This window comes from Gordonia heveisoli, assembly GCF_030315745.1.
Lineage (GTDB): Bacteria > Actinomycetota > Actinomycetes > Mycobacteriales > Mycobacteriaceae > Gordonia.
Genome location: NZ_JASXSH010000003.1, coordinates 57,672 through 115,342 on the forward strand (window position 1 = coordinate 57,672; position 57,671 = coordinate 115,342).

Below are 57,671 nucleotides of genomic sequence, written 5' to 3' on the forward strand. Positions count from 1 at the left end.
TGCCGAACTGCTCGCCGCGCTGCCGCCGTTCATCACCGGCGGGTCGATGATCGAGACCGTCACCATGGAGGGTTCGACCTACGCACCTCCGCCGCAGCGTTTCGAAGCAGGCGTGCCGATGACCTCGCAGGCGGTCGGGCTCGGCGCCGCGGTGCGGTATCTGTCGGCGCTCGGCATGGATGCGGTTGCCGCACACGAACATTCGTTGGTCGATTATGCGTTGGAGCGGCTGACTGCGATCGATGGTCTGCGGATCGTCGGGCCGACCACCACCGAGAACCGTGGTGGTGCGGTGTCTTTCCTCGTGGACGGCATTCACGCCCACGATCTGGGGCAGATCCTCGACGACGCGGGTGTCGCGATCCGGGTCGGGCACCATTGTGCGTGGCCGCTGCATCGCCGGTTCGGCGTCGCGGCCACCGCGCGGGCCTCTTTCGCGGCCTACAACACCCTGGCCGAGGTCGATGCGCTGGCGGAGGGAATCGTTGCCGCGCAACGCTTCTTCGGGACGGTCTGACCCATGCGTATGGAGCAGATGTACCAGGACGTGATCCTGGACCACTACAAACATCCGCACGGTCGAGGTCTTCGTGAGCCCTTCGGCGCGGAGGTTCACCACGTCAATCCGACATGTGGCGACGAGGTGACGCTGCGCGTCGCGCTATCCGACGACGGGCACACCGTCGCCGACATCTCCTATGACGGGCAGGGTTGCTCGATCTCGCAGGCGTCCACATCGGTGCTCTTCGATCAGCTTGTTGGTGCAGATGTTGATGATGCGATGGCGATGCTCGACTCGTTCTCGGCGATGATGACCTCGCGCGGCAAGGACACCGGAGACGAGGATCTGATCGGTGACGGCATCGCGTTCAGCGGTGTCAGTAAGTATCCGGCCCGGGTCAAATGTGCGCTGCTCGGCTGGATGGCATTCAAGGACGCCTTGGCCCAGACGGTGGGTGATACCGCTGCCGGTGTCACCCACGGTGTCCGAACACAAGACGCTCGAACAGAAGCGGAGTCAGCATGAGTGAGACAACCCAGACCCCCGACGAGGCGATCGTCGACGCCCAGGCCGGTCCGTCGACCTCGCTGCCCGCCCTCGACGATGTCGAAGAGGCCATGCGGGACGTCGTCGACCCGGAACTCGGCATCAACGTCGTCGACCTCGGCCTGGTCTACGGCATCGAGATCACTGACGACGCCGTCGCCAAGATCGACATGACGCTCACGTCGGCGGCCTGTCCGTTGACCGACGTCATCGAGGATCAGACGCGTAGCGCGCTGGTCACCACCGGACTGTGCACCGACATGGAGATCAACTGGGTGTGGCTGCCGCCGTGGGGTCCGGACAAGATCACCGACGACGGCCGTGAACAGCTGCGCGCGTTGGGATTCACGGTCTGACGGACCCGTCTGAAGGCAGCGTGGTGTCGGTTCAGCGTGGTCGGGTGAGTACGGTCTGACCGGTCGCCGGGTTGTGCCAGCTCACGGTGCGGTCACGGTGCATCGTCGGTATCCACAATCCGAGATGTTTGCGGTGATGGTCCGGAGTGCACAGCGGGATCAGGTTGCCGGCGACCGTCCAACCACCGAGTTCGGGGTTGTCGTGGTCGAAGGGGACAAGGTGATCGAGTTGGCAGTCGTCGGCGGCGCGTCCACACATGGGGTAGCGGCAGATCCGGTCGGTGGCGATGATCTGTGCGCGCATACGCGGTGACGGTCGATAGGACAGTGCGCCTGGTGGTGCGGTCCGATATCCGCCGTGGCCGGTCGGGTCGAGCACCGGGGCCAACTGGGAATCCGGGATGAATAATCCCGACACTTCGGAAATTGTGCTCTGCGACATCGCGATCGGGCTGACGATCCCGAGATCGGCGATCTCGTCGGCGTGTGCCGGATCGAGCGCACCGTAGCCGAGCAGGTGCGGTACCTCGATGCCGGTGGGATCGGTGACGACGGTCAACGGCGACGTGACCGCGTCAGAGTCGATTGCAGACTCGGTCTGCGCCGGAGCATCGCTGGCGGTGTCGGTATCACTGTTGGCGTCGGTATCACTGTTGGTGTGGTCCGTATCGTGCGGTGCGGCAATATGTTTCGGGCAGTCTGCTCGTCCGCATTCGCAGCTCAGCCGTGCGCCGGGTAGCCCGTGAAGTTCGGCCAGTGCGACGACACGGCGGCGTCCGAGTGGGCGTGGATCGGCCGGACACACTCGGTCGGCGACCAGTGCGGCAATCTTCTTGCACAGCCAAAGGCCGTGTTCGGCGGGGACGGTGGCGTCGATGTCGGTGTGGCCGTGGGCTTCATCGCGGATGATGACGTTCTGGTGACGTTCGGCGAAGTCCTCGCGCGCGTCGGTGGCCTTGTCGGGGTCGAGGGTGATGACGAGTTCGCTGAGCTGGTCGCGCAACACCCGGTCGGCGGTGTAACGCTCGGCCAGATCCAGAGCGACGGTCTGCGCACCCTCGCGCACATCGGCGTCGAGCAGCATGAGGGCATTGGCGATCAACACGATTCGGGACAGCGCATGGTCGCCGGCCAGGAACGACAGGCGAATCTCGGGGAGGTCGGTCAGCCGATCGGCCAGATCGATCCATTTCGAGGCCTGGGTGCGGGAGATCTTCAGTTGCAGCGAGACTTCGGCGACGGCGACTTTGAGTGCGGAGTCGGCGATGTGCCGGTCGACCACCGTGCTTCGCCGGTCGCCGGTGAGGAACTGCTCATGGATGTCGCGGCCGATCTGATAGGCGCACAGGACCATTCGAGCTTCAGCCTGACGCGCGACGCGTTGGGCGGCGCGGGCGGTGTCGGCGACCTCCGATGATCGCATGGTCGAGAGAAGACGGTCATCGGTGACCGGATGGATATAAGTCAAGGTCTGGATCACGTCCCGCTTCACCCCCTCGCGCTGTGACTGTGACCACACTCTATCGCGGGGTACCGACAAGAATCAGTCGTCCGTGGCGGGGTTGATGCGCCGCGCGGGTGCCGTCCGATATCACTCGTCGAGCTGACATATCCACCATATGATCGCAACGACTGCTCCGATCAACACCATTGCGCTGGCCAAGTACGCCACACCGCTGAATGCGAGGCCTGACGCAACAGCGTGGATTCCGAGATAACTCAGGAAGGCGCCGGCCGCGAGCATTGCCAGAAGCACGACCAATACCTGCTTGCTATACGGGCTCTTGGCGAAGAAGAGCATCTTCTCATTCCTCTTCCATTTGCTCTGCCGTTGGTACCAGGCTCCAACCAGTCGTTGCGTATCGGGCCGACCGACCTGCTTGTTCTGCCATTTGACCTGGGCGACAGCGCCGGTTGCCACGACATCGACCCCGCCATCGGCGGCGTCATTGGTCTTCTCCGCATTTGCAAATGGATGTCACATCTTCCACACACCGACGAGTTCGAGCGAAAGTCGGCTAGTCAGATGAATCTGATTGTGGGCCGTGAAGTCCGATCCCGCAACCGATCTCGATTCGCACGAGGCCTGCTGTCACAGTGGATTCGTGGCACGCTGGAGTCATGACCGATCCCGATCGCCGGTTCCGACGGGTCCGCCGATGGCGGCCGCCGGTCGGGGAGTCGCGGGTGGAGAAGATGATCCGCGAGGCCACCGAGCGCGGGGACTTCGACAATCTGCCGGGGATGGGTCGGCCGCTGGATTTGTCGGGACTCGACGATCCCGACTGGTGGGCGAAGCAGAAGATTCGTGACGAGAATCTGGATTCGTCGGCCCTGCTGCCGCCCACCCTGCAACTGCGCAAGGAGCGGGAGTCGTTCCCGGAATCGTTGCGGGAGTTCCACGATGAGGATGCCGTCCGCGCCATCCTGGCTGACTTCAATACCCGTGTGAAGCAGGACCGGCTGCGTCCGACGCTCGGTCCCGCGTCGCATCTGATCGCGCGGACCGTCGACGTCGAGGAGATGATCGCCCGGTGGCGAGAGCTTCGTTAGCCGCCGGGTATTGCGGCGCGGGCCAGCGTCCATCTCGTTGCCATGTCGGTGTGCATCATGGTGCGCGCCATCGCGGCGCCGACACCGGCAACATCGGTGCGGCTGGACAGGTAGGTGCGCTGAACGTCGACGGGCAATCCGAAGAAGGTGCCGAAGAAGCCCGCGGTGGCGTCCGGCCCCATCCGTAGCAGCGCTCGGGAACCGATGTGGCGCAGACGATGTACCGTGCGGGCCGCGGCCGGCCAGAGCACGCCGCGCGGGTCGGCACCGGCGGACAGGGCCGTGGCGACCTCGTCGGCCACCGACAGGGACGCCGCCACGCTGTAGCCGGTGGCCGGGTGCATCAGACCGGCACGCGCACCGAACAGTAGTGGACTCGCGCGCCATGGATGCGGCGTCGTACCGGTCACCCGGAAGGACACCCGCTCGATGGCATCGGTGTCGGCGGGGAGTATCCCGAATCCGTCGAGGCGGCGGAACAGTCGCTCGCGCAGCATATTCGGGGACGGTGCCGGATCGCCGATGAGGCATGTCTCCTCCAGCAGCACCCGGCCATCGCCGAGTGGCACCGCGTACAGGAAGGTGTCGGGGCGATCGGCGGTGGATGCGGGGCGCCAGTCCATCAGTATCGCGGGGGCGCCGTCGAGTACGGGGGCCGCCGACGACTCGGCAACCATCACTCCGAAGGCGGTCTGTCGGGGCCCGGCCCCGGACGTCCCGCGCGCATCGATGACGACCCCGGTCAGCACCCGACCATCGTCGAGGGTCACCCGACGGTCATCCACCCGCACGGCTCGCGCGGTGACGTGCCGGATCCGCGGGGAATGCAGGCTGGTGGCCAGCGCGGCCGAGTCGAAGATGGAGTAGCCGCGAGGGACATCGGTTCCCTGCGTGCTGGTGTACACGCGAACCCCGGCGGTCTGGGCGGCGATCGTGCCCGCGTCCAGCCACTCGGGCAGTTCGTCGGTCCAGCAGCCGTAGGTCGCCGACCATGGGCGAGCGGCATGCGGATCGACGAGGGTGACGTCGACGTCGCGGACCGCCAGCCGCGCCGCGAGGGCACGACCGGCGGGTCCGGCGCCGACGACGATCACGTCGGACATCACCGTGGAAGTGGGCTACATGCTGCCGGTGGACAGCAGGCCGCCGTCGACAGCCAGACATTCACCGGTGATCCAGGCGGATTCGTCGCCGGCCAAGAATGCTGCCGCGCGAGCGATGTCCTCGGTCTCGCCCAGACGGCCGAGCGGATAGCCCGCGATCGCCCGTTGCTCGTTGTCACCGGCGATGAGGTCCTTGGCGAACTTGGTGCGCACGATGGCCGGGGCGATGGCATTGACCCGGATCTTGTTTGGGCCCAGCTCCCAGGCGAGTTCTGCGGTCAGCCGGATCATGGCCGCCTTAGACGCGCCATAGGCGGCGATGACACCGGTCGAGCGGATACCCGCCACCGAGGCGATGTTCACCACCGAGCCGCCGTTGTCCTTCATGCCGGCGCGGAAGGCCTCCTGGATGAAACCGAGTGCGGCCACCACGTTGGTATCGAAGATCTTGCGCACGGCACCCAGATCGGCGTCCATCAACGGTCCGAAGACCGGGTTGATGCCGGTGTTGTTGATCAGGATGTCGATGCCACCACCGTTGGTGACGGTCGCCGCGACGGCCTCGGCACGGTGGGCCTCGTCGCCGGTGTTGCCGGGGCACGCGGTGACCGTGGCGCCGGGCACCGCCGTGCGGATCTCCTCGGCGGCGGCGGTCAGCGGCTCGGGCTTGCGTCCGGTGATCACCACCGCCGCACCGCGGCGCGCCAGTTCGGTGGCGATACCCAGCCCGATGCCGCGACTCGCGCCGGTCACCAGGGCGGACTTGCCGGTCAGATCGGATGTACTCGGAAAACCTGTGGATTGCGTCACGCTGCCACGATATCGGCCGAGGCCCGGGCGTCGCGGCGGGTCCGGTGCGAAATCGGCCCCGAATCCGCAGGTAGACTCAAACGCCGTGATCACCGCGACAGACCTTGAGGTTCGGGCGGGTGCGCGGACTCTGCTGTCGGCCCCCGGCGATGCCCTGCGTATTCAGCCCGGCGACCGGATCGGCCTCGTCGGCCGCAACGGCGCGGGGAAGACGACCACCCTGCGCATCCTGGCCGGCGAGACCGAACCCTATGCGGGCACGGTCCGTCGCTCCGGTGACCTCGGATACCTGCCGCAGGATCCCAAGGAGGGCGACCTCGACGTCCTGGCCAAGGACCGGGTCCTCTCCGCGCGTGGACTCGACGAGATCCTGCGCGACATGGAGAAGCAGCAAGGGGTGATGGCCGAGGCTGCCGATGACCGCACCCGCGACAAGGCGATCGCGAAGTACGGCCGCCTCGAGGAACGCTTCGCCGCGCTCGGCGGCTACGTCGCCGAATCCGAGGCCGCCCGCATCTGCCACAGCCTGGGCCTGCCCGACCGTGTCCTCGCGCAGCCCCTGCGCACCCTGTCCGGCGGTCAGCGTCGACGTATCGAGCTGGCACGAATCCTGTTCGCGGCCTCCGACGACGCGGGAAAGTCGTCGACGACGCTGCTCCTCGACGAGCCGACCAACCACCTCGACGCCGACTCCATCACCTGGCTGCGCGGCTTCCTGCAGAACCACGAGGGCGGCCTGGTGGTGATCAGCCACGACGTCGACCTGCTCGCCGACGTGGTCAACCGGGTGTGGTTCCTCGACGCCGTGCGTGGCGAGGCCGACATCTACAACATGGGCTGGAAGCGCTATCTGGATGCGCGTGCCACCGACGAACAGCGTCGTCGCCGCGAGCGGGCCAACGCCGAGAAGAAGGCGTCGGCGTTACGCAGCCAGGCCGCCAAGCTGGGCGCAAAGGCGACCAAGGCGACGGCCGCGCAGAACATGCTCAAACGCGCCGACCGCATGCTCTCCGAACTCGACGACGAGCGGGTGGCCGACCGCACCGCGAAGATCCGCTTCCCCGAACCCGCCGCCTGCGGCAAGACACCGATGATGGCGAGCGGGCTGGGCAAGAGCTACGGCTCGCTGGAGATCTTCACCGGCGTCGACCTGGCCATCGACAAGGGCAGCCGGGTCGTGGTCCTCGGCCTCAACGGCGCCGGCAAGACGACGCTACTGAAAGTACTTGCGGGCGTGGAGAAGCCGGAGACCGGAACCCTCGAACCCGGTTACGGACTCAAGATCGGCTATTTCGCGCAGGAACACGACACCCTCGACGACGACGCGTCGGTGTGGGAGAACATCCGACACGCCGCGCCGGACGCGGGGGAGCAGGATCTGCGCGGACTCCTCGGCGCCTTCATGTTCACCGGTCCGCAGCTCGACCAGCCTGCGGGCACCCTGTCCGGTGGTGAGAAGACCCGTCTGACCCTGGCCGGGCTGGTGTCGTCGGCGGCCAACGTGTTGCTGCTGGACGAACCGACCAACAACCTCGATCCGGTGTCGCGCGAGCAGGTGCTCGACGCACTGCGCTCCTACACCGGCGCCGTGGTGCTGGTGACCCACGACCCCGGTGCCGCCGCCGCACTCGACCCGCAACGGGTCATCCTGCTGCCCGACGGCACCGAGGACCATTGGTCAGACGAGTACCAGGAACTCATCGAACTCGCCTGAGTCCGGTTGGCGCGGGCAACTGGCCGGTTCAGGAGACCGTCTGCGGCCAGTACTTCTTTCGCAGTTCACCCTTGACGAGTTTGCCGGTGGGCGTGCGGGGCAGGTCGTCGACGAAGTCGACCGACCGCGGGGTCTTGTACGCGGCGATCTGCTCGCGCGTGTACGCCAATAGTTCGTCGGCGAGTTCATCCGACGGCAGCGCACCGTCGGCGAGTTGGACGCACGCCTTGGCGACCTCGCCGAGATCGGCATCGGGGACGCCGATCACGGCGACGTCGAAGACGGCCGGGTGGTTGATCAGGACGTTCTCGGCTTCCTGCGGATAGATGTTCACTCCGCCGGAGATGATCATGAATGCCTTGCGGTCGGTGAGATACAGGTACCCGTCGGCGTCGACATACCCGACATCGCCTGACGTGGACCAGTTCTCGTGGGCCGGATGCTGCGCCTTGCGGGTCTTCTCCGGGTCGTTGTGATATTCGAAAGCCACGAACTCGCGCTCGAAGTAGACCAGCCCGACCTCGCCGGTCGGTAGTTCGGCGCCGTCCTCGTCGCAGATATGCACGACACCCAGCAACGGTTTACCGACCGACCCGGGATGATCGAGTGCTTCCTGTGGGCCGATGAAGGTGGCGCCGGCCGCCTCGGTGGAGGCGTAATACTCGTGAATGACCGGACCCCACCATTCGATCATGGCGCGTTTCACCTCGACCGGACACGGTGCGGCCGCGTGCACCGCGAGCCGCAGGCTGCTCAGGTCGTAGCGGTTGCGGACCTCCTCGGGCAGCTTGAGCAGGCGGATGAACATCGTCGGCACCCACTGGCTGTGGGTGGCGCCGTACTTCTCGATCGCCGCGAGTGCGGTCTCCGGTTCGAAGCGGTCGAGGAAGACGACGGTGCCGCCCGTCGAGTTGGTGACGCCGCAATAGCGCAGCGGCGCAGCGTGATATAGCGGCGCGGGGGAGAGGTAGACGGTATCGGTGTCGAAGCCGTACATAGGTCCGAAGATGGCGGTGTAGGTGTCGGGGATCTCGTCGACCTGCCCGTCCGGGCGTGGTGTCTTGATGCCCTTCGGTCGTCCGGTGGTTCCCGACGAGTAGAGCATGTCGGTTCCGCGCGGCTGATCGGCGCGTTTGGCGTCCGATGCCTCGGCGAGGACGACGTCGTAGTCGGCGAAACCGTCGATCTTCCCGTTCCAGGCGATGCGATGTCCTTCGGTGGCCAGCGCGTCGATCTGACCGGCCTGGGCGACGGTGTCGGCGATCGTCGCGTCGGCGAACAGCACCTGTGCCGCGCAGTCGGTGAGGATGTAGTTGGTCTCTGCGGCGGTGAGATGGTGGTTGATCGCCGTGACGTACAGGCCACTGCGCAGGGCCGCCCAGTACACCTCGAACATGTGCAGGCTGTTGGTCGAGATCATCGCGATGCAGTCGCCGGGGCGCAGGCCGAGCGCCTCCAGGTGGTTGGCCAGTCGCGTCGAATTCTCGTCGAGCTGGCGGTAGGTCAGCTGTTCGCCGGTCGCCGCGGCGATGACCGCGGGCTTGTCGGGAGTGGTGGCGGCAAAGACTCCTGGGAACAACTGAACTCCTTGATAGTGACGGGGAACACTCAGCGCCGAGCCTATACCGATCGAACGCTCGTGAGAGGGAGATCGCGTTTCCCCCTCACGAGCGGCGACGAGCGGGTCAGTGCGAAGCCAGAAAGCGATCCATGGTTCGCTCGGCGAGGGCCGAGATGGTCAGTGACGGATTGACCAGGCCCACCGCACCAGGCGCGAACGCGCCGTCGACAACGTACAGATTGTCGTAGCCCGCGACAGCTCCGTCCACGTCGGCGGTGCGGTTGATGACGACCCCGCCGAGACCGTGATACGTACTGGCAGAGCCGAATCCGACGGCCCGAGAATAGATGGGAATGCCACCTGGGCGACCGTGGCGGAGTTCGGCACGCTGCCGGAAACGCTCGGCGAAGGCGGCTCCACGACGGTCGAGGTCGTTGCCCTCGGGGAACGGGTAGTTCAGCACGGCGGACCGGGTGGTCCGATCGAAGTCGACGCTGCCGCGCTCCTCGGTGTGGACCTGGATCAGGTTGGTGGTGGCAGCCCGGCCGAGCGGTGCCGGTAGCGGCGTGGAGTGGTAGACCATCGACACGGGTCCGCCTGGCATGTCGTCCTCGTAGACGCGTCCGAATCCGGGTCCACCCTGCTGCGTCCCGAGTCATCGGAGAGGGCGGTGCGTGCGGTGAGGAAGTCGCCGTTCGCGCCGAAACCCGCACCGATCTTCGTGGACAGCCGGGGTAGCGTGCCGGTCGCGCGTGCCTCGACGAGCATTCGGGTCGTATGGAACGACCCGGCGGCCATGAAGAGGAAGTCGGCTTCGGAGCGCACGATTCGGACGGTGCGGTGCTGGTCGTCGATAACCCGGGCAGTGACGACGAATCCTGGTCGCCGCGACCGTGGTCGGATCTCGAAGACCTCGTGCATCGGTTTGATGGTGACGTGGCCGGTGCGCTCGGCGGCGGGCAGGTAGTTGCGGTCCACCGAGTTCTTCGCGCCGCTGTTGACGCCGAAGCCGAGTTCGCCGGTGATGATGGATGCGGTGGCCCGACCGTCGAGTTCGGCACGGACGATGTCCCAGTCGATCGCGTAGTCGAAAGCGATCGGCTCCTTGCCGTAGCGACGTACCGCAGCCCGCCACGACCGGGTGCCGACGTATCGGGGATGGGCCATGATGTCGGCCGGCAGTGGCGAGGCACCAAGCATCCGTTTCGCCCTCGGATAGTAGGTCCGGACCAGTTCGTCGTAATCGACCGCGGCGGGGAACACGTGCTCGAAGTCGGCGCGTCGGGGAACCGCGGTGAAGGCGCCGAAAGCCAGCGATCCGCCGCCGACACCCGCACCGTAGACGGCATCGAGACCACGGCCTTTGACGCGATCGAGGATCCCGGGGCAGCGCTGCACCGGGATGCCGACAGCACTGGTCACACCGACGGTGTCACTGAACCAGGCGGCCCGGCCGTCGGGTGCCGAGAAGGTGGCGAAGGTGTTGCCGTCGGAACGGATCGGCCGGCGCCGATCAAACCGAGTGCGCCGACTCCGGCGGTACCGGCGAGGACGCGGCGGCGTGCGATCGGCGCCGACGGCGCGACAATGGGGGATTTGTCGGATTTCATGACCCACACACCACGACTCACTTAAGGCAAGGCAAACCTTAGGTGGTCGATTCGGGATTCCAGTTGTGTGTGGATCGACTGCGCGGATACCCGGTGAGACGCTCTGCGGCCGTTCGGCACATCACCGTGACACGCGCACCGATTCCTCGACGAGGTCGAGCACCGCGTGCAGATCGTCGGTGGGCTGGCCGGTGGCCAAACGTGTGATCAGACCGTCCAGCACGAGATCGAGATATTTCACCAGGACCTCGGTGGGGACATCCTCACGCAGACGACCCGACGCCCGGCCCCGCTCCAGACGGGACAGCGTCGCCTTCTCCACGTCGGCCGAATGAGCCGACCAGGATTCCCGGAACGCTGGATCCGTCCGCAACTTGCGCGCGATCTCCAGCCGGGTACCGAGCCAGTCGAAGTCCTGCGGTCGTGCCAGCATGTCCCGCATCACCTGCACCAGACCCTGCTCGGCGGCGACGTCGGCCATCCGTTCGGCATCCTCCTGGGCGAGCGCCAGGAACAGTGCGTCCTTGTCGCGGAAATGATGGAAGATCGCGCCGCGCGACATCCCGGTCGTCTCCTCGATGCGTTTGACCGTCGCACCGTCGTAGCCGAACTCCGCGAAACAATGCCGCGCGCCGTCGAGAATCTCGCGACGGCGCGCGGCAAGGCGGTCATCGCTGACCTTGGGCATGAAAGAACCCTCGGATCAGCTGTTGATCATGTTGCGCAGCACATACTGCAGGATGCCGCCGTTGCGGTAGTAGTCAGCCTCTCCGGGGGTGTCGATGCGGACGACCGCGTCGAACTCGACCTTGGAGCCGTCTTCCTTGGTGGCGGTCACCTTGACGGTCTTCGGGGTCTTGCCCTCGTTGAGCTCCTCGATGCCGACGATGTCGAACACCTCGGTGCCGTCGAGACCCAGCGACTTGGCCGACTCGCCGGCCGGGAACTGCAGCGGCACAACGCCCATACCGATCAGGTTCGAGCGGTGGATGCGCTCGAAGGATTCGGTGATGACGGCCTTGACGCCCAACAGGACGGTGCCCTTGGCGGCCCAGTCACGCGAGCTGCCCGAGCCGTACTCCTTGCCGCCCAGGACGACCAGCGGGATGCCGGCTTCCTTGTAGTTGACCGAGGCGTCGTAGATGAACGACTGGGGGCCGCCATCCTGGGTGAAGTCGCGGGTGTAGCCGCCGGACACGCCGTCGAGCAGCTGATTCTGCAGGCGGATGTTGGCGAAGGTGCCGCGGATCATCACCTCGTGGTTACCGCGACGCGATCCCAGTGAGTTGTAGTCCTTGCGCTCGACGCCGTGCGAATCCAGGTACTGCGCCGCCGGGGTGCCGGGCTTGATCGGGCCGGCCGGGCTGATGTGGTCGGTGGTGACCGAGTCGCCCAGCAGCGCGAGGACGCGTGCGCCCTTGATGTCGGAGACCGGGCTGGTCTCCAGCGACATGCCGTCGAAGTACGGAGCCTTGCGGACGTAGGTCGAGTTGACGTCCCACGCGAAGGTGTCACCCGCGGGGGTCTCGAGGTTCTGCCAGCGCTCGTCACCCTTGAACACGTCGGCGTAGGACTTGCGGAACATGTCCTGGCTGATCGCGGTCTTGATGGTGTCGTCGATCTCCTGCGCGGACGGCCAGATGTCCTTCAGGAAGACGTCGTTGCCGTCGGTGTCCTGGCCGAGGGCCTGCGACTCGAAGTCGAAGTCCATGGTGCCTGCCAGGGCGTAGGCGATGACCAGCGGCGGGCTGGCCAGGTAGTTCATCTTGACGTCGGGGGAGATACGGCCCTCGAAGTTGCGGTTACCGGACAGGACCGCGGTGACGGTCAGGTCGTTCTCGTTGACCGCCTTGCTGATCTCCTCCGGCAGCGGGCCGGTGTTGCCGATGCAGGTGGTGCAGCCGTAGCCACCGAGGTAGAAGCCCAGCTTCTCCAGGTACGGCCACAGGCCGGCCTTCTCGTAGTAGTCGGTGACGACCTGCGAACCCGGCGCCATGTTGGTCTTCACCCACGGCTTGCTGGTCAGACCCTTTTCCACGGCGTTACGGGCGAGCAGACCCGCACCGATCATGACCGACGGGTTGGAGGTGTTCGTGCACGAGGTGATACCCGCGACCGCGACCGCACCGTGGTCGAGGATGAACTCGCCGCGGTCGGCGGAGACGACCTTGATCGGCTTGGTCGGACGGCCCTCGGCGCCGTTGGCGGCGGACTGCACGTTCACCGCACCGTCGTCGGCGAAGGACAGTGCTGCCGGATCCGACGCCGGGAAGGACTCCTCGACGGCCTCGTCGAGCTGGGTGTGGGCCGGGGTGAGGCCCTCCTCGACGTAGTTGTGGATGTCCTTGCGGAAGGCGACCTTCGACTCCGACAGCAGGATGCGGTCCTGGGGACGCTTCGGGCCGGCGATCGAGGGGACCACCGTCGACAGGTCGAGTTCGAGGTACTCCGAGAAGGAGGGCTCGCGCTCGGGGTCGTGCCACATGCCCTGTTCCTTGGCGTAGGCCTCGACCAGAGCGAGCTGCTCGTCGTCGCGCCCGGTGAGGCGCAGGTAGTTGATGGTCTCGCCGTCGATCGGGAAGATCGCGCAGGTCGAACCGAATTCGGGGCTCATGTTGCCCAGGGTGGCGCGGTTGGCCAGCGGCACCTCGGCGACGCCCTTGCCGTAGAACTCGACGAACTTGCCGACCACACCGTGCTGGCGCAGCATGTCGGTCACGGTGAGCACCACGTCGGTGGCGGTGACACCCGGGTTGATCTCACCGGTCAGCTTGAAGCCGACGACACGCGGGATGAGCATGGAGACCGGCTGGCCGAGCATCGCGGCCTCCGCCTCGATACCGCCGACGCCCCAGCCCAGCACGCCCAGGCCATTCTCCATGGTGGTGTGCGAGTCGGTGCCGACGCAGGTGTCGGGGTAGGCCTGGCCGTTGCGGACCATGATCGACCGGGCCAGGTACTCGATGTTGACCTGGTGCACGATGCCGGTGCCCGGGGGGACGACCTTGAAGTCGTCGAACGCGCCCTGGCCCCAGCGCAGGAACTGGTAACGCTCGCCGTTGCGCTGGTACTCCAGCTCGACGTTGCGTTCGAAGGCGTCTGCGGTGCCGAACACGTCGAGGATGACCGAGTGGTCGATGACCATCTCGGCGGGGGAGAGCGGGTTGACCTTGTTCGGGTCGCCGCCGAGCGCGGCGACGGCCTCACGCATGGTGGCGAGATCGACGACGCAGGGCACGCCGGTGAAGTCCTGCATCAGCACGCGGGCCGGGGTGAACTGGATCTCGATGCTCGGATCGGCCGAGGGATCCCAGTTGGCGATGGCCTCGATGTGGTCCTTGGTGATGTTCGCGCCGTCTTCGGTGCGGAGCAGGTTCTCGGCGAGCACCTTGAGCGAGTACGGGAGTTTCTCGGTACCCGGCACCGAGCTCAGACGGAAGATCTCGTAGCTGTTGTCACCGACTTCGAGCGTGCCGCGCGCGCCGAAGGAATTGATACTCACGTCTAATCCACTCTCCTCTGAAGGCCGACGGGCTGCGTCGACCGCTTTCACACTTGCGCCCCGGGGCAGGGCATGGGCATGGACATCGGCGGGCTGCGTCGATGCGTTTGGGTGTTGCGGGGTGCGTTGACATCCCGGGCCATCCAGCTGCCGCGGACCGGGCCGCGACCACGCACCCATGATAACAGTACGGACGTACTGCTAACAACTCTCTCGGGACGCGACACGCCCGGCAGATCTGAACCGGCGCCAACAGCCTACGACCCTGGTCGCACAGTTCTCGCCCATTCTGTCGTACGGTGCTCTCGCGAGGTTTGGTGAGTGGAACCTGTCCACAGGGATTTCACGACGACGAAACCTTGGAACCCCGATGTGCGGCAGAGGAGCAAGCCATGAGTCCCGAACCGTTGGTGATCGCTGCACCGCCGGCGACCCCCGAGGCTGATCCCGGCTTCCCGCAGATCCCGCGGATGACCGACAACGTCGACCTCGGCGAGTTGTCGACGAGCCTGACCGACGATCGCGTCGCCGTACAGGGCGTCCCGGCCGGGGTCGAGACCCCGCAGATCGTGGAACTGCGCAAGGTCGTCGCCCATGCGCGCGACGAGGGGCACGACCTCAGCATCGTGGTGATCACCCAGCAGCAGCCCACCTACACGATCTATCGCGACATCGCGACGACCCTGCAGCCCGAGGTCGGCGGCACGGTGATCGTGCTGGGACCGAACTCGGTGGGCAGCACATCACCGGACTTCAGTCGCTTCCAGCAAGAAAAGGCGACCAACGACCTCGATCTCAACCGGCCGGCCGTCGCGGCCCGGCAGATGTACGACTCGATGGCCGAACCGACCATCGACTGGACCCTGGTCACCCTCCTTTTGATCTTCGTCGTCGCCATCGGTGCGGTCATCGGTCGGGTACAGATGTTGCGCCGTCGACGCAGGCAACTCCCCGACGTCGTCGCGGGGCCGGCGATCGACGCATCCGCGGCCGCACCGGCCGGCGACGAGCCGGTGGGAGCGCTCGCGTCGTCGGGTGCGGCGGACGGTGACACCGCAGAAGAAACCCCCGGTCGTTCCTGAACCCTCGGTACGGTCGTCTGCGTTGCGGATTTGATACCTGATTCTCAGGTTCTCTCTTTCACCTGCTCATGCCCATCGCCGCAGGTAATCACCTAAATGTAATTTTCGTGCGCGGTTTTCCGATGTGTCTGATGTGACGTACGGTTCTGATGTCACATGTGGTGCTCATGTCATGTTGAGCGTCTCATGTTCCGCACGATGCGTCCCTTGTCACTGTGACAGGAGGGGTGATTGTCGGCGGTGCGACGCAAGGGGGCGCAGCCCGGTCCCCGAAGGCGAACGGCGAGGAGTTCTCTGGTGACGCGAGCTACAACCGAAGGTGCCCGTGGCGCTTCGTGGTCGGCGCGCATCGGTGCGCTGCTGGCCGTGGCGGCTCTCGGCCTCGCCGGTGCCGGCCAGGCCGCCGCCGCGCCCGGAGCAGCCCAACGTGGACCGGTGGCCGGTCTGATCAGTGAGATCGCCAAAGCCAACCAGAACATCGCCGACCTCGATAACGCCATCGCGGTCCGTCAGGAGAACGTCAACCGTTCCCTCGTCGACTATCAGAACTCGCTGGTAGCCAAGCGGTTGGCGAATGCGGCCGCACTGGGTGCGCAGCGGTCGCTGAAGACCACCACTCAGGCGCTGGCCACCGCACAGCGCGAGTTCGACAATTTCGTCCGGCAGGCCTATCGCCAAGGCTCCGAGCAGGGATCGATGGCCAACTATGTGGCCTCACCCGATCCGCAGGGCGTCCTCGACCGGATGCACCTGCTCGATCAGATCAGCCGTGATCACCAGGCCACCATCAAGCGGCTCAACGTGGCACGCAACCAGCAGGCCAATCGGGTGGCAGCGGCCGAGGCGACCAAACGGCAGGCAGGCTACGCCGCGTCGAGTGCCGCTCAGCGCCGCAACGACGCGGTCGCGTCGCTGTCCCAGGCCCGCGACGTGATGAACTCCGAACAGACCCGCCGTGGTTCGCTAGTCCGCCAGCGCGACGCCGCGCAAGTCCGGCTGGATCGGATCCGCGGCGTCAAGCCCCACCGCGTCGACGCGCAGGCCCCCGCCGATCTACTGGCCAACCTGTTCCCCACGTTGCCAGGCCGCCCGGGTGGCGGCGCGCTGCCGCCGGGGACCCCCGTCGACGACAACCAGGCACTGCAGGTGGCTGCCGAGGCGGCAGCACGGCTGGCCATGGATCTTGGCCAGAAGCTCATCGCGGGCCTCATCGGTGAACAGCAGGTCCCGCACAGCCAGCTGCTCGACGAACTCGGCATCGGCGGGTCGCGGATGGGCGGCAGCAGCGGCGACACCCTGAGTGCGCGACTGGGTACCGGCAGTCTCGGCAGCCTGCTCGGCAGTTCGGGCGGCGGGATGGTGCGGCCGGGTCTGCGAGGGCCGCAGGCGGTGGAGATCATCGTCAACCGTGCGCTGTCGCAGCTGAACGTGCCGTACGCGTGGGGTGGCGGCGATGCCAACGGCCCGACCCAGGGCATCCGCGACGGCGGTGTCGCCGACAGCTTCGGCGACTACAACAAGACCGGCTTCGACTGCTCGGGTCTGATGATCTACGCCTTCGCGGGGGTGGGTATCGAACTGCCGCACTACACCGGCTACCAGTACACCTCGGGCCCGCAGGTGCCGTTGTCGCAGATGCGCCGCGGCGACATGATCTTCTACGGCCCCAACGCCAGTCAGCACGTCGCCCTGTACCTCGGTGACAACAAGATGGTCGAGGCACCCCAGTCCGGCGATGTGGTAAAGGTCTCGCCGCTGCGGACCGACGGCGCGATGCCGAATGCCGTCCGGCTGCTCTGACCGCGACGACAGTTCCACCGTCCGCGCTCAGCCGATCACGGCCAGGATGCGTGCGTCGGGTCGGATACTCGACCGACGATCGTGAGCGACGCGCCCTGCCCTTCTTGGCCGGTTTTCAGTTCACGCGGCTAGGCTGGCATGGCATGTGACCGACAGCGGTGGCGGGCCGCCCGGCCCGGCCGCCGAGGCATGGCGGGTGAGACACCCGCGGGTGGGGAACCGGCGTGATGTGTCGTCCCACCGCACGGACCAGACCTGGATGAACAGGAGCACGGGTTGACCTCTTCGCAAGCCCCCAGCGAGCCTTCTTCGGGATTCGGTGGCGGCGCCCCCGATCAGACGGCGGCGCTCAGCGAATCCGACATCAAGCTGCTCGAACGCACCATCTATGAGGTGAAGCGGGTCATCGTCGGCCAGGATCAGCTCGTCGAACGGATCCTGGTCGGGTTGCTGGCCCGCGGCCACATCCTGCTCGAAGGTGTGCCCGGCGTCGCCAAGACGCTGGCCGTGGAAACCTTCGCCAAGGTGGTCGGCGGCAGCTTCTCGCGCGTGCAGTTCACCCCCGACCTGGTGCCCACCGACCTCATCGGTACCCGCATCTACCGTCAGGGCCGCGAGGAATTCGACACCGAACTCGGTCCGGTCGTCGCCAACTTCCTGCTCGCCGACGAGATCAACCGCGCCCCGGCGAAAGTTCAGTCGGCACTGCTGGAGGTCATGGCCGAACGGCACGTGTCGATCGGCGGGACCACCTACCAGATGCCCGACCCGTTCCTGGTGATGGCCACCCAGAACCCGATCGAGAACGAGGGTGTCTATCCGCTCCCGGAGGCCCAGCGCGACCGCTTCCTGTTCAAGGTGCTCGTCGACTATCCGTCCGTCGAGGAAGAGCGGGAGATCGTCTATCGGATGGGCAACGTGCCCCCGTCCGCCAACCAGGTTCTCGACCCGGCCGCGATGCTGCGCCTGCAGAAGACCGCGGCGAACGTCTTCGTCCACCACGCCCTCGTCGACTATGTCGTCCGGGTCATCAACGCAACCCGTCGACCCACCGAGCTGGGGCTGCACGACGTCGCGTCGTGGCTGTCCTATGGTGCTTCGCCACGTGCCACCCTCGGCATCGTCGCCGCCGCACGGGCACTGGCGCTGGTCCGTGGCCGCGACTATGTGATCCCGCAGGACATCGTCGAGATCATCCCGGATGTGCTGCGGCACCGGCTCGTTCTCAGCTACGACGCGCTCGCCGACGAGATCGACGCCGACCGGGTCATCACCAGGGTGCTGCAGACGATCGGGCTGCCGCAGGTCGGCGCCCAGCCGGTGGCCGCGCCGCACCCTCCGCAGCCCGCATCCGCACCGGCTCCCGCCCACGCGCCGGCCAACGGCTACCAGCAGCAGGCTCCGGCGACCCAGACGTCAGTGCAGTATGGCGGCCAATAAGGACCTGCCGAGCCTCGGCGCGGGGCTACTCGAAGAACCACAGCTGACAGCCGCGCTGCGCACCCTGGAGCTGACCGTTCGTCGCAAGCTCGACGGTGTGCTGCAGGGGGAACACCTCGGTCTGATCCCGGGTCCGGGGTCGGAGCCGGGGGAGGCGCGTGCCTATCAGCCCGGCGACGACATCCGGCGGATGGAATGGTCGGTCACCGCGCGGACCACCACTCCGCATGTGCGGCAGATGATCGCCGACCGCGAGCTGGAGACCTGGCTGGTCGTCGACGCCTCGGCGAGTCTCGACTTCGGCACGGTGAACTGCAGTAAGCGCGAGCTGGCGGTGGCCGCCGCAGCGGCGCTGGTGCATCTGACCACCGAGGGCGGCAACCGGCATGGCGCGCTGATCGTCACCGGCGACGACGTCGTACGGCTCCCGGCTCGCGCCGGGCGGGTGCACGCGCAGACGCTGCTGAAGGCGATCGCGACCACGCGGCGCAGTTCGCCCGGGGTTCGCGGAGACCTCAAAGCCGGCCTGGAGGCATTGCGCCGTCCGCAGCGCCGTCGCGGTCTGGCCGTGGTGATCTCCGACTTCCTCGGTCCGATCGATTGGGAGCGGTCGTTGCGCGCCATCGGCGCCCACCATGAACTGCTCGCGGTCGAGGTCCTCGACCGTCGCGACCTCGAACTGCCCGACGTCGGCGAGGTGACTCTCGCGGACGCCGAGACCGGTGAGGTCCGCGAGGTGACGATCACCGACAAACTGCGAGCCGACTTCGCGGCGGCGGCGAAGGCACATCAGGATCGGGTACACCGAACCATCCGCAGTTGCGGCGGCCCAGTGCTGACCCTGCGCACCGATTCGGACTGGATGGCCGACACGATCAAATTCGTCGCCCAGCGACGACGCGGCCTCGCGTCCGGGGTGGGGTGATCGCACGATGTTCTCGCATGCCTGGTGGCTGCTGCTCGTCCTGCTCGCGGTCGCGCTTGTCGCCCTCTACGTCTTCGTCATGCGGTTGCGCCGCAAACGCGCCTTCGCCTTCGCGAATATGGATGTGCTCGATCGGGTGGCACCCACGCGGCGCAATCCGTTCACCCATATCCCGATCATCCTGATGGTCGTCGCGGTGGTGCTCTTCGCGATAGCGATGGCCGGCCCGCAGGGGGAGACCGAGGTTCCCCGTAACAAGGCGACCGTCGTCCTGGTGATGGATGTGTCGCGGTCGATGAACGCCACCGACGTCGCGCCCTCGCGGATCAAGGCGGCGCAGTCGGCGGCCAAGAAGTTCGCCGACGATCTCACCGACGGGATCAACCTCGGCCTGATCTCGTTTGCCGGCACCCCGTCGACGCTGGTTCCGCCGACACCGGATCACTCGGCGACCAAGGCTGCCATCGACAAGCTCCAGCTCGACGACAAGACCGCGACCGGTGAGGGTATCTTCGCCGCGCTGCAGCAGATCCGGACCCTCAATACCGTGCTCGGCGGTAAGGACAATGCGCCGCCCGCACATATCGTGTTGCTCTCCGACGGCAAGCAGACCGTGCCCGACGGCCTCAACGATCCTCGTGGTGCGTTCACCGCGGCCCGCAAGGCCAAGGAGGAGGGAGTTCCGGTCTCGACGATCTCCTTCGGCACCCGGACGGGAACCGTCGAACTCGAGGGCGACCGGGTGCCGGTGCCGGTGGACGACAAGTCGCTCAAACAGATCGCGAATCTCAGCGGCGGCAACTTCTTCACCGCGGGCAGCCTCGATGAACTGAACAAGGTGTACGAGAAGTTGCAGAGCGAGATCGGGTACGAGAAGGAGAAGCGCGACAACTACCGGTGGTGGCTCGGTATGGGCCTGCTGTTCACCGTCGCCGCCGCCGCAGCCGGGTTGCTGATCAACCGGCGGCTGCCCTGACCCCTCGTGTCCCAGGCCGCACCCGCGGTGACCGGAATGCCGATGCCCTCGGTGAAGCCGGATCGACGACTACGGATAAATTGACTCCCATGACTGAAACCAATGAAGCCCAGCCGTCCCGCTCGGTGCTCGTCACCGGCGGTAACCGCGGAATCGGTCTCGCGGTGGCCCGCAAACTCGCGGCCGACGGCCACAAGGTCGCGGTGACCCATCGCGGTTCCGGTGCCCCCGAAGGCCTGTTCGGTGTCCAGTGCGACGTCACCGACAACGCGTCGGTCGAGCGGGCCTTCAAAGAGGTGGCCGACCATCAGGGTCCGGTCGAGGTGCTCGTCGCCAACGCCGGGATCACCGACAACATGCTGCTGATGCGCCTGACCGAGGACCAGTTCGCGAGTGTCGTCGACGCCAACCTGACCGGCGCCTTCCGCTGTGCCAAGCAGGCGACCAAGGGGATGCAGCGGGCCAAGTGGGGCCGCATGATCTTCCTGGGTTCCGTCGTCGCGATGTCCGGCGTACCCGGCCAGGTGAACTACGCCGCGTCGAAGGCCGGGCTGATCGGGATGGCCCGGTCGATCGCGCGCGAGGTCGGCTCCCGCAACATCACCGCGAATGTGGTTGCCCCCGGGTTCATCGACACCGACATGACGGCCGAGATGGAGGACAAGTACATCGAGATGGCCAAGCAGGCCATCCCGCTCGGACGCACCGGCAAACCCGAAGACGTCGCCGCGGTGATCAGCTTCCTCGCCTCCGATGCCGCCGGCTATATCTCCGGCGCCGTGCTGCCTGTCGATGGCGGTATGGGCATGGGCCACTGATCCAGCCCGCGCGATCCGACACCGACACCCCAACCCCCGACCCCCAGGAGTAGTCAGCACATGACCGGCATCCTCGACGGCAAGACCGTCCTCGTCACCGGCATCATCACCGACGCGTCGATCGCGTTCCACGCCGCGAAGGTGGCACAGGAACAGGGTGCCAAGGTGCTCATCACCGGCATCCCCGAGCGTCTTCGGCTCATCGACCGCATTGCGAAGCGTCTTCCCCAGGAGGTGCCGCCGGCGATCCCGCTCGACGTCACCGACGAGGAGTACCTCGGCGCGCTCGCCGACAAACTGCGCGAACTCGCCCCCGAGGGTATCGACGGTGTGGTGCACTCCATCGCATTCGCGCCGCGCACCCTGATGGGACCGGAGGCACTGCCGTTCCTCGAGGGGCCGGCAGCCGACGTCGCGAAGTCCTTCGAGATCTCGGCCTGGAGCTACGCCTCGCTCGCTCGCGCCGTGCTGCCGGTCATGAACGAAGGCGGCTCGATCGTGGGCATGGACTTCGATCCGCGCACCGCGCTTCCGGACTACAACTGGATGGGCGTGCAGAAGGCCGCGCTGGAATCGGTGAACCGCTATGTGGCCCGGGAAGTGGGTTACGCCAAGAAGATTCGCTCCAACCTGGTGGCGGCCGGCCCGATCAAGACGCTCGCCGCGAAGGCGATCTCGGGTACCGCGACCGACGACGCGCGCAAACTGAACATGCTCAACGAGTACTGGAACGGTGCATCGCCGATCGGCTGGAACGTCGACGATCCGACCGTGGTCGGCAAGAGTGTCGTCACGCTGTTGTCGGATTGGCTGCCGGGCACCACCGGCTCGATCGTCTACGTCGACGGCGGGGCCAGCCACAACACCTGGTTCCCGGACAACATGTTGGGTCAGGCCTGAGTCTCGGGCCACGATGACCGAATTCGACCGATGATGACGGGCTTCGACTCAGTTCTATTCCTCTCCTTCGGCGGGCCGGACAAACCCGACGACGTGATGCCGTTCCTGGAGAACGTCACCCGAGGACGTGGGGTACCGCCCGAGCGGCTGGCGGCCGTCGCCGAGCACTATCTGCATTTCGGCGGCGTGTCGCCGATCAACCGGCTCAACCTCGACATGATCTCGGCGCTGATCGCGGAGCTGCGTGGGCGTGGGATCGAGCTGCCGGTGTACTTCGGTAACCGCAACTGGCATCCGTTGGCCGCCGACACCGTCGGTGAGATGTACCGCGCCGGCCATCGCCGGGTGTTGGTGTTCCCGACGTCGGCGTGGGGTGGCTACTCGGGATGTCGGCAGTACCACGAGGACATCGCCAAGGCGTTGGCGGCCAACGAGATCGCCGACGGCGACATGGTGCTGCGCAAGCTGCCGCAGTACTGGGATGAGGAGAAGTTCGTCGCGGCCGGGGTCGATGCCGTTCGGCGGGCGATCGCATCGCTGCCCGCGGTAGGCGAACCTCCTCGGCTGGTGTTCACCGCTCACTCGGTGCCGTCGTCGGCGGATCGTTCGTCGGGGCCGGCAGCCGACGGTGGCGGGTTGTATTCGCGGCAGGTTCTCGCGGCCGCGACGGCCGTGGCCGGGCGGCTCGGGTATTCGGATTTCGACCAGGTCTGGCAGTCGCGTTCGGGTCCGCCGCAGGTTCCGTGGCTCGAACCCGACATCTGCGACCATCTCGAAGCGCTGGCGGCACAGGGAGTTCGGCAGGTCGTCGTGTATCCGGTCGGCTTCATCTCCGACCATCTCGAAGTTGTTTGGGACCTCGACAACGAGGCGGCCGACAAGGCCGCCGAGCTGGGTATGGATTACGTCCGGGCCGACACGGTCGGCACCGATCCGCGGTTCGTGTCGATGATCGCCGACCTCGTCGGCGCCTACGCCGACGGTGGCGGCGACCGGGCGGCGATGGGTTGTGCGGACAACGGTGCGTTGTGCCGTCCGGAGTGCTGCGTGCCCGCCACCCGGAAGTAGGATTCGAGGCCTTGCAACGCCTCACCGACGTTCGATCGACACCGGGTGTTCAGCTCAGCGTCGTGTCAATCCTGGCGTGCCCACGGCGGCGGTGACATGCTGGCGGATGCGGTCGGGACAGATGCCGGTGGAGCCTCGATGCTCCGGCGGTCACCGGCCGCGAAAGTTGCAACAACAAGGTTCTGAGGAGATTTTCATGGCACTGGCCGACAAGTTCGACAAGGCGTACGAGGACAAGTCGATCGACGAGCTCGCGAATGCCCCGGTCGCCGCGCTGCAGGGTGTGAGCGAGGGTGACGCCGAACATCTGGCCGCCGCGTTCAACATCAAGACCGTCAAGGATCTGGGCACCAACAAGTACTTCCTGTGGGCCCAGGCGGTCGCCAAACTCGCTGAGTGAGACCCCGCGCCGCGGCCTCAACCGGTCGGCAGTAGTTCGCCGATGACCGAGTTGACGGCCGCGGCGCGTGCGTTTCGTGTCAGCGCACGCAGTCTGCGGAGCTCGGTGTCCCCGGAGTCCACCTGCCGCGCACTGTCACCGGGGGTGACCGCATAGGCGGTGGCCAGGTCGACGATGGCGTCGATGCGAGCAGCGGTATCGATGATGCGATTCGGGCGGTCGTCACGCGGATGCGGTGGCAACAACACCCGATGTGCGACCGTGCGCACGGCCAACTGGTCACGCAGGTCGGCGGTGACTGCGGCGCGGGTACCACCCAGCCGGGCGATCACCTCGGCGGCGTCGCGAACTGCCTGGCGCAGTTGATATTCCAGCTCCCCGACGGACGGTCCGCCGCTGACGAGTGCACCCAGATCGAGGTCGCGGCCGTAGCGCAGTACCGTCCATCGGCAGATCAGGTCGTCGGTGTGCCCGGTGTGCGTGCTGCCGCTGACCTCCGGGACGAGTGCCAGCGGTCCGCCGGATCGGCCGTCGTCGACGAGCAGGACCTCGCCGCTGGCGAATGCCGCGGTGGTCGCCGGATCGGGCGGCAGGCCGTTGACGTCACCGGCGTGCGGGAGGCGCACCGCCAGGCTGCGCGCGCCGCGCAGCAATGTCAGCAGTCCGAGCGCGCCGTCGCCGGTATCGGCGGTGACCGCGCCGGCATCGACGATGAGATGCAGGCCCGCGGTGTCGGTCAGTGCCGAGATCACGTCGTCGGGGGAGCAGGTGCCGGCCACCCACGCCGCGGCCCACCCGCCGAGCGTGCAGCTCGGCCAGGCGATCGCAGGGTCACGGATGTCGGCGCGGGTCATAGACGTCTGAGGATACCGGTCGACGCGTACCGGAACCGGATCGGCGAGTGTCGGCTCCGCGAACCCCGCATCCGGGCGTGGCAACCCTCATTCGTGGCGTCGGCGGCATACCGTTGCGGGCGGGAATTCGCCGGTTCGAGGAGGATCAGATGGCCGACCGCTACGGTCGTGACGTGCTCGCACAGCCGCGTCGGGCGAAGCCACGCGCGCCCGAGGTAGCCGCCGACCGAGACCTCGTCGTCGAGGATGTCGCCACCGGTTTCTGCGGCGCGGTGGTCGGTCTGGAGAAGAGCTACGCCGGCGACATGGTCCGCCTCGAGGACCGGCGTGGACAGACGCGGGTCTTCCTGATGCATCCGGCCGCGTTTCTGATCGACGGCAAGCCGGTGACGCTGGTCCGTCCGCGCACGCGTGGACCGGCCGGTCCCGGTCCGCAGACGCCGGGGACACGCGGGGTGCCCATCTCGGGTCCGCCGCGCACCGCGTCCGGATCCCGCGCGGTGCCCAAGGCGCGGGCGCGGACCGCCCGGGCCAGCCGCATCTTCGTCGAAGGCGTGCACGACGCCACCCTGGTCGAACGGGTGTGGGGTGACGACCTGCGCGTCGAAGGGGTGGTCGTGGAAAGTCTCGACGGCCTGGACAATCTCGATGCCGCGCTCACCGAGTTCGGGCCCGCACCGCACCGCCGGGTGGGCGTGCTCGTCGACCATCTGGTCGCGGGGTCCAAGGAGTCGCGGCTGACCGAGTCGGTGAGCGAGGACGTCCTGGTGTGCGGACATCCCTACATCGACGTCTGGCAGGCGGTGAAACCGGCATCGGTCGGCATCTCCGCATGGCCCACCATTCCGCGAGGCACCGACTGGAAGACCGGAATCTGCAGTGAACTCGGTTGGGGGACACCGCAGGATGGATGGCGCCGCGTACTCGCCGGGGTCTCCAGCTTTCGGGATCTCGAAGTCGATCTCTTGCGGTCGGTGGAAGAACTCATCGACTTCGTGACCGCGGCCGAAGGTGATGAGTGAACGAACCCGGACGGATTGATCCGCCCGCGGCGGTCACCGGTGGTGGCAGACTGGGGATATGAGCGCACTGGTCTGGCTGGGGGTGGCGATTCTGTTCGTGATCGCCGAGATGATGGCGGGCGAACTGGTGCTGCTCATGCTCGGCGGCGGTGCACTCGCGGCTGCCGGGGTGGCACTGCTCGACCCGCCGCTCTGGGTCGAGGTCGTGGTCTTCGCGGTGATCTCGGTGCTGCTGCTGGTCGGGGTGCGGCCGGTTGCCAAGCGGCACCTGATGAGCCGGCCTCGGGTGCTCACGAATACCGAGGCGTTGACCGGTCGGCAGGCCTTGGTCACCGAACCCGTCGACGAACACGACGGTCGGGTGAAGATCGGTGGTGAGGTGTGGTCGGCACGAGCATTGAATCCGGGCGAGACCCTCGCGCCGGGTGAACACGTGACAGTGGTCGAGATCGACGGCGCGACCGCGGTGGTATGGCGGGTCTGACCCGGCCATCTGATCCGTCCGGCGGACGGGGGAGAGAGGTAGCTCGGAATGGAAACGGTCGGACTGATCATCGCGGTCCTGGTGGCGGTACTGGTGGTCGTCACGCTGGTGAAATCGGTGGCGCTGATCCCGCAGGCAGAAGCGGCGGTGATCGAGCGTCTGGGTCGGTATACCCGGACGGTGTCCGGACAGTTGACGTTGCTGTGGCCGTTCATCGATCGGATCCGCGCCCGCGTCGACATCCGGGAGCGGGTGGTGTCGTTCCCGCCGCAGCCGGTCATCACGGAGGACAACCTGACGCTGTCCATCGATACCGTCGTCTACTTCCAGGTGACCAATCCGCGGTCGGCGGTCTACGAGATCGACAACTACATCGCCGGTGTGGAGCAGCTGACGATCACCACGCTGCGCAATGTGGTCGGCGGTATGACGCTCGAGGAGACGCTGACCTCCCGTGACTCGATCAACGGTCAGCTTCGCGGCGTACTCGACGAGGCCACCGGTCGCTGGGGCCTTCGGGTGGCGCGTGTCGAACTGAAGTCGATCATGCCGCCGCCGTCGATCCAGGAGTCGATGGAGAAGCAGATGAAGGCCGACCGCGAGAAGCGGGCGACCATCCTGGCCGCCGAAGGACAGCGTGAGTCGGCGATCAAGACTGCCGAGGGCAACAAGCAGTCGCAGATCCTGGCAGCCGAGGGCGCCAAGCAAGCCGCGATCCTGGCCGCCGAGGCCGAACGGCAGTCCCGCATCCTGCGGGCTCAGGGCGACCGGGCGGCCGCCTACCTGAAGGCACAGGGCGAGGCGAAGGCCATCGAGAAGACTTTCGCGGCCATCAAGTCGAGCCGTCCGACGCCGGAACTGCTTGCCTACGAATATCTCCGGCAGCTACCGGAGATGGCGAAGGGCGAGGCCAGCAAGGTGTGGGTGGTGCCCTCCGATTTCGGTTCGGCGCTACAGGGATTTGCCAAGTCGTTCGGCGAGCAGGGGGCCGACGGGGTATTCCGGTACGAGGCCACCGACGTCGACGTCGACGAGGTCGACGAGTCGGAGACCGAGGACTGGTTCTCGCTGGCATCGGATCCGAAGGTGGCCCAGGCGGTCGCCGAGGCGGAGGCCGTGGCGCGGACGCCGGTGGCACCGGAAGTTCCGGTTCGACGCTCGGCCGCCCCGCCGGTGGCCGCGCCCGAGTATCGCGCCGAACTGGGCACCTCCGGGTGGTCGCAGACCCCGGATCCCGGTCCGGCCGCACCCGCCCCGCAAGCTCCGCCTGCGCAACACGCGCGCCAATATCCCGACCCCGGGCCGGGACAGCCGGGTGACCATGGTCAGCAGGCCGACGGTCCATGGTGGACCGACCGCTGAATCTGATTGCGAGGATCGGGAATCGCGTGCTGTCGATGGTGAGGGAATAGGGAACGACGGATGGATCTGAGCACTGTCGACGGTTGGGATATCGACGGACTCGAAGAGCTGGTGATGGCATCCGCGGAGGAGGACTCCGCCGGCGTGGCCGAACGGCTGGCCCACTGTTTCGGTCTGGCGGTCTCGGCGAAATCTGGAGCAGCTGCATCTGGAGAGGCAGGCGACCTCGGCCGCCGACCACTGCATCGGGTGGCCGCCGAATCGTTGAGCGTCGCGCAGCATCTACGTGCAGAACTGGCTGAGATCCGGATCGCGGCCGAAGCGGCCGGAATGACTGTGCATCCGGATGCGGCCGTGACCGCGCTGCCGCGTTCGGTTGCCGACGACGCGGCACGCGAACATGAACGCAGTCGCCTCGAATATGCCGCGATGGCGGTCGGGACACAGGCCGACACACTGCTCGACACACTCCGCGTAAGCCTCGTCGATGCCGGACATGATGCGGCACCACAAGTCTCGGCTGATGTCGACGCGGCAGCCACGGCCATGGTGCCGCCATCCGGACCGCCGTCGGGGATCAGCGCGGAACAGAACGCCGCGTACTGGTATGCGCTCACCGACGCCCAGCGGGACTGGGTGCTCACCGAGCATCCCGAATGGATCGGTGGCCTCGACGGCATTCCGTCACCGGTGCGCGACCGGGCCAATCGGTCCCGGATCCCCGGGGTGCTCGCCGGCCTGGAACTGACCCGCGACCGGCTGAGCGGTGAATTGTCGCGGCGTCGTACCCGGGGCTGGTTCACCAATCAGGACGCCGGCCTGGCGCAGGTGGAGCGCAAGATCGCGGACGTACGCAGGCTCGGCGAGCTGGTCGCGGAGAAGCCGTGGAGTCCAGCGGACCGTGCCGGGACGCTGCTGTTGCTGCTCGACACCGATTCAGGCGAACAAGGCAAGGCGGTCGTCGCGGTCGGCAATCCCGACGACGCCGATCATGTCGGGATCTCGACGCCCGGCATGGACACCAACATTCGCGACAGTTTCCGCGGCATGATCGCGGAGGCCGCGTCGTTGCGGGACGAGGGTTATCGACAGTTACGCGAGGCCGGACGGTTCGACGAGCAGATCGCGATCGTCGGGTGGCTTGGTTACGAGCCACCCGACAACGCGGGCACCCGGCCACCTGGGTGGTCGTATCTGGAAGTGCTGCAACATGATCGAGCGACGAGTGGGGCGCCCGCACTCGCACGCTTCTACCGGGGGCTGGCGGTGGCGAGCACGCGCACCGATCCGCATCTCGTGGCGTTGGGGCATTCCTACGGTTCGCTGACCCAGGGCCTGGCACTCAAGCAGCCGGGCGGGCATCCGATCGACGATGCGGTCTTCTACGGGTCGCCGGGGTTCATGGCGTCGGATGAGCCGGATCTGGGGCTCGCGCAGGGCCACGGCTTTGTGATGCAGGGGGACCGGGACTGGATCAACCATGTCCGCTCGCGCGGTCGGATCGGGCTCAACGGGCCTGCGCCACGCTCGACCCAGCTCGTCCAGCTCGACTGCAGCACTGCGCGGTTCACCCCGGATGGGGTGTATCGGGAGGGCGCGCACACCCACGCGGACTATCCGCGCAACGGCAGCAACCATCAGCTTCGGGTGTCCGGCTACCTGTTGGCACGCATCGTCGCCGGACTCGACCCCCGCGGATGAAGGTGGTTGTGGGGCAGTGGATCAGGGTCAGGTGATCAGGAGGACGCCGACGCCGACGACGCCGACCGCCCATAGCACCGAGGCGAAGGTACCCATGATGAACTGCTCGGAGGCGTGCGGCGCCCGTAGCTCGGGGAACCGTGCGAGGCTCTTGACCGCCAACACCACGGCGAGTCCCTCGGGCCATCCGGCGAGCAGCGCGGCGGCGACGGCGAGCCGTTCCAGATAGCCGATGACGCGACCACCCCGCAGCGGGCCGAAAGGCGGGGCCGGGGACTGGTCGATGCCGCTCGCGTCATCGTGGCGGGTGACGGCGCCACCGGCGGCCAGGACGGTGCGCACGATGGGCCCGCCCGCGACGACCGCGGCGGGCACGGTGACGATGTAGCAGATGACCCGGGTGCCATCGGTGACGGAGGCGTCGGGGATCGCCAGCAGTGCGGCGAGCAGGACGAGCGCGACCATGGCGGTGGTGGTCGCGGCATCGACCAGGACCGGATGTCGGCGCAACGGCTGACGTCGGCGGGCGACCTCGACCACCGGCGGCAGGATTGCGGTCAGCGCCAACAGCACGATGCCGGTCACGATCATGGTGTTCCCCCCGAATTCGCGGTGGCCAGGAGGTCGGCCGCCAGTGCGTAGGCGTCGATTTCGGCATCCCAGCTCGCACTGCGGAGCCGCTGCGACATGGCCTGCGGTGAGATGCCCAGTTGCGTGGCCGCCTGAGCCTGGCTGAGTCCGGTACGCATCAGCGCGGTGGCCTCAGCGCCCGCCGCACTACGGCCCGCGATGACGTCGGCCAGCATCCGGATCGCGGTCTGGGCGTGGATGCACCAGCGGTGGTCGGTGCCCACGACGGCTACCGGGATCCGTCGGCGTTTGGCCGATTCGACCGCGTCGCGTGCGAATTCGAAGGCACGCCCGCGGCCGGCGCGAGTGGAGGCGGGCAGTGGTTCGTCCACCGGTCCGATACCGATGCCGACACTCCAGTGCCCGTCGGTGGCCAGTTCGACGGCCAGGCGCGCGACGACGGTGGCATCGTCGAGGACGGCCTGTGCCTCGTCGCCTGCGGTGCGTTCGAATCGCCGGACCATGTCGACATCGGCGAAACGCGTGAGCAGATCACCGACCCGGTCGATGTCGGTTCGGCTGCCGCGCTGGTCGACGGTCATGACGAACATCACTCAAGGCTATTAGCTTGAGATAAGAAAATCAAGCATTTTCCCTTGATGTGGTGCCGGATCGCGGCGGGTTGACATCAAGCTCTTCGGCTTGATCGGCAACTATCAAGTTTTCATCCTTGCTGGTCTCGCCTTCGTCGGCGGTCTCCGGGGTCGGCGGGAGTGGCAGCCGGGCGTCGAGAAGTAGCCCGGTCAGGCCCACCGCGAACAGGAGCCCGGTCAGCATCAGTGAGAGTGGGCTGCGTGTGCCGGTCAGCGCATCGCCGAGGAAAACGACCGCCGCCGTACCGGGCGCCATACCGATGACGCTGGCCACGGTATAGGGGAGTAGCCGCACCGAGGACAGGGCCGCACAGTAGTTGGTGACCGAGAACGGGCACGCCGCGATCAGGCGCAGCGACCCGACCGCCAGCCAGCCACGATGGGTGAGCCGGTATTCGATCGCGGCTACCACGGGTTTACCGAGATAGGGCTGCACCCGCGCCCGTCCGAGGTGGCGGGCAAGGAGGAAGGCGGCGATCGCGGCTACCGCCGAGGCGATCATCGAACCGACGAAACCGACCACCGGGCCGAAGAAGACGCCCGCCAGGATCGTAAACGTCGACCGTGGGATCGGCGCGATCGTCACCACCGCGTAGGCGATGAAGAACAGCCACACGAACGACGGGCCGAGGCTGTCACCCCAGGATCGGACCAGGCTGACCGACGGCGTCGGGATGAGATAGGTGGCCGCCAGGATCGCAGCCACCACGAGTGCGCCGACAATCCCCATGCGCAGTGCGCGGGGATCGACACGCGTTTGTCGGCGTGGTGCCGGGGTGGTGGAGCGATCGGGCATTGCGCCGAGTCTAGTCGGCTCGCGAGCGTGGCCTTGATCACCGTTCGGCCCTCGATGCGTTGCCGAGCGAGCGATCGGCTAAGGTCATGTACGCGCTCGCACAGTGCATCACCGGAGGTGTTCTACCCCACATGCCACAACATACTGACCAGCAGAAATCCGCAGCTGAGCTCGACGATGCCCACCGGGCATGGTCGCAGGCCGCGGCCGCCGTGCTCGCCAAATCGCGACGAGTCACGGTGGAGGAGTTGCCGGCCGACGCCGAGTCGATGCTGTCGACTGCGACAGCCGACGGACTGACGGTCCGGCCGTTGTACACGCGCCGCGACGAGTCGGCCGAACCCGGTCTGCCCGGCCACTTTCCGTTCGTCCGCGGCAGCGACCCGCAGCGTGACGTGACCGTCGGCTGGCGGGTCACCGAACGCTTCGGCGACAGTGCGCAGGCACCCGCCGCAACCAACGAGGCCATCCTCGACGCCATGGGTGTCGGCACCAGCGGCCTGTGGTTGCGCGTCGGTGACGGCATCGGTGCCGACGACCTCGCCGCGGTCCTGGCCGGTGTCTACCTCGATCTCGTTCCGGTCACCCTGGATGCCGGTGCCCACGGAATCGACGCGGCTCGCACGCTGCTGGCATTGCGCGCCGAGGCGGCGAAGGCACCCCAGGCGGCTCCGGTCACGGCGGCCACCACCCACTCCTTCGGTCTGTCCCCGCTCACCGCGGCCTTCGCGGGTCGGGACAGTGTCGACGGTGCCGCAGCCGTCGCACTGGCCACCCAGGGCCTGCCCGCCGGAGTGCGCACCTTCCGGGTCGACGGCACCGACTTCGCCACCGCCGGCGCCGACAATGCGCTCGAACTGGGTCTGTCGGTGGCAGCCGCGCTGGCGCACCTGCGTGAGCTCACTGCCGCCGGACTCGACGCTGCCGCGGCGCTCGAGCAGGTCACCTTCGGTGTCTCGGTCGACGACGACCAGTTCGCCGCGATCGCGAAACTGCGTGCGCTGCGCAAGGTTTGGGCGCGTGTCGCCGACGTCGTCGGCGCCCGCGAAGCCGGTGGCGCCCTCACCCACGCGGTGACCGACCTGTCGATGTTCAGCCAGCGCGATCCGTGGGTGAACATGCTCCGTAGCACCATCGCCGCCTTCGGCGCCGGTGTCGGTGGCGCCGACCAGGTCACCGTGCTCGGCTACGACGCCGCCATCCCGGCCGACCTGCGCACCTCGAGCGCCGGCTTCTCCCGGCGTATCGCCCGCAACACCCAGCTGCTGCTGCTCGAGGAGTCCAACCTCGGCCGAGTACTCGATCCGGGCGGCGGGTCCTGGTTCATCGAGTCGCTCACCGACGATCTCGCCGCCGCGGCGTGGTCGGTGTTCACCGAGGTCGAGGCTGCCGGCGGCTACCGCAGTGCGCTGGACAGCGGTTGGATCACCGACCGCGTCGGAGCCGCGTTGTCCCGGCGTGAGGTCGAGGTGGCCCATCGCCGCACCTCGGTCACCGGTGTCAACGAGTTCCCCAACCTCGACGAGAAGCCCCTCGGCGCCGGTGCCGCCGATGCCACCGACCTGGTCGGGGGCACTCCGCGCCTGGCCCGCGTCGGCCGTCCGTTCGAAGAGCTGCGTGACCGCTCCGACGCCGTGCTGGCCGCTCGTGGGGTACGCCCGTCGGTGCTGTTGGTTCCGCTGGGCAGCGTCGCCGAGCACAACGGCCGCACCACCTTCGTCGCGAATCTGCTGGCCGCCGGTGGCATCACCGCCGTCAACCCGGGGCCGCTGACCGCCGACAACATCGCGAGTGCGGTGGCGGACGCCTCCGCGACGATCGCGGTGCTCTGCGGCACCAAGGCGCGCTACGGCGAGGATGGCCCGGCCGCGCTGGCCGCGGTGCGTGCCGCCGGTGTGGGGCAGGTGCTGCTCGCCGGGCCGGACAAGGAGTGGCCGGCGGGTGACGACCGCCCCGACGGTTCGCTGCGTGTCGGCATCGACGCGGTGGCGGTCCTGACCGAATTGTTCGACAAACTGGACGACACGGCGGGCGCGGGCGCGTCGGCGGGAGCATCATCATGACCCAGACCGATCCGACGACATCGATCCCGTCCTTCGCGGATGTGCCGCTGAGCGCCGACGAGCAGACCGACGCCACCGGCCTGGCCGGGGCACCGGCGGTCGCGGAACTCGCTCAGGCGCATGGCTATTCCGTGGATCAGATCACCTGGAACACGCCGGAGCAGATCGACGTCACCCCAATCCACACCCGTGCGGACCGCGATGCGATCACCACCGGTGAACATGCCTATCCGCTGGACTCGATCCCCGGTGAGGCGCCGTTCATCCGCGGTCCGTATCCGACGATGTATGTCAACCAGCCGTGGACGATCCGTCAGTACGCAGGTTTCTCGACGGCTGCCGAGTCGAACGCCTTCTACCGCCGCAACCTCGCGGCCGGGCAGAAGGGTCTGTCGGTGGCCTTCGACCTCGCCACCCACCGCGGCTACGACTCCGACCATCCCCGCGTCGCGGGTGACGTTGGTATGGCCGGTGTCGCGATCGACTCGATCCTGGACATGCGCCAGTTGTTCGACGGCATCGACCTGGGCAACGTCTCGGTGTCGATGACCATGAACGGCGCGGTGCTGCCGATCCTGGCGCTCTACGTGGTGGCGGCCGAGGAGCAGGGTGTGCCGCCGGAGAAACTGGCCGGGACCATCCAGAACGACATCCTCAAAGAGTTCATGGTCCGCAACACCTACATCTATCCGCCGAAGCCGTCGATGCGGATCATCTCGAACATCTTCGAGTACACCAGCCAGAAGATGCCGAAGTTCAACTCGATCTCGATCTCCGGCTACCACATCCAGGAGGCCGGTGCGACCGCCGACCTGGAGCTGGCCTACACCCTCGCCGACGGCGTCGAGTACATCCGCGCCGGACTCGAAGCCGGACTCGACATCGACAAGTTCGCGCCGCGCCTGTCCTTCTTCTGGGGTATCGGCATGAACTTCTTCATGGAGGTCGCGAAGCTGCGCGCGGCGCGTCTGCTGTGGAGTGAGCTGGTTGCCGACTTCGACCCGAAGAGCGCGAAATCGCGGTCGCTGCGTACACATTCGCAGACCTCGGGCTGGTCGCTGACCGCTCAGGACGTGTTCAACAACGTCGCCCGGACCTGCGTCGAGGCGATGGCTGCGACTCAGGGGCACACCCAGTCGCTGCACACCAACGCACTGGACGAGGCGATCGCGCTGCCGACCGACTTCTCCGCGCGTATCGCCCGTAACACCCAGCTGCTGTTGCAGCAGGAGTCCGGCACGACCCGGCCGATCGACCCGTGGGCCGGTTCGAATTACGTCGAGTGGCTGACCCACGAGCTGGCGCAGAAGGCGCGCGCCCACATCCGTGAGGTCGAAGAGGCCGGCGGCATGACCCAGGCGATCAACGAGGGCCTGCCCAAGCTGCGTATCGAGGAGGCGGCCGCTCGCACCCAGGCGCGTATCGACTCGGGGCAGCAGCCGCTGGTCGGCGTCAACAAGTACCAGGTCACCGACGACGAGGAGATCGAGGTCCTCAAGGTCGAGAACTCGAAGGTGCGTGCCGAGCAGTTGGAGAAGCTGGCCCGGCTGCGCGCCGACCGCGACCAGACCGCGGTCGACAAGGCGCTGGCGGACCTCACCCGCGCGGCGGCATCGACCGAGGGTGGCATGGAGAACAACCTGATGGCGTTGGCCATCGAGGCGGCCCGCCATCAGGCGACCGTCGGTGAGATCTCCGACGCGATGGAAAAGGTCTATGGTCGCCACCAGGCCGATATCAAGACCATCAGCGGGGTGTATCGACATGAGGCGGGCGAGGTGAGCAACGTCGACGAGGCGATCGCGGTCGTCAAGGAATTCGCCGAGGCGGAGGGTCGCCGCCCCCGCGTGCTCGTCGCCAAGATGGGTCAGGACGGTCATGACCGCGGCCAGAAGGTGATCGCGACCGCCTTTGCCGACCTCGGCTTCGACGTCGACGTGGGCCCGCTGTTCGCGACGCCGGAGGAGGTTGCGGCCCAGGCCGCTGACAACGACGTGCACGTGGTCGGTGTCTCCTCCCTCGCCGCGGGTCACCTCACCCTGGTGCCCGCATTGCGTGAGGCCCTGGCGGCCGTGGGTCGCCCGGACATCATGATCGTGGTCGGTGGCGTCATTCCGCCGGGTGACTTCGACGAGTTGTATGCCGCCGGGGCTGCGGCGATCTTCCCGCCGGGCACCGTGATTGCCGATTCGGCCAAGGAGCTGATCGCCAGGCTTGCCGACAACCTTGGTCTGGAACTGAGTGGGGTCGCCGGTTCGTGATGGCCGAGCATGCCGCCGCCCGGGCGGCGCGCAGGCGGGTCGATGTGGACGCGCTGGAGTCGGGGGTGCTCGCCGATCGGCGAGCCGACCTCGCTCGGGCGATCACCCTGGTCGAGTCGACCCGGCCCGACCATCGCGTCGCCGCGCAGGAGTTGTTGCTTCGACTGACGCCGCAAGCGGGTAAGTCGTTCCGCGTCGGCATCACCGGCGTGCCGGGCGTGGGCAAGTCGACGACGATCGAGGCGCTCGGTATGCACCTCATCGAGCAGGGACACAAGGTTGCGGTACTCGCCGTCGACCCGTCGTCGACGCGTACCGGCGGATCGATTCTGGGCGACAAGACCCGGATGGGCCGGCTGTCGGTGGAACCGAACGCGTACATCCGTCCGTCGCCGACCTCCGGCACACTCGGTGGCGTCGCGAAGGCGACCCGCGAGACCATCGTGCTGGTCGAGGCGGCCGGTTTCGACGTGGTGCTGGTCGAGACTGTCGGTGTCGGCCAGTCCGAGGTGACCGTCGCCAACATGGTCGACACGTTCACCTTCCTGACCCTCGCTCGAACCGGGGACTCGTTGCAGGGCATCAAGAAGGGTGTCCTCGAGCTCGCCGATGTCATCGTGGTGAACAAGGCCGACGGCAAACATCAGATCGAAGCGAAAGGCGCTGCGCGCGAACTGAAGAACGCGCTCAAGCTGCTCTACCCGCATGACGCGCTGTGGACACCGCCGGTCCTGACGATGAGCGCGCTGGAGAAGACCGGTGTCGCTGAGTATTGGGAGGCGGTGCGCACCCACAATCGGGTGCTGACCGAGGCAGGCGAGTTCACCGCCCGCCGCAATCAGCAGCAGATCGACTGGACCTGGGCGATGGTCAACGACATCGTCCTGGCTCGGTTGGCGCAGTCGCCGGCCGTCCGTGGAATCCGCGCCGACGTCGAAAACCAGCTGCGCACAGGTGATCTGACACCGGCACTGGCCGCGCAGCACATCGTCGACGCCTTCGACGCCGACGGGGCGGTCAGCTCACTCGACTAGGTCGGCCAGGGTCTCGCCTAGCAGCGTCACCCGACCCGGTAGGTGACCGTTGGCCGGGGCGTTCACGGTGAATCCGTCGATACCGGTGGAGAGCAGGTCGCGGTAGCGCTGCGCCACCTGATCGGGGTCGCCGACGATGGTCGACGCCCGCCGAACCTCGGCGGCCGGATTCCGTTGGAGATACGCCTCGAACTCGGATTGTGCCTGTGCCTGTGTGTCGGCGATGCAGGCCGAGGTCTGCACGGTCACGGTGACCTCCGACCGGTCCCGCCCGAGCGCGGCACAGTGCGCGGTCAGCGCGTCGAGTTTGCGGCCGATGTCCTCGGGCGCGCAGATGAGATTGGATTCATCGGCATACTGGGCGACCATCCGCAGCGTCTTCTTCTCGCCGCCACCACCGATCATGATCGGGATGCGCGACAGCGGCGCAGGCGAATTCAGCGCCTCCTGCGCGCGGTACCACTTCCCGTCGAGGCTGGGTCGCTCGCCGCGCAGCATACCGAGCACGATGTGCAGTGACTCTTCCAGCTTTTCGAAACGGTCGGTGAAGGAGCCGAATTCGAAGCCGAACGAATCGTGTTCGAGTTCGAACCAGCCTGCCCCGATACCGAGTTGGGCGCGACCGCCGGACACCACGTCGAGGGCGGTGACGATCTTGGCCAGTAGTGCCGGATTACGGTACGTGTTGCCGGTCACCAGCGCCGACAATCGGACCCGCCGCGTGTGCTGGGCCAATGCCGAGAGCAGGGTGTAGCACTCGATCATCGGTTCGCCGGGATCACCGAGGATGGGGAGTTGATAGAAGTGGTCCATCACCAGCACGGTGTCGAAACCGGAGTTCTCGGCCTCGACAGCCTGGGCGACGATGGTGGGGAACAGCTGGTCGGGTGCGACATCGGGATAGGTGAAGTTGGGGATCTGGTAGCCGAGTCTGGTCACCGGAGGAACGGTACGCCGATCCGGCGGGGGCCGCGCTGGAGTCGCCGACAGCCGACGAGGTGTGCCGGGCGTAGCTCCCGTCACATGTCGAGCGTCGCGCCGCCGTCCACGCGCAGGTCGTGCAGGGTGATGTGGCGGGCGGCATCGGAGGCGAGGAACAGCACGCTGTCGGCGATGTCGGCGGGGTCGGCGAGACGTTGCAACGGGATGCCGAGCCGGTATTGGTCGGGGGAGCCGACCAGCGTCGCCTCGCGGTCGTCGGCGGAGGTCCACATGCCGCGCAGCATGGCGGTGTCGGTGGATCCCGGGGAGACGATGTTGACCCGAACCCCGGACGGGGCGACGCGCAGCCCGACACTGCGGGCGTAGGAGGTGGCGGCTGCCTTCGATGCGGCGTAGGCGGCCATGCCGGTGCGCGGGGTGGCGCCTGCGTTACTCGAGATCACCACGATCGATCCGCGCCGCCGCGGGACCATCGCCGCGGTTGCCACGTCGAGGACGTTGCGTACTCCACCGGCGTTGACGGCCATACATGCGTCCCAGTCGTCGCTGAGGATGCCCGCGGCGTTCACCACGAGGTCGATGGGACCCGACCGTCGTTCTTCGGTGTGCCAGGCGTCGGTGACCTGGGTGCGGTCGGTGACATCCACGCCGAGGATGTCGGCGGTGGCCTGCCGATCCCACCGACGGACGTGCGCCCCGGCGGCGGTCAGCGCGGCACTGATCGCGGTGCCGATCCCGCCTGCGGCGCCGGTGACCACGACGCGCCGGCCGGCGATGCCCGGGACGTGGCCGGCGCTGTTGTGGTTCGCGGTGCTGTGGGTGTCGTGTTTGTTGGCGGCGTGTGTGTCGGTCATACCCGCACACCCTGCCGGTCGGCGACCAGGTCGGTATCCGTTTCGGCGCGGTTCATCTCGGCGATCACCTCGGTGGTGGTGACGACTCGTCCGGCCCGCTTGGCGATGTAGGAGGCGGCCATCTGATGCTCGTCACGGCTGAAGTCACCCATCGCGTCGACGACGAAGAATGGCGCGACGTCGCTCATGAACGCGTCGGTCGCGCTGATCATGCACCCCATGTGGGCGTAGACGCCGACCACGATCAGCTGGTCCCGGCCGTGATGGGCGAGCAGCTGACGCAGGTCGGTGCGCTGGAATCCGGAGTAACGCCATTTGGTGACACGGATGTCGTCGGCCCGCGGTGCCAGCTCAGGGATGATCTCCTCGTCGCGTCCGCGCGACATACCCGAACCCCAGAAGTCGGCCAGGATGCCGCGGCGCGAGGGATGCTGGTCGCCCGGTTGCGCGGTGTACACCACGGGGACGCCGAGCTGAGCGCAATGGTCGCGGATGGCGACCATATTCGGCAGCGCGGTCGCCATCGGTTCCTGATCGCGCCGGTAGGCGTCGATGAAGTAGCGCTGCATGTCGTGGATCAGCAGGGCGGCGCGGCCGGGGTCGAGCGTCCAGTCGACCTTCGGGGGGTAGTCGCCGGAGGGGATCTCGTACGAGGGAATTGCCGGTATCGCCACCACTTTAGGATAGCCTCACTTTTCTAATCGTCGGTCTGCGGGTCCGCCTCCATATCGACGCCTGCCAAGGTCCGGAAGGCGACAGCCGCCCCGACGGCGCCGACCGCGAGGATCAGGCCGTAGTAGATGACGGCCTGTGAGGCCGTCCACCAGGTGCCGAACAGCCCCGCGACCAGTGCGCCGACGGTGACCCCGGCGACCTCCTGCGCCATCCAGATCCCGTTGACCCGGCCCAGTAGTGGTCCCGGGGTGCGTTGCTGGATCAGCGAATATCGCAGGATCTCCCCGACCGTGTCGAGGAATCCGACGAGCATGAGCAGTCCGATCGCCGCCCAGCCGTAGGGCGTGAGGCCGAACAGGATCTGGCAGCCGAACGCCGGCGGCAACACCCAGAGCAGCAGGAGGCCAGGCCGGCGAACCGTCGGGATCCAGCCGCTGACCAGAGCCGAGATCATGGCACCACCGGCGACGGCGGCGTAGAGAAGACCGGTCACCGCCGGATCGTCGCCGAATCGCTGTGCAACCAGGGCAGGCAGTAACGCGACCACCCCGGCGCCGAACATACTCACGACGCCGACCGCCATCACGCTCGCGACGACCCGGTCGGCGACGAGGAATCCGAACAGCGACGGCGGCGTGGAGGACCGGTCGGCGGCATTGACGGGCGGTGCGTGGTGGGCCGCACCGGGTGGCAGCGACGGCAGACCGGTCAGGATCAGGACCGTGGTGGTGGCGAGGACGGTGGCGACGGTATACGCCCATTCGACACCCGCCGCGGCGATGAGGAACCCGGCGACGGCCGGGGACAGCGCGGCTCCGATCCGCACCGTCAGCGCGTTCATGGCACCGACCGCGGCCAGATGTTCGCGGGCGATCAGTGTGGGTACCGCCGCCATCAACGCCGACGTCGACAATGCCCCGACGATGCCGTCGAGTCCCGCGACCGTGTAGAGGATGCTGACGCGGGGCACACCGCCGAAAGCCCCGAAAGCATTGGCGGCCAGCGCCGCGAACGCCAGTGCGGCACCCGTCCGACCGACCAGGATCAGCCGGCGGCGATCGAAGCGGTCGGCCAGCAGCCCACCGAGAACCATGCCGACAAAGGTGGTGATCCCGGTGACGGCGGTGGCCGCCCCCACGTGGGCGCTGGATCCGGTGAGGTCCCACATCTGTACCGGCACCGACACCAGCAACATGCCGATGCCGAGTAACGAGATCAGGCGGGCGACGAATATCCGCCGGAAGGCCGGGCTCTCGCGCAGTGGTGTCGTGTCCAGCAGCAAACCGGTGGCGCCACTCATCGTGCCTCCTTGGCGCAGTCGGTGACCAGCTCGCGCAGCGCCGCGAGCCACCGTGTGGCGAGTTCCTCGACCCGTGCCGTGTCGAGTACGCCGGGTTGATAGGTCCACACCGCGCGCATGCGGCTGGCCGGCCCGGTCGAGGCGGAGTCACCCGCATCGAGTGTGGTGACGTCGACGACCAGCCCATATGCGGCAGGCATCTGCGCGTCCGGGCCGATCTCGACCGACTCCGAGGCCATCGCCCAGTCGCCCATCTCGATGGCTCGGTAGCGACCCAGATAGTTGAATTCGATTGCGGCCGAGGGTAACGCGACTGGCTCGTGCCGGTCGGTGCCATAGCGGAGCAGACCGTAACCGAAGCCGTCGTCGGGGAGATCGGCCCGTACCGCGGACAACATCCGCACTTGTTCGCGCGCGGACGCGGTACCGCCCACCGGCACTGGGTGGACCGCGGTGAACCAGCCGACGGTCCCGGTGAGGTCGATGCCCGGCCGCAAGTGCTCGGCCCGGCCGTGCCCCTCCAGATCCACCAGTGTCGCCGTCTGGGCGGCGGCGCCGAAGGCGCCGAGCAACACGTCGTCCACCGAGGCCCCGAGGGCCGCGGGCACGGCGCCGAGTAGGTCGTCGACGATGTCGGCGTCGATGTCGACGACGTGGCGCCGGGCCTGGCCCTGCGTGTGGTCGCCGAGCGGACGGTCGAACAGCGCATTCGGCGCACCTGCCGTCGCCAGGAGACTGCGCCACTGCGACTCCTCGCCGCGGCGATCGTCGGCCAGGACCGCATCCACCCAGACGGCATAGGGTGACGAGATCGCAGGCAGGTCGACCACCGAGGCGTCCGGGACACCCCTCGCATCGCGTGGAGCCGCATTCAACTGGGCGTAACAGGACAGCAGTTCGGGTATCAGCGTGCGCCACGAGACACCGTCGACGACGAGGTGGTGTACCTGCAGCAGGAATCGGCCCGGTTTGTCGCCCAACGGAATCCAGGTGGCCGACATCATGGCCCCCGCCAGCGGATCGAGGCGTCCACGGGCCCGTTCGGCTACCGCGAGGACGGTCGCGGCAAGGTCGGCGTCGTCCTGGACCGCTCCCTCGACGACGATCGGCGGGGTGGGGGCGGTCTCGGGAACATCGAAGCGCCACGGTCCATCGTCGACGACCAGGCGTGCCCGCAGCATGTGGTGCCGCGCCGTCAGTATCGCCAGCGCCCGGGTGGCGACGGCCGGATCGAAGTCGGCGGGTACCCGCAGCAGCGCCGACTGATGGAATCCACGGATCGATCCGGGATCGCCATCGGTGACATCGGCCAGCCATCGCACGATAGGGAGCGCTGCGACAGGTCCCGACGACACGTGCTCGAACGTCACTGCCGCCGTGTCGGATTCGTCGATCACTGCGGCCAGGTCGGCGGTCCGGGCGTGGAGCATCACGTCCCGTGGTGCGACGGCGAATCCCTCTCCACGGAGCCGTGCCACCAGGGACATGGCGACGATGCTGTCGCCGCCGAGCTCGAGGAAATCCTCGTCGAGACCCACATGTTCGCGCGGCACCCCGACCACATCGGCGATGGCATTGGCAACTGCCCGTTCGGTATCGGTCACCGGGGGGCGCACCTGCCGGTCGACGGTCGGGGTCGGCAGGGCGTGCCGGTCGATCTTGCCGTTGGCGAGCCGTGGCAGCTCGTCGAGGATGGCGACTGCCGCCGGCACCATATAGTCGGGCAGGGCCGCCCGCACCGCGGTACGCAGGGCGGCGCCGTCGAGCCCGGGAGCATCCGGAGCGGCGGACCCGGTGACGTAGCCGAACAGCCTGCCATTGCGCGCGAGGACGATCGCCTCGCCGACGCCGTCGAGATCGGCGAGCGCGGCCTCGACCTCGCCGATCTCGACGCGGAAGCCACGGATCTTCACCTGATCGTCGCCGCGACCGCGGTACTCGAGTAGACCGTCCCGGGTCCAACGCACGGTGTCGCCGGTGCGATACATCCGTGCACCGACGACCGCTCCATTCGGAACCGATTGTGTGACAGCGGGGTCGGGCACGAAAGGGTCCGGCACAAAACGCTCCGCGGTGAGGTCGCTGCGCCCGGCATAGCCGCGCGCGAGTCCGGCACCGGCGAGGTACAACTCGCCGTCGACACCGGCGGGCACCGAGCGAAGTGCGGAATCGAGCACGTAGGCACGTGCACCGTCCACGGGTCGGCCGATCACCGGCCGATCGCTGTCGGCCGCCCGGGCGACGAGCGCATCGACACACGCCTCGGTCGGACCGTACAGGTTGTAGGCATCCGAGCCGGTCAGTGCGCCCAAGTCCCGCCACTGCGCCTCGGCGACCGCTTCACCACCGAATCCGATTGCCGCCATCGTTGTTTCGGCTCCGTCGAGCTGACGCAGATGCGACGGTGTCACTTCGAGGAAATCCCAGCCCTCGGCGCGTAGTCGAGCTGCGAGCGCCTGGCCGTCGCGCATCGTGTCCGGGTCGACGATGGACAGTTCGTGTCCGTCGAGCAACCACAACTGCGGCTGCCACGATGCGTCGAAGGCGAAGGACCAGGCATGTCCGACACGTAGTCGATCCCGTCCGGTGCGTTCCCGGGCCGGTGCATGTAGTCGGCGCCGGTGGCCGGCGAACAGATTGGTCAGCGCTCGGTGTTCGACGACGACCCCCTTCGGGGTGCCGGTCGAACCCGACGTGAAGATCACGTACGCCGGGTGTTCCGGCAACAGTGCCCGGGTGCGAGTCACCGTCGGTACCTCGGCGCCGACGGGTATGGGCGCGAGCAACGGGTCATCGAGCGCATCGATGATCCGGCGGGGCCGGGCGATCTCGTACATCGCGGCGACCCGGTCCGGGGGAGTGCCCGGTTCGATCGGAAGGTACGCGGCGCCGCTGTAGAGCACCCCGAAGATCGTCTCCAGCGCCAGGACGCCGCGCGGCAGACAGACCGCAACGACGTCCTCGGGGCCGATTCCCGCACCGGCCAGTCGCGAGGCGATCGTCGCGACCCGGCGCCCGAGTTCGCCGAAGGTGCGCCGGCCGTCGGTACCGCGCAGCGCCGGAGCGTCGTGGTCGCGGGCGATTGCGGCATCGAGTAGAACCGGGAAGGTGGTCGGTACGGCTGCCGGCCGATGGTCTGTCTCCAATTCGGCGTCGACCCGCACGTCCAGGTGGCGAATCGGTGAATCCGGATGTGCAGTAATGAATTCCAGCACGAGGACCAGTCGGCGGGCGATCAGCTCGACGGTGTCGCGGTCGAATAGATCGGTGCTGTACTCGATGACACCGCCGAGTCGCGGGACACCATGGGAGGAGTCTTCGACGAAGTCGAAGGACAGATCGAATTTCGCGGTGGTCGGGGCCGGCGGTGCGTCGGCACCTGGCCCGGGCAGCCGGCCGTCCACATAGACCACCATCGTCTGGAACAGCGGGTTCATCGCGGTCGTTCCGGTGCTCCGGCACGCCTCGGTGACCTGTTCGAACGGGATGTCGCGGTGATCGAGGGCGGCGATATCCCAGTCGCGGACTCGGGTGAGCAACTCGGTGGGCGTCGGGTCGCCGGAAAGATCGGTCCGAAGCACGATCGTGTTGAGGAAGAACCCGATCAAGCCGTCGAGACGGGGATCGTTTCGGACGGTCACCGGAGTGCCCAGGGGGATGTCGTCGCCGCCGCCGAGACGCGACAGCAGCAGTGCCACCGCCGTTCGCATTAGCATGAACATCGAGGTACCCGTGCGCGCCGACATCGCCCGCAACCGTTGCGCGAGTTCGTCGTCCAGGCCGACGAACACACCGTCGCCGCGGCCGGACGGACGTGGCGGTCGCGGCCGGTCGTAGGGCAGCGGGAGCTCGGCGGGACAGCCCGCCAACGCATCCCGCCAGAACTGCAACGCGGTCTCGCGACGCACGCCGGTGACCGTTGCCCGCTGCCAGACAGCGAAGTCCGAGTACTGCACGGGCAGCGCCGCCCAGCCGGGTGGCGCTCCGGTCAGCCGCGCGGCGTAGGCGGTGTCCAGGTCGGCACGGAGGGGTGCGGCCGACCACTCATCGGTGGCGATGTGGTGGATGACCACCACGGCAAGCCCATCTGCGGCGACCACTCGGATCGGGATCTCGGCGGCCAGGTCGAAGGCGTGGCTGCCCGCGGCCGACAACATGGCCGGGTCATCGGTGACCACGACCTCGACGGTCGGGGCATCGAGCACTTCCGGCAGCTGATCCCGATATCGCGTCCGAAGGATCTCGTGGCGCATCACGACATCGTGTACCGCGGCCTTCAGCGCCGAGTGGTCGATGGGTGCCGATGACCCGCCGGGTCCGCCCGGTCGCCACAGCAGGGGCACGTTGTAGGTCGCAGCCGGTCCCGACATCGTGTGCAGCGCCAGCATCCGTTCCTGGCCGAAGGACAGTTGCGGCGGTCCGTCGGTCACGACGTCGAGCACCGGTAGCGCCGCAGCCCCATTGCCCCCGCCGTCGGCGAGTGCAGTCGCCAGGGTGGCCACCGACGGGTGATCGAAGAGGGTGCGCAGGGCGAGTTCGTGGCCGAGCGTGCTGCGCACAAGATTCGTCACCTTGATGGCCAGGAGCGAATGTCCACCCAGGGCGAAGAAGTCGGCGTCGACGTCGATGACCTCGAATCCCAGGACATCGCTGAAGATCTCGGCCAGATCGGATTCCAGCGCGGTCCGGGGCCGGACACCCTCCACTGTCCGGGCTGCCGGCATCGGCAACGCCCGACGGTCGAGTTTGCCCGCCGGGGTGAGAGGGAGGTGTTCGAGCACCGTGATCGCGCTCGGCACCATGTAGCCCGGCAGTCGGCGGGCGAGCGCGGTGGTCAGCGCCGTCACATCGACGCCAGTCGTGCCGTCGGCGATCACCCAGGCGACCAGCCGGTCCGCGTCGGCACCGACCGCCGCACCGGCGACACCGGGCAGGGCGCTCAGTGCGTTCTCGACCTCACCGATCTCCACCCGATTGCCCCGCACCTTGACCTGGAAGTCGCGCCGGCCCAGGTACTCCAGGACTCCATCCCGTCGGCGGACCAGGTCACCGGTGCGATAGCAGCGGGCGCCGGGGATCTCGCCGGTCGGGTCGGCGATGAAGGCGGCAGAAGTCAAACCCGGGCGATGAAGGTAACCGCGTGCGACCGGGGTTCCGCGAACATAGAGCTCACCGATGCGTCCGTCGGCCACGCGCTGGAGCGAGTCGTCGAGCACCAGTACAGCGGCTCCGGCGATCGGGTGGCCGATCGGGACGCTCTGTCCTTCGGGGGATGCGGTGGCGACCGCGTCGGTCACCACGACGGTCGTCTCGGTGGGACCATAGGCGTTGATCAGTGCCAGCGCCGGCGCGGCCTCTGCCACCCGGCGAGCCAGGTCACCGCCCAGGGCCTCACCGCCGGCGATGAGTTGGCGCAATGATGTCAGCGCACGCGTCTGGCCGACGAACAGTTCCAGCAATGACGGCACGAAGACCGCTGCGGTGACGCCGAACTCGTCGATGATCTGCGCCTGCCGGTGTGGATCACGGTGCGCGCCCGGCTCGGCGACCACGGCGGCGGCCCCGGACACGAAGGGCAGCAACAACTCCCAGACCGCACCATCGAACCCGACCGGCGTCTTGACGAGCATCGCCGAGCCGGGGCCGAAGCCTCCGGGCATCGTGTCGCGACGCCAGCTCAAGACATTCGACAACTCACGGTGGGTGACCACGACACCTTTGGGTTCACCGGTCGAACCCGATGTGTAGATGACGTATGCGGCGTTGTCCGGCAACGGTTGTGGCCAGTCATCCGCCATGACGGTGGTCACCGCTTCACTGTCGGCGTCGAATCCGATGACGGGCAGGGTGATGGGCCACGCTGGTTCGACGGTGGCGGGACCGGTGATCGGCGTCCCGTCGGTCACCACGGCGATGGCACCGGAGTCGGTGATCATCGCGGCGATCCTCGCGACCGGGAGGTCGACGTCCACCGGCAGGTAGGCGGCGCCGGCCCGCAGGACGGCGTGGACGGCGATCACCTGCTCGATACTTCGTTCGGCGACGACGGCGACGACGGTCTCCGGACCGGCACCGTGATGCCGCAGGCGTCGGGCGAGCCGGGCCGTCCGCGCGTCGAAGTCGGCGTAGGACATCACTCGTCCACCGGTGTCGCGCAGGGCATCCCGGCCAGGGTGGGCAGCTACCGACGCGCGGACCAGATCGACGACGGTGGTGGTGGTCTCGACGGCGGCCGGTGGCCCGGATTCGACGTCGGTGACAGCCCGCAGCTCGTCCGGTGCCAGCAGGGTGATCCGATCGATCCGGATGTCGGGGTGGCGGGACACCTGAGTGAGCACCCGACCGAGAAGGACCAGCAGCATCTGCGCGGTCGCGGAGTCGAAGAGGTCGGTCGCATATTCCAGTGTCAGCACGACCTCGCCGGTGGCGGCGGCGTCGACCGCGGTGAACGCGAGGTCGTATTTCGCGCTGGCCGCCGCCAGCGGGATGAATGCGGCCGGCAGCCCGAGGAACCGGTCGGGCACCATGCCGACGTGCAGATAGCCGACACTCACCTGGAACAGGGGGTTGCGCCCGGAAATCCGTTCGGGGGCCACCGCTTCGACGATCTGCTGGAAGGGGACATCGGCATGGTCGAAAGCCGCGAGATCGGCGAGCCGAACACGCTCCAGCAATTCGTCGAATCGTGGCCGACCCGACACATCGGTGCGCAGGACCTGGGTGGCGACGAAGAAGCCGACCAGATCGTCGAGGGCGGGATCGGTGCGACCCGATACCGGAGTGCCGAGCGGGATGTCGTCACCGGCGCCGATGCGGTGGAGCATCACCGTGACCGCGGCCTGCACGAGCATGAACATGCTGGCACCACGGTCGGCGGCGACCGCGGCCAGCCGATCTCGATCGGATGCGGCCACCGTGTGGGTGACGGTCGCGGCGGGCCCCGGCGGCCCGGGTCGCCGTCGACGATCGTGGGGGAGCTCGATCTCGGCGGGCAGACCGTCCAGCTGTCCGGTCCAGAACTGTAGTTGCTCCTCACCGCGGTGAGCGAGCATATCCCGCTGCCACAGTGCGTAATCGGCGTACTGGGCGGGCAGCGGGGTGAACTCGGGTTCGGTTCCCGCCGTGCGCGCGGTGTAGGCCAGGGTCAGGTCGGTCAGCAGCGGACGGTCCGACCACTCATCGGTGGCGATGTGATGAATGGCGATGGTCAGCACGGACTCGCCGATCTCGCCGCCGCCACCATGGTCCGCGCGGTCGGCACGGATCTGGTTCAGCCGGACGCGGATCGGGGGCTGACGCCGAAGATCGAATGGGCGGGTGAGGAACTCGCGGGAACGTTCGGCGAGGACGGTGTCGACGTCGACCGCCGTACCGGTGGCCGCAAGAGCCTCGATCCGCCCGATCTCGACGACCGGCTCGAGGTCGTCGAGATCGCGTACCTCTTGATAGCCGGTGCCATCCGCATCCGCCGCAATGACGGTGCGCAAGACCTCGTGACGCTGCATCAGGTCCCGCACCGCGGCACGCAACGCGGATGCGTCCACCGTGCCCTGTAGCCGAACCACGTGGCCGTAGTGATACGACGGGTCGGTGGGATCGAGGTTGTGTAACAACCAGAGTCGTTCCTGGGCCGACGACAGCGGGACTAGTTCGGGTCGGATTCCGACGACGATGTCCGAGGTGGTTCCGCTCAGAGTCAGCCGCGCCACGATCTGGGCCGGGGTACGGGCCTCGAAGAGGTCGCGGATGGCGATCTCGGCGCCGAGTTCGGAACGCAGCGCCGACACGAGGCGCATGGCGGCCATGGAATGGCCACCCAGCTCGAAGAAGTCGTCGTCCAGACCGACAGGTTCGGTATCCGCGTCGTCGCCGAGGACCCGCGCCACCTCACGACACACCGCGCGCTCGAGGTCGGTGACCGGACTGCGGTGCGTCCCCGTGCGTTCGGGCGCGGGCAGAGCCTGCACATCGAGCTTGCCGTTCACCGTCATCGGGAATTCGCGAACGGCCGCGAACTGTGCAGGCACCAGATAGTCCGGCAGGGTGCGCGCCAGCTCGGTCCGGATCGCGGTGACGTCGATGGCGCTGGGGGTGGTCGGATCCGAATCGGCGGCAATCACATACGCGACGAGACGTTTGACGTCGGGTATGACGGCGTCGGCGGTGGCGATGACCGCGGCGGCAGCGACAGCGGGAAGTGCCGTCAGTGCGGCTTCGATCTCGCCGAGTTCGACGCGATGGCCGCGAATCTTGACCTGATCGTCGGCGCGGCCGAGGAAGTCCAGGTTTCCGTCGGCCCCCATCCGCATCAGATCACCGGTGCGATAGAGCCGCCCGCCGGTGGAGAACGGGTCGGCGACGAACCGTTCGGCGGTCAGGTCGCAGCGGCCGAGATAGCCACGCGCCAGTCCCGCGCCGCTGACGTACAGCTCACCGGCCACCCCGGCGGGAACCGGGCGCAGCCACGGATCGAGCAGGTGCGCAACGGTATTCCAGATCGGTGTACCGACAGACGACGTCGGTGACTCATCGGTGCCGATGCCGAGCGTATTGATGGTGTATTCGGTCGGTCCGTACAGGTTGTACCCGAAGGTGTCCGGTTGGGTGCGCAGGCGATTCCACACCGGTTCGCCGACCGCTTCGCCCCCGAGTAGGACCAGCGGCGGCACCCGGGGGCCGTCGAGCAGACCGTCGGCGATCAGCTGCGCCGCGTATGTCGGGGTCACATTGATGACGTCGATCCGAGCCCGCGCGCAATAGTCGACCAGCGCGACCGAATCACGCCGCAGATCTTCGTCGCAGATGTGTACCTCGTGACCTTCGACGAGCCACAGAAGCTCCTCCCACGACATATCGAAGGCGAAGGACACCGTGTGTGCGATGCGCATCCGGCCCTGATGCCCCGCCGCGCGGGCTACCGCGATCGCCGGCTCGAACACCTTCTCGCGGTGGTTGAGTTGCATATTGGTCAGACCGCGATACGGGGTGACGACACCTTTGGGTGCCCCGGTCGACCCGGAGGTGAAGATGACGTATGCCGCAGAGTCGGGGCGTACCGGCGGTGCGATCCAGCCGGGGGCGACCGGTGGGAGATCGTCGATGCACAACACTGCCAACCCAGTGGCGAGCGGTGGCGCGGAGGACTCGACGTCGGTCGCGAAGCGCTGCGCGACTGTGGTTTCGGTGAGCAGCAGCATCGGTGTGCCTGCTTCGATGATCGCACGCAACCGATCGTCGGGGTGATCGAGTTCCAGCGGAAGGTAGGCGCCCCCGGCCCGCAGTACGGCGAAGATCGCCACGATCATGTCGATGTTGCGCCCGATCGCCAGCGCCACCAGCGATTCGGCGCCGACCCCGTGGGCGGCGAGCGCGGCGGCGACCCGGTCGATCTGTGCCTGGAGTTCGGCATAGCTCATCCGCCGGTCGTCGAAGACGAGGGCGACGTCATCACCGCTGAGCACAGCCCGATTCGCGAGTAGGGTCGCCACCGTTGTCGAGGGCAGTGGGTACGTGGGCCCGGTCAGCGGCCGGTCGCGCCCGGTGGTGAGATCGACGGTGGCGACCGGCGAGTCGAGATGGCTGCCGACTGCGTCGAGCATGTCGCGGAACCGGGTGGCGATGTCGTCGGCCGTCTCGGCGGCGACGAGGTCGTCACGGAACTCCAGGCGAAAACGGATCGAGTTCGCCGGGGTCACCACCAGTGCGAGCGGATAGTGCGTGTGGTCGAGACTGCCCTCGCCGACGATATCGTGAAGCGCGGACTGTGCCTGTTCCTCCTCTTCGGTGCGGAAGTTCTGCAGCACATACAGCACGTCGAACAACGCGGACTGTCCGGTGGCCGCCTGCAACTGCGCCAGTCCGACATGGTCAGCCGACATCAGCCCGACCCGGTCACCCTGCATGCGGATGAGCAGTTCGCGCACGGTCTCCGACGGCCGCAACACGGTGCGCACCGGGATCGTGTTGAGGAACATACCGATCACGGTGTCGAGACCCGCGATCTCGGTCGGACGGCCGGCCACGGTCGAGCCGTAGGCGACGTCGGTGCGGCCGAGGACCCGGGCGAGGGTCAGGGTCAGCGCCGCTGAGAGAAGCGTGTTGAGAGTGACACCGGCGGAGCGGGCGTCGGTGCGGAGTCGGCCCGATCGGTCCGGTCCGAGATCGACATCGATCCGGCGCGGGACACGAGGGAAGCTGCCGGCCGCACGTGGTGCGACCAGCGACGGTTCGGTGTACCCGGCGAGATGAGTGCGCCAGCGATCCAGTGCCGCTGCGTGATCGGTGCGTGCGAACCAGGTGAGGTAGTCGCGTAGCGAGGCCTCCCGCGCGGGCACCTCGGTGCCGTGCAGATGGGCGAGTAGCCGAGTGACGAACAGACCGCCCGACCAGCCATCCCACAGGATGAATCGGCGGTTGACGACCAGTCGGTCGATGCCGTCGGCGAGCCGGATCAGGGTGAGCCGCCACAGCGGTGCCCGGTCGAGTGGAATCGGCCGGCTGCGGTCGGCGGTCAGCGCAGCCTCGAGCGCTGCCGTGTCACCGCCACTGAGGTCGAGTACCGTCAGGTCGGGTTCCACATCCTCGATGATGAGCTGGCACGGGCGGCCGTCGTGTTCGCCGAAGGCGGCCCGCAACTCCGGGTTGTCGGCGAGCAGAGTCCGTGCCGCGACCTGCAACCGGTCGGCGTCGACCCGGTGCCCGAAGTCGAGCCAGAACTGAGCGGTGTAGATGTCGGCGTCGGCGTCGACCTGCGCCTGATAGTAGAGACCTTCCTGGAGCGCGGTGAGCGGCCAGATGTCGGCAACCGAGTCGGGGCGCACTCCAGCCGTGCGGGCGAGTTCGGCCAGGGTGTCGTCGTCCACCGACACCAGACGGTCCTCGAGGTGGGCGACGAGCGCGTCGAGCAACTCGTCGGCGACCCGGTTGGCGTCGGCGACGCGACACGGGTCGATCTCGATCGCGACGACCGACCCGTACGCACCGGGAATCACCTTGACCCGCAGCGCATGGGCGGTGGGCAGACCGTAGTCGCCGACCAGGATGTCGGGATCGGCGATGTCGCCACGTGCCCGCGCCGCGGCGAGCGCTGTCGCGACCGTCGGCGCGAGCTCTCGCAACGTATCCAGGGCAGGACCGGGCACCGGGGCGGACAGCTGGGATTCGACGAGATCGACACGCACCGGCCGCAGACCTTGCAGCGGTCCGACCGTGCGGATGCCGTCGTCATCGCGTAGTTCGATGGCGACATCGATGAGCAGTTCACCGGTCAGATTCAGTGCGGTGGCGACGGTGGCCGCGACGATCGGCGCGAGGGCGGCGTGGTCGACCACGTCCCGACTGACCGGACGTCGCCGACGCACGACGCCGTCGGCCTGCTCGGCGCCGGTCGGAAGCACGGTTGCCGGGGCCAGTAGAGCCAGCCACCGGTCGAGTGCGGCGACCTGCGCGGCCTGGGCACCCAATCGGGCCATCACGGCGTGCAGCGAGACCGGTACCGGATCGATTGTCACCGCCCGCCCGGCGGCGTGATCGGCCAATGCCCGGGACAGATCGCCGCCGAGGATCGTCGTGGAGCGGGGGTCGATGAGCACCGGATCGAGGCGGAGCGTCAGCTCACCGGTCCCGGTGTCGAAGTCGGCGCGCGGATATCCGGGAATGCCGTGGGTGCCGCCGGTCGTCGCCTCGACGACCGGTATGTCGTGGCCGCGACCGCCCGGTGGGTCCGTGTGCAGTGTCCACAGGAACGGCAGCGACCGGTCCAGCACAGTGCGCAGCGCCCCGTGCCGCTCGACGAGGGAGTCCAGGATCTCGGTGATCGTCGCCGCCGTGGTTCCCGGCGGTGCGGTCACGGCGACCGTTGCGGGTTCCAGCTGGCCGGGCTCGACGCCTGCGGCCCGTAACCGTTGCAATGCGGGCGGCGGCGCCAGCGGGCCGTGGGTGTCGTCGTGAGGCGCGGACACCGCGCGGTCCTCGAGGTCGTCGAGGCGCGCGTCGGGCGTGCCGGCCAGTTCGCCCAGGAATGTGGCGAAGGCATCGGCGATCTCACGGGCCGCAGCACCCGCCTCGGCGACACCGCGGACGACGACCTCGGCGGGCTGGCCCTTACGGCGGAGCTGTATCTGGATCTCGACATCGGAAACCGGCCCCGACGCCAGCGCGTGGGCACGTGCCGGACGGCCGTCAAGGGTGGGTTCGAGGGTGCTGGCGATGACGTTGACGCCGAGGCCGAACATCCGATAGCTGCCGGTCGGTTCGGCCCCCGACCGGTCGGCGAGTGCACGCCCCAGGTCCTCACCGCGAAACCGGCTGTGCGCCAGCAGTCCGTAGAGGGCGCGGTCGGTACGGACGGCGACGTCGGCGATGGTGTCCCGGCCGTGTACTCCCACCCGGAGCGGCAGCACACTGGTGACCATCGACGGGGTCGTCCGGGTCGCGCGGTCCAGTCGGCCGGTCACCGGCAGTGCGACGACGAGATCCTCATGTCCGGTGCGGTTTCGGGTGAAGCCGAGGGTGGCGGCGATCAGCAGTACGGTGGGTCGTACCCCGGCGGCGGAGGCGAGTTCGCGCAACGGCGCGAGCTCATCATCGGGGATCTCGAAGCGGGCGTGAACGCAACCCCGGCCCGGCGGCAGGTCATCATCGAGCAGCCGCGCCGGCGGGGGCTTGTCCGCCATGCGTTCGACCCAGTAGTCCCGGTCGGTGACGAACTCGGGTCCGGCGCGATAGGTTTCCTCGGCCGCGACCACCCCGGCCATCGTCCAGTCGCGTGTACCGGTCGCGCCGGTCAGCCACGCACGCATCGCCGACACGACATGCACCAGGCCCATCCCATCGCAGACGAGGTGGTGGACCTTCACGTAGAAGTAATTCGTCGACTCGGATACCCGCAGAACCACGAAACGTGCGAGTGGCCCCGTCTCGATGTCCATCGGGACGGACATGTCTTCGTCCATCCAGGCCTGCGCGTCGCCCTCGCGAAGATCCACTTCGGTGACCGGCGTCTGGTCGGGCGGCAGAATTCGTTGCCGCAGTTCACCATCGGTCACGGTGAAAACGGTGCGAAGAGATTCCGCCTCCGTGATCAGCCGCTGGGTGACGGCGCGGGCTCGATCGATCCCGACGCTCGAGCTGTACTCCAGATACATTCCGGTGTTGTAGAGCGTCGGCTCGTCGGTGACCTGCATGCCGAGAAAGATGTCGCGTTGGCCGGCCAGTGCGGGCAGGATCACCGGCTCGTCGGCCACCACGGTGGCGTCCTCTGATGTCGCGGGGGTGGTGGTCACTGATCGCCTTCGGTGGTCGGGTCGAGCTCTGGAAAGGCGCACAGGGCAGCGCGCCAGGCGGTGGCAAGGGCATCGATGTCACTCGGGCCGAGCAGATCAGGCAGATACGCGAAGGTTGCCGACAACTGTGGGCCGGAGGTCTCGTCACGGCAGACGACGTCGACCTCCAGTGCATGTCCGACCCCGAGGTCGGGATCGGCAGTCGCGGCCAGCGAGGACGATTCGACGGAGGGCTGCCAGGGACGGCCACCGCCGACGGAGAAGCGGCCCAGATAGTTGAACAGCACCGTCGGTCGGGGAAGCCCGGCGAAGACGGTCGCCAACTGTGGATGCAGGTAGCGCAACACTCCATAGCCGACGCCGCCGTCGGGCGTCTCATCCCAGGCCCGCTGGGTGGCGGTGATGGCATCGATGACGCTGACTGCGCCGGCCGGCAACCGGATCGGCGCGATGGTGGTGAACCAGCCGACCGTGTGGGACAGGTCGACCGGATCGTCGGCAGTGCCGAGTGACTCCACATCGCGCCCATGGCGTTCGGTGTCGACGACGAGGTCGCCGGTTCCGAACACCTGTCGCGCGGCGAGGTGTAGCGCGGCCAGGAACAGCGTCGTGACTCCGACGCCGAGCCGTGTCGGCGTTTCGGTGAGCAGACGGCTCGTCGTCGCGGCGTCGACGGTGACGATCGTCCGACGCTGGTCGCCGCAGGTGCCGACGGTCGAGGCGAGCACGTCGGGTGTGTGCGTGGTGAGGCCACCGCCGGTGCCCAGGGTCGCGACCCAGTGTTGGGATTCGGCGACCAGGGACGGATCGGCGGCGCGGGCCACCATTCGGGTGGCATATCCGCGCAGTGACGTTCCGTCGGTGAATGCCACGGGCTGTGCACCGACGGTCAGCGCCGCGTCGGCAGCGGCGAGATCGTCGAGGATGATGCGGCGGGAGACCCCGTCGACGGCCAGATGATGGATTACCAGGATCAGGCGGCCAGGAGATCCGGCCACTCCGGGTAGGACGGTGGCCGCGACCATCCGTCCGTCTTCGGGGGCCAATCGTCCTGCGGCCTGGTCGGATTCGACGCGGACCGCGGTGGCCAGGTCGGGATGGGTGCCGGTGGGCGCGATGTGGAGCAGATCGGCGGCGCGGACCGCACCGGGTGCGGCCGCGGTCACCGTCCACACCGCACCGCCCACGATGGACAGGCGCATGCGCAGCGCTTCATGCGCGTCGATGACGACCTGTAATGCGGCCGCTATCCGCTCCGGCCCGGCTCCCGGCGGGGTATCGACGACGAGGGACTGGTTGAACCGGTCGATCCGTCCGCCGAGTTCGGCGAGTCGATGGATGATCGGCGTGGTGGCGATGGCGGCCGCCTCCCCGGACACCGTGGTGGCGATCGCCGGCTGAGCGCCCGGCTGCGAGGTGTCGATCCATTCGGCAACCGTGGCGAGTCCGGCCACGGTCGGTCGCTCGAACACGTCCCGAGGACTCAGACGTAGGCCGCGTCGGCGCGCGCGGTTGGCCAACGTGGTCGACACGATGCTGTCGCCGCCGAGCGCGAAGAAGTCGTCGTCGGCACTGATCGTCGGACCGCCGCCGGGATCGGGCTCGATGCCGAGACTTTCGGCGAAGATCTCGGCGAGGGCCACCTCCATCTCGCCGACAGGTGCGCGTCCCACCGGGTGGGTGGGTCCGGGATCGGGTAGCGCGTCGACGTCGACCTTGCCGTTGACGGTCAGCGGTATGCGCTCGACGGCCATCACCGTTGCGGGCACCATATGGTCGGGCAGCGTCTCGGCCAGCGCGGCCCGGATCGTGTCCGGATCACTATCGGGCGCAGCGATATATGCCAGAATTCGGTCGGCACCCTGCGGTCGACGGCGGGTGATGACGGCAACATCGTGTGTCGCAGCCGCGGTGGCAAGTGCGGCACGGATCTCACCGAGTTCGATCCGGAAGCCGCGGATCTTGACCTGGCTGTCGGCTCGCCCGGCATAGCGCAGACGGCCGTCGCGGTCACAGCGGAACAGATCTCCGGTGCGGTAGAGCCGCGCACCGGAGGGGCCTGCGACGAAACGCACCGCGGTCAGTGCCGGCCGGTGAAGATACCCGGCCGCGACCTGCGGACCCGACAGGTACAGCTCGCCGACGACGCCCGCCGGGACCGGACGGAGATACTGATCGAGGACCAGCGGCGAGATCCCGGGCAACAGCGCACCGACGTCGGAACCGTGCACGGTACCCATCGCATCGCGCTGGTCGAGGGTGAGATGGGTGGCGTGCACCGTCGTCTCGGTGATCCCGTACATGTTGACCGCACGAATGTGGCTGTGCCGGTCCAGGAAACCGCTCAACCGGCCGATGTCGAGGGGTTCGCCGCCGAAGATCAGATAGCGCACCGCGGCCAGCGCGCCAGCCGTATCGGTCATCGATTCGAGTACCGATTCGAGAGCGAAGAACGCCGACGGTGTCTGATTGAGTACGGTCACCCCCTCGGCCGCCACCAATGTCGCGAAGTCCTGCGGCGAGCGTGTGGTGGGTCGATCCGGGATGACGAGGGTGCCGCCGGTCGCCAGTGGTCCCCAGATCTCCCAGACCGAGAAGTCGAAGGCGTAGGAGTGGAACATGGTCCACACGTCGTTGTGATCGACATCGAAGAGACGGGGGTTGTCCTGATCTCTGCCGAGGTTCAACGTGTTGGACAGCAGCGCAGCCACATTGGCGTGACTGACCACAACTCCCTTGGGGTTTCCGGTGGAGCCGGAGGTGTAGATCACGTAGGCGGGCTGACCGGGTGCCGGAGTGGCCGCAGCGATGTCGGCCCATCCGGGAGCCTCGGCCGGGGAACCCGCCCGAGCGGCACCGGGCCCATCGAGGTAGGTGCGGTCCACGACGACCACCGGCGCGGTGTCGGCGATGATCGCGTCGATTCGTGCTGCCGGGTAGTCCGGATCGACCGGCACATATGCGCCACCGGCACGCAGGGTGCCCAGCACGGCGACGATCAGATCGATGCCACGTTCGAGCCGAAGTACGACGTGGTCGCCCGCGCCCACCCCGTCGGCGCGTAGGCGCTGAGCCAACTGTGCGCTGCGGCTGTCGAGTTCCCGGTAGGTGATCCGCTCGTCGGCGGCGACGACGGCCGTCCGTTCCGGATGGGCGCCCACCGTCGCGGCGAAGATGCCGACCAGAGTCTGCGATCGCGACGATCCGGCCGGTGGTGGTGGTGGTGCCACGGGAAGACGTGCCGGGATCGTCGGGAGTGCCGCGAGCCGGGTGTCCGGTGCGTCCGCGAGCAGGGCCAGGACGGTCAGCGTCCGGTCGGCCAGCGCCTGCACCGTCTCCTCATCGAAGAGTGCGCGCGCATACTCCAGTCGTAGCCGGATCCCGCCGTTGTCGGCGAGTTCGACGAATTCGAAGGTCAGATCGAAGGTCGCGGTCCGCGTCGGCGGGAACAGGGGAGTGGCGCGCAGACCGTCGAAGTCGGGGACCAGGATCGGGTCACGATACTGAACCATGGTCTGGAACAGTGGGTTACGCGTCAGGCTGCGTTCGGGCCGCAGCGCGGCGACGACAGTGTCGAAGGGCACGTCGGCGTTGGCGTAGGCGTCCAGGTCGGTGGCGCGGACCCGGCGGATCACCTCCCGCAGATCGGGATTGCCGGTCAACTCGGTGCGTAGCACCACGGTGTTGACGAACATGCCGATCAGGTCGTCGGCCGCCGCGGCGCCGCGCCCGGCGACCGGCGTGCCGACGACGATGTCGTCGCCGGCACCGGAAGCCGACAGGGCGATAGCCACCGCACTGTGGCAGAGCATGAACATCGTCGCCTTCTCGTCGCGACCCAACGCTCGCAGCGAGGTGTGAAGTTCCGGCGTGCACACGCGGTCGATCTGGGCGCCACGGTGGTCGTGATCGGCACCGCGCGGACGATCGGTGGGCAAGGCGAGTACTTCGGCTACGCCGGCGAGACGTTGACGCCAATGATGTATCTGTGTCGCTGACAACGATTCCGGATCTGCGGGATCACCCAGCCGGTCGCGTTGCCACACGGCGTGGTCGGCGAACTGGATCGTCGGTGTCGACACCGGGGAGCCGTTGTAGCCCGCGGCGAGTTCGGCGAACAGGCGGCCTGCCGACCATTCGTCGGCAGCAAT

General features: G+C 67.7%; 38 protein-coding genes and 1 pseudogene (2 of these 39 cut by a window edge). 21 read left to right on the forward strand and 18 right to left on the reverse strand.

What is annotated here, in order from left to right:
- The 3 genes in view from QSJ18_RS03655 to QSJ18_RS03665 are tightly spaced (at most 3 nt apart) and all read left to right on the forward strand, a layout consistent with a single transcriptional unit that may run on beyond the window.
- A protein-coding gene (locus tag QSJ18_RS03655; protein ID WP_286324889.1) for a cysteine desulfurase crosses the window boundary here: on the forward strand, nt 1–517 show its 3' end. The gene continues 758 nt to the left of window position 1, outside the view; the window shows 517 of its 1,275 coding nt (coding positions 759–1,275); the start codon falls outside the window, past its left edge; the stop codon is at nt 515–517.
- A gap of 3 nt (nt 518–520) precedes the next feature.
- Complete coding sequence (sufU, locus tag QSJ18_RS03660) at nt 521–1,027, forward strand: Fe-S cluster assembly sulfur transfer protein SufU (RefSeq protein WP_286324890.1); 507 nt, start codon at nt 521–523, stop codon at nt 1,025–1,027.
- Nucleotides 1,024–1,404 (forward strand): metal-sulfur cluster assembly factor, encoded by a 381-nt coding sequence (locus QSJ18_RS03665; protein ID WP_286324891.1) that lies wholly within the window; start codon nt 1,024–1,026, stop codon nt 1,402–1,404. The genes sufU and QSJ18_RS03665 overlap by 4 nt, the downstream gene beginning before the upstream one ends.
- Nucleotides 1,405–1,435: 31 nt before the next feature.
- Here QSJ18_RS03665 and QSJ18_RS03670 read toward each other — a convergent pair whose 3' ends face one another.
- Both QSJ18_RS03670 and QSJ18_RS20185 read right to left on the reverse strand, forming a co-directional pair.
- Complete coding sequence (locus QSJ18_RS03670) at nt 1,436–2,827, reverse strand: HNH endonuclease signature motif containing protein (RefSeq protein WP_286324892.1); 1,392 nt, start codon at nt 2,825–2,827, stop codon at nt 1,436–1,438.
- Nucleotides 2,828–2,995: 168 nt separating this feature from the next.
- Nucleotides 2,996–3,325: a hypothetical protein gene (locus QSJ18_RS20185; protein ID WP_353507200.1), complete on the reverse strand. Its 330-nt coding sequence runs from the start codon at nt 3,323–3,325 to the stop codon at nt 2,996–2,998.
- A 200-nt stretch (nt 3,326–3,525) separates the two neighbouring features.
- On the opposite strand from QSJ18_RS20185, the gene QSJ18_RS03680 reads away from it, so the two are divergent.
- Nucleotides 3,526–3,957, forward strand: a complete 432-nt coding sequence (locus QSJ18_RS03680; RefSeq protein ID WP_286324894.1) for a DnaJ family domain-containing protein — start codon at nt 3,526–3,528, stop codon at nt 3,955–3,957.
- On the opposite strand, the gene QSJ18_RS03685 is transcribed toward QSJ18_RS03680, so the two are convergent.
- Together QSJ18_RS03685 and QSJ18_RS03690 are read right to left on the reverse strand one after the other, a co-directional pair.
- Nucleotides 3,954–5,060 (reverse strand): lycopene cyclase family protein, encoded by a 1,107-nt coding sequence (locus QSJ18_RS03685; RefSeq protein WP_286325057.1) that lies wholly within the window; start codon nt 5,058–5,060, stop codon nt 3,954–3,956. The two genes, QSJ18_RS03680 and QSJ18_RS03685, sit on opposite strands and share 4 nt — an antisense overlap.
- A gap of 15 nt (nt 5,061–5,075) precedes the next feature.
- Nucleotides 5,076–5,870, reverse strand: coding sequence for an SDR family oxidoreductase (locus QSJ18_RS03690; protein ID WP_286324895.1), 795 nt, complete (start codon nt 5,868–5,870; stop codon nt 5,076–5,078).
- Nucleotides 5,871–5,955: 85 nt separating this feature from the next.
- Here QSJ18_RS03690 and QSJ18_RS03695 point away from each other — a divergent pair, with 85 nt between their 5' ends.
- Nucleotides 5,956–7,584, forward strand: coding sequence for an ABC-F family ATP-binding cassette domain-containing protein (locus tag QSJ18_RS03695; protein WP_286324896.1), 1,629 nt, complete (start codon nt 5,956–5,958; stop codon nt 7,582–7,584).
- A 28-nt stretch (nt 7,585–7,612) separates the two neighbouring features.
- Here QSJ18_RS03695 and QSJ18_RS03700 read toward each other — a convergent pair whose 3' ends face one another.
- The 4 genes and pseudogenes from QSJ18_RS03700 to acnA form a co-directional block, all read right to left on the reverse strand.
- Nucleotides 7,613–9,163 (reverse strand): acyl-CoA synthetase, encoded by a 1,551-nt coding sequence (locus tag QSJ18_RS03700; protein ID WP_286324897.1) that lies wholly within the window; start codon nt 9,161–9,163, stop codon nt 7,613–7,615.
- A gap of 106 nt (nt 9,164–9,269) precedes the next feature.
- Nucleotides 9,270–10,657: pseudogene (locus tag QSJ18_RS03705) on the reverse strand (GMC family oxidoreductase); the annotation flags it as partial.
- 219 nt (nt 10,658–10,876) lie between these two features.
- Entirely contained in the window at nt 10,877–11,443 is a 567-nt protein-coding gene (locus QSJ18_RS03710; protein WP_286324898.1) for a TetR/AcrR family transcriptional regulator, read from the reverse strand.
- Between the two features lie 15 nt (nt 11,444–11,458).
- A complete protein-coding gene (acnA, locus tag QSJ18_RS03715; RefSeq protein ID WP_286324899.1) occupies nt 11,459–14,257 on the reverse strand; it encodes an aconitate hydratase AcnA in 2,799 nt (932 codons plus the stop codon).
- A gap of 392 nt (nt 14,258–14,649) precedes the next feature.
- Here acnA and QSJ18_RS03720 point away from each other — a divergent pair, with 392 nt between their 5' ends.
- From QSJ18_RS03720 to QSJ18_RS03760, 9 genes are all read left to right on the forward strand, one after another.
- The gene (locus tag QSJ18_RS03720; RefSeq protein ID WP_286324900.1) at nt 14,650–15,339 is read left to right on the forward strand and encodes an Rv1476 family membrane protein; all 690 of its coding nucleotides are present in this window, start codon (nt 14,650–14,652) and stop codon (nt 15,337–15,339) included.
- 297 nt (nt 15,340–15,636) lie between these two features.
- Nucleotides 15,637–17,139 (forward strand): NlpC/P60 family protein, encoded by a 1,503-nt coding sequence (locus tag QSJ18_RS03725; protein WP_286324901.1) that lies wholly within the window; start codon nt 15,637–15,639, stop codon nt 17,137–17,139.
- A 276-nt stretch (nt 17,140–17,415) separates the two neighbouring features.
- Nucleotides 17,416–18,579, forward strand: coding sequence for an AAA family ATPase (locus QSJ18_RS03730; RefSeq protein ID WP_286324902.1), 1,164 nt, complete (start codon nt 17,416–17,418; stop codon nt 18,577–18,579).
- The gene (locus QSJ18_RS03735) at nt 18,566–19,504 is read left to right on the forward strand and encodes a DUF58 domain-containing protein (protein ID WP_286324904.1); all 939 of its coding nucleotides are present in this window, start codon (nt 18,566–18,568) and stop codon (nt 19,502–19,504) included. The genes QSJ18_RS03730 and QSJ18_RS03735 overlap by 14 nt, the downstream gene beginning before the upstream one ends.
- 7 nt (nt 19,505–19,511) lie before the next feature.
- Nucleotides 19,512–20,480: a VWA domain-containing protein gene (locus QSJ18_RS03740; protein ID WP_286324905.1), complete on the forward strand. Its 969-nt coding sequence runs from the start codon at nt 19,512–19,514 to the stop codon at nt 20,478–20,480.
- Nucleotides 20,481–20,569: 89 nt separating this feature from the next.
- Nucleotides 20,570–21,298: a 3-oxoacyl-ACP reductase FabG1 gene (fabG1, locus tag QSJ18_RS03745; RefSeq protein ID WP_286324906.1), complete on the forward strand. Its 729-nt coding sequence runs from the start codon at nt 20,570–20,572 to the stop codon at nt 21,296–21,298.
- A gap of 60 nt (nt 21,299–21,358) precedes the next feature.
- Complete coding sequence (inhA, locus tag QSJ18_RS03750; RefSeq protein WP_286324907.1) at nt 21,359–22,198, forward strand: NADH-dependent enoyl-ACP reductase InhA; 840 nt, start codon at nt 21,359–21,361, stop codon at nt 22,196–22,198.
- A gap of 30 nt (nt 22,199–22,228) precedes the next feature.
- Nucleotides 22,229–23,266: a ferrochelatase gene (locus tag QSJ18_RS03755; RefSeq protein WP_286324908.1), complete on the forward strand. Its 1,038-nt coding sequence runs from the start codon at nt 22,229–22,231 to the stop codon at nt 23,264–23,266.
- 196 nt (nt 23,267–23,462) lie between these two features.
- Nucleotides 23,463–23,666, forward strand: coding sequence for a hypothetical protein (locus QSJ18_RS03760; RefSeq protein ID WP_286324909.1), 204 nt, complete (start codon nt 23,463–23,465; stop codon nt 23,664–23,666).
- 17 nt (nt 23,667–23,683) lie between these two features.
- On the opposite strand, the gene QSJ18_RS03765 is transcribed toward QSJ18_RS03760, so the two are convergent.
- On the reverse strand, nt 23,684–24,520 hold the full coding sequence (locus QSJ18_RS03765; protein ID WP_286324911.1) for a serine/threonine protein kinase: 837 nt from the start codon (nt 24,518–24,520) through the stop codon (nt 23,684–23,686).
- A 149-nt stretch (nt 24,521–24,669) separates the two neighbouring features.
- Between QSJ18_RS03765 and QSJ18_RS03770 the strand changes: the two genes are divergently transcribed.
- From QSJ18_RS03770 to QSJ18_RS03785, 4 genes are read left to right on the forward strand one after another with little or no spacing between them, the layout of a single operon-like run.
- Entirely contained in the window at nt 24,670–25,542 is an 873-nt protein-coding gene (locus QSJ18_RS03770) for a DUF3097 domain-containing protein (protein WP_286325058.1), read from the forward strand.
- A gap of 58 nt (nt 25,543–25,600) precedes the next feature.
- Nucleotides 25,601–26,026 carry an NfeD family protein gene (locus QSJ18_RS03775; protein ID WP_286324912.1) on the forward strand — a complete coding sequence of 142 codons (426 nt, stop codon included), beginning with the start codon at nt 25,601–25,603 and terminating at the stop codon, nt 26,024–26,026.
- Nucleotides 26,027–26,074: 48 nt separating this feature from the next.
- On the forward strand, nt 26,075–27,388 hold the full coding sequence (locus QSJ18_RS03780) for an SPFH domain-containing protein (protein ID WP_286324913.1): 1,314 nt from the start codon (nt 26,075–26,077) through the stop codon (nt 27,386–27,388).
- Between the two features lie 60 nt (nt 27,389–27,448).
- A complete protein-coding gene (locus QSJ18_RS03785) occupies nt 27,449–29,089 on the forward strand; it encodes an alpha/beta hydrolase (RefSeq protein ID WP_286324914.1) in 1,641 nt (546 codons plus the stop codon).
- 27 nt (nt 29,090–29,116) lie between these two features.
- Here the strand turns inward: QSJ18_RS03785 and QSJ18_RS03790 are convergent, their stop codons facing one another.
- The 3 genes from QSJ18_RS03790 to QSJ18_RS03800 are packed head-to-tail and all read right to left on the reverse strand — an operon-like array spanning nt 29,117 to nt 31,108.
- A complete protein-coding gene (locus QSJ18_RS03790; RefSeq protein ID WP_286324915.1) occupies nt 29,117–29,680 on the reverse strand; it encodes a hypothetical protein in 564 nt (187 codons plus the stop codon).
- Complete coding sequence (locus QSJ18_RS03795) at nt 29,677–30,270, reverse strand: hypothetical protein (RefSeq protein ID WP_286324916.1); 594 nt, start codon at nt 30,268–30,270, stop codon at nt 29,677–29,679. Before QSJ18_RS03795 ends, QSJ18_RS03790 begins: the two co-directional genes overlap by 4 nt.
- A gap of 31 nt (nt 30,271–30,301) precedes the next feature.
- A complete protein-coding gene (locus tag QSJ18_RS03800; protein WP_286324917.1) occupies nt 30,302–31,108 on the reverse strand; it encodes a TVP38/TMEM64 family protein in 807 nt (268 codons plus the stop codon).
- A gap of 131 nt (nt 31,109–31,239) precedes the next feature.
- Here QSJ18_RS03800 and QSJ18_RS03805 point away from each other — a divergent pair, with 131 nt between their 5' ends.
- From QSJ18_RS03805 to meaB, 3 genes are read left to right on the forward strand one after another with little or no spacing between them, the layout of a single operon-like run.
- The gene (locus QSJ18_RS03805; protein WP_286324919.1) at nt 31,240–33,171 is read left to right on the forward strand and encodes a methylmalonyl-CoA mutase family protein; all 1,932 of its coding nucleotides are present in this window, start codon (nt 31,240–31,242) and stop codon (nt 33,169–33,171) included.
- Nucleotides 33,168–35,432 (forward strand): methylmalonyl-CoA mutase, encoded by a 2,265-nt coding sequence (gene scpA, locus QSJ18_RS03810; RefSeq protein WP_286324920.1) that lies wholly within the window; start codon nt 33,168–33,170, stop codon nt 35,430–35,432. The genes QSJ18_RS03805 and scpA overlap by 4 nt, the downstream gene beginning before the upstream one ends.
- Entirely contained in the window at nt 35,432–36,466 is a 1,035-nt protein-coding gene (meaB, locus tag QSJ18_RS03815; RefSeq protein ID WP_286324921.1) for a methylmalonyl Co-A mutase-associated GTPase MeaB, read from the forward strand. The genes scpA and meaB overlap by 1 nt, the downstream gene beginning before the upstream one ends.
- On the opposite strand, the gene QSJ18_RS03820 is transcribed toward meaB, so the two are convergent.
- The 6 genes from QSJ18_RS03820 to QSJ18_RS03845 form a co-directional block, all read right to left on the reverse strand.
- Nucleotides 36,455–37,405, reverse strand: coding sequence for an LLM class F420-dependent oxidoreductase (locus tag QSJ18_RS03820; RefSeq protein ID WP_286324922.1), 951 nt, complete (start codon nt 37,403–37,405; stop codon nt 36,455–36,457). The genes meaB and QSJ18_RS03820 overlap by 12 nt on opposite strands.
- Before the next feature lie 80 nt (nt 37,406–37,485).
- Entirely contained in the window at nt 37,486–38,262 is a 777-nt protein-coding gene (locus QSJ18_RS03825; protein WP_286324923.1) for an SDR family NAD(P)-dependent oxidoreductase, read from the reverse strand.
- Nucleotides 38,259–38,936: an isochorismatase family protein gene (locus QSJ18_RS03830; RefSeq protein ID WP_286324924.1), complete on the reverse strand. Its 678-nt coding sequence runs from the start codon at nt 38,934–38,936 to the stop codon at nt 38,259–38,261. The genes QSJ18_RS03825 and QSJ18_RS03830 overlap by 4 nt, the downstream gene beginning before the upstream one ends.
- Nucleotides 38,937–38,959: 23 nt before the next feature.
- Nucleotides 38,960–40,237 carry an enterobactin transporter EntS gene (entS, locus tag QSJ18_RS03835; protein WP_286324925.1) on the reverse strand — a complete coding sequence of 426 codons (1,278 nt, stop codon included), beginning with the start codon at nt 40,235–40,237 and terminating at the stop codon, nt 38,960–38,962.
- The gene (locus tag QSJ18_RS03840; RefSeq protein ID WP_286324926.1) at nt 40,234–53,520 is read right to left on the reverse strand and encodes a non-ribosomal peptide synthetase; all 13,287 of its coding nucleotides are present in this window, start codon (nt 53,518–53,520) and stop codon (nt 40,234–40,236) included. The genes entS and QSJ18_RS03840 overlap by 4 nt, the downstream gene beginning before the upstream one ends.
- Nucleotides 53,517–57,671: the 3' portion of a non-ribosomal peptide synthetase gene (locus tag QSJ18_RS03845; RefSeq protein ID WP_286324928.1), read on the reverse strand. It continues 3,474 nt past the right edge of the window; the window shows 4,155 of its 7,629 coding nt (coding positions 3,475–7,629); its start codon lies beyond the right edge, outside the window; the stop codon is at nt 53,517–53,519. The genes QSJ18_RS03840 and QSJ18_RS03845 overlap by 4 nt, the downstream gene beginning before the upstream one ends.

Coding starts and splice junctions, on each gene's coding strand:
- QSJ18_RS03710 (WP_286324898.1), bottom strand. CDS start 11,443: ATGCCCAAGGTCAGCGATGACCGCCTTGCCGCGCGCCGTCGCGAGATT.
- meaB (WP_286324921.1), top strand. CDS start 35,432: ATGGCCGAGCATGCCGCCGCCCGGGCGGCGCGCAGGCGGGTCGATGTG.
- QSJ18_RS03670 (WP_286324892.1), bottom strand. CDS start 2,827: ATGCGATCATCGGAGGTCGCCGACACCGCCCGCGCCGCCCAACGCGTC.
- QSJ18_RS03825 (WP_286324923.1), bottom strand. CDS start 38,262: ATGACCGACACACACGCCGCCAACAAACACGACACCCACAGCACCGCG.
- QSJ18_RS03795 (WP_286324916.1), bottom strand. CDS start 30,270: ATGTTCGTCATGACCGTCGACCAGCGCGGCAGCCGAACCGACATCGAC.
- QSJ18_RS03740 (WP_286324905.1), top strand. CDS start 19,512: ATGTTCTCGCATGCCTGGTGGCTGCTGCTCGTCCTGCTCGCGGTCGCG.
- QSJ18_RS03765 (WP_286324911.1), bottom strand. CDS start 24,520: ATGACCCGCGCCGACATCCGTGACCCTGCGATCGCCTGGCCGAGCTGC.
- QSJ18_RS03775 (WP_286324912.1), top strand. CDS start 25,601: ATGAGCGCACTGGTCTGGCTGGGGGTGGCGATTCTGTTCGTGATCGCC.
- inhA (WP_286324907.1), top strand. CDS start 21,359: ATGACCGGCATCCTCGACGGCAAGACCGTCCTCGTCACCGGCATCATC.
- QSJ18_RS03770 (WP_286325058.1), top strand. CDS start 24,670: ATGGCCGACCGCTACGGTCGTGACGTGCTCGCACAGCCGCGTCGGGCG.
- QSJ18_RS03685 (WP_286325057.1), bottom strand. CDS start 5,060: ATGTCCGACGTGATCGTCGTCGGCGCCGGACCCGCCGGTCGTGCCCTC.
- sufU (WP_286324890.1), top strand. CDS start 521: ATGCGTATGGAGCAGATGTACCAGGACGTGATCCTGGACCACTACAAA.
- QSJ18_RS03735 (WP_286324904.1), top strand. CDS start 18,566: ATGGCGGCCAATAAGGACCTGCCGAGCCTCGGCGCGGGGCTACTCGAA.
- QSJ18_RS03680 (WP_286324894.1), top strand. CDS start 3,526: ATGACCGATCCCGATCGCCGGTTCCGACGGGTCCGCCGATGGCGGCCG.
- QSJ18_RS03665 (WP_286324891.1), top strand. CDS start 1,024: ATGAGTGAGACAACCCAGACCCCCGACGAGGCGATCGTCGACGCCCAG.
- fabG1 (WP_286324906.1), top strand. CDS start 20,570: ATGACTGAAACCAATGAAGCCCAGCCGTCCCGCTCGGTGCTCGTCACC.
- QSJ18_RS03780 (WP_286324913.1), top strand. CDS start 26,075: ATGGAAACGGTCGGACTGATCATCGCGGTCCTGGTGGCGGTACTGGTG.
- QSJ18_RS03800 (WP_286324917.1), bottom strand. CDS start 31,108: ATGCCCGATCGCTCCACCACCCCGGCACCACGCCGACAAACGCGTGTC.
- QSJ18_RS03755 (WP_286324908.1), top strand. CDS start 22,229: ATGATGACGGGCTTCGACTCAGTTCTATTCCTCTCCTTCGGCGGGCCG.
- QSJ18_RS03785 (WP_286324914.1), top strand. CDS start 27,449: ATGGATCTGAGCACTGTCGACGGTTGGGATATCGACGGACTCGAAGAG.
- QSJ18_RS03805 (WP_286324919.1), top strand. CDS start 31,240: ATGCCACAACATACTGACCAGCAGAAATCCGCAGCTGAGCTCGACGAT.
- scpA (WP_286324920.1), top strand. CDS start 33,168: ATGACCCAGACCGATCCGACGACATCGATCCCGTCCTTCGCGGATGTG.
- QSJ18_RS03760 (WP_286324909.1), top strand. CDS start 23,463: ATGGCACTGGCCGACAAGTTCGACAAGGCGTACGAGGACAAGTCGATC.
- QSJ18_RS03720 (WP_286324900.1), top strand. CDS start 14,650: ATGAGTCCCGAACCGTTGGTGATCGCTGCACCGCCGGCGACCCCCGAG.
- QSJ18_RS03790 (WP_286324915.1), bottom strand. CDS start 29,680: ATGATCGTGACCGGCATCGTGCTGTTGGCGCTGACCGCAATCCTGCCG.
- entS (WP_286324925.1), bottom strand. CDS start 40,237: ATGAGTGGCGCCACCGGTTTGCTGCTGGACACGACACCACTGCGCGAG.